55 protein-coding genes (2 of these 55 only partly in view) are annotated in these 57125 nt (G+C 57.8%); 10 read left to right on the top strand and 45 right to left on the bottom strand.

Translation table 11 applies throughout. The annotated features are described in order from the left end of the window. The 7 genes from BJL95_RS12560 to BJL95_RS12530 all read right to left on the bottom strand — a co-directional run. On the bottom strand, positions 1–845 hold the 5' portion of the coding sequence (locus tag BJL95_RS12560; RefSeq protein WP_071158380.1) for a hypothetical protein. The gene continues 157 nt to the left of window position 1, outside the view; the window shows 845 of its 1002 coding nt (coding positions 1–845); it begins with the start codon at positions 843–845; the stop codon falls past the left edge of the window. A 99-nt stretch (positions 846–944) separates the two neighbouring features. Beyond that, a complete protein-coding gene (locus BJL95_RS12555) occupies positions 945–3323 on the bottom strand; it encodes a TonB-dependent receptor (RefSeq protein WP_071158378.1) in 2379 nt (792 codons plus the stop codon). A gap of 136 nt (positions 3324–3459) precedes the next feature. Then, on the bottom strand, positions 3460–3870 hold the full coding sequence (locus BJL95_RS12550; RefSeq protein ID WP_071158376.1) for a biopolymer transporter ExbD: 411 nt from the start codon (positions 3868–3870) through the stop codon (positions 3460–3462). Further along, on the bottom strand, positions 3860–4567 hold the full coding sequence (locus BJL95_RS12545) for a MotA/TolQ/ExbB proton channel family protein (protein WP_071158374.1): 708 nt from the start codon (positions 4565–4567) through the stop codon (positions 3860–3862). The genes BJL95_RS12550 and BJL95_RS12545 overlap by 11 nt, the downstream gene beginning before the upstream one ends. Positions 4568–4576: 9 nt before the next feature. Then, complete coding sequence (locus BJL95_RS12540) at positions 4577–5158, bottom strand: energy transducer TonB (RefSeq protein WP_175463708.1); 582 nt, start codon at positions 5156–5158, stop codon at positions 4577–4579. Between the two features lie 849 nt (positions 5159–6007). Then, positions 6008–6703 carry a response regulator gene (locus BJL95_RS12535; RefSeq protein ID WP_083385997.1) on the bottom strand — a complete coding sequence of 232 codons (696 nt, stop codon included), beginning with the start codon at positions 6701–6703 and terminating at the stop codon, positions 6008–6010. A gap of 25 nt (positions 6704–6728) precedes the next feature. Continuing rightward, positions 6729–8180 carry an ATP-binding protein gene (locus tag BJL95_RS12530; RefSeq protein ID WP_083385976.1) on the bottom strand — a complete coding sequence of 484 codons (1452 nt, stop codon included), beginning with the start codon at positions 8178–8180 and terminating at the stop codon, positions 6729–6731. A gap of 543 nt (positions 8181–8723) precedes the next feature. Here BJL95_RS12530 and BJL95_RS12525 point away from each other — a divergent pair. Further along, a complete protein-coding gene (locus tag BJL95_RS12525) occupies positions 8724–9146 on the top strand; it encodes an HIT domain-containing protein (protein ID WP_071158369.1) in 423 nt (140 codons plus the stop codon). Here BJL95_RS12525 and BJL95_RS12520 read toward each other — a convergent pair. Next, positions 9135–9542, bottom strand: coding sequence for a flagellar basal body-associated FliL family protein (locus BJL95_RS12520; protein WP_064030476.1), 408 nt, complete (start codon positions 9540–9542; stop codon positions 9135–9137). The two genes, BJL95_RS12525 and BJL95_RS12520, sit on opposite strands and share 12 nt — an antisense overlap. A gap of 66 nt (positions 9543–9608) precedes the next feature. On the opposite strand from BJL95_RS12520, the gene nagZ reads away from it, so the two are divergent. Genes nagZ through BJL95_RS12505 form a run of 3 tightly spaced genes read left to right on the top strand, consistent with a single transcriptional unit; the run spans position 9609 to position 11894 of the window. Then, entirely contained in the window at positions 9609–10625 is a 1017-nt protein-coding gene (nagZ, locus tag BJL95_RS12515) for a beta-N-acetylhexosaminidase (RefSeq protein ID WP_254786787.1), read from the top strand. Next, entirely contained in the window at positions 10609–11163 is a 555-nt protein-coding gene (locus BJL95_RS12510) for a hypoxanthine-guanine phosphoribosyltransferase (protein WP_064030474.1), read from the top strand. Before nagZ ends, BJL95_RS12510 begins: the two co-directional genes overlap by 17 nt. Then, on the top strand, positions 11160–11894 hold the full coding sequence (locus tag BJL95_RS12505) for an S-methyl-5'-thioinosine phosphorylase (RefSeq protein WP_071158363.1): 735 nt from the start codon (positions 11160–11162) through the stop codon (positions 11892–11894). The genes BJL95_RS12510 and BJL95_RS12505 overlap by 4 nt, the downstream gene beginning before the upstream one ends. A gap of 184 nt (positions 11895–12078) precedes the next feature. On the opposite strand, the gene BJL95_RS12500 is transcribed toward BJL95_RS12505, so the two are convergent. Continuing rightward, positions 12079–12273: a hypothetical protein gene (locus BJL95_RS12500; protein WP_064030470.1), complete on the bottom strand. Its 195-nt coding sequence runs from the start codon at positions 12271–12273 to the stop codon at positions 12079–12081. 118 nt (positions 12274–12391) lie between these two features. Between BJL95_RS12500 and BJL95_RS12495 the strand changes: the two genes are divergently transcribed. Together BJL95_RS12495 and soxZ are read left to right on the top strand one after the other, a co-directional pair. Further along, positions 12392–12853, top strand: coding sequence for a thiosulfate oxidation carrier protein SoxY (locus BJL95_RS12495; protein WP_071158361.1), 462 nt, complete (start codon positions 12392–12394; stop codon positions 12851–12853). After that, complete coding sequence (soxZ, locus tag BJL95_RS12490; protein ID WP_064030551.1) at positions 12853–13170, top strand: thiosulfate oxidation carrier complex protein SoxZ; 318 nt, start codon at positions 12853–12855, stop codon at positions 13168–13170. Before BJL95_RS12495 ends, soxZ begins: the two co-directional genes overlap by 1 nt. Here the strand turns inward: soxZ and BJL95_RS12485 are convergent. From BJL95_RS12485 to BJL95_RS12440, 10 genes are all read right to left on the bottom strand, one after another. Continuing rightward, the gene (locus tag BJL95_RS12485; RefSeq protein WP_083385995.1) at positions 13167–14135 is read right to left on the bottom strand and encodes a beta-ribofuranosylaminobenzene 5'-phosphate synthase family protein; all 969 of its coding nucleotides are present in this window, start codon (positions 14133–14135) and stop codon (positions 13167–13169) included. The genes soxZ and BJL95_RS12485 overlap by 4 nt on opposite strands. 34 nt (positions 14136–14169) lie before the next feature. Then, positions 14170–14844: an HAD family phosphatase gene (locus tag BJL95_RS12480; RefSeq protein WP_071158357.1), complete on the bottom strand. Its 675-nt coding sequence runs from the start codon at positions 14842–14844 to the stop codon at positions 14170–14172. Then, positions 14844–15770 (bottom strand): hypothetical protein, encoded by a 927-nt coding sequence (locus BJL95_RS12475; RefSeq protein WP_064030465.1) that lies wholly within the window; start codon positions 15768–15770, stop codon positions 14844–14846. The genes BJL95_RS12480 and BJL95_RS12475 overlap by 1 nt, the downstream gene beginning before the upstream one ends. Before the next feature lie 2 nt (positions 15771–15772). Further along, entirely contained in the window at positions 15773–16699 is a 927-nt protein-coding gene (locus BJL95_RS12470; protein WP_071158355.1) for a diguanylate cyclase, read from the bottom strand. A gap of 92 nt (positions 16700–16791) precedes the next feature. Then, positions 16792–17235 carry a YcgN family cysteine cluster protein gene (locus BJL95_RS12465; RefSeq protein ID WP_071158353.1) on the bottom strand — a complete coding sequence of 148 codons (444 nt, stop codon included), beginning with the start codon at positions 17233–17235 and terminating at the stop codon, positions 16792–16794. A 5-nt stretch (positions 17236–17240) separates the two neighbouring features. After that, positions 17241–18203 carry a permease-like cell division protein FtsX gene (gene ftsX / locus BJL95_RS12460; RefSeq protein WP_064030459.1) on the bottom strand — a complete coding sequence of 321 codons (963 nt, stop codon included), beginning with the start codon at positions 18201–18203 and terminating at the stop codon, positions 17241–17243. 2 nt (positions 18204–18205) lie between these two features. Then, complete coding sequence (gene ftsE, locus BJL95_RS12455) at positions 18206–18862, bottom strand: cell division ATP-binding protein FtsE (RefSeq protein WP_064030457.1); 657 nt, start codon at positions 18860–18862, stop codon at positions 18206–18208. Positions 18863–18866: 4 nt separating this feature from the next. Continuing rightward, the gene (ftsY, locus tag BJL95_RS12450; RefSeq protein ID WP_071158351.1) at positions 18867–20897 is read right to left on the bottom strand and encodes a signal recognition particle-docking protein FtsY; all 2031 of its coding nucleotides are present in this window, start codon (positions 20895–20897) and stop codon (positions 18867–18869) included. Positions 20898–20902: 5 nt separating this feature from the next. Beyond that, entirely contained in the window at positions 20903–21439 is a 537-nt protein-coding gene (locus BJL95_RS12445; RefSeq protein WP_071158349.1) for a hypothetical protein, read from the bottom strand. Between the two features lie 46 nt (positions 21440–21485). Then, positions 21486–22232, bottom strand: a complete 747-nt coding sequence (locus BJL95_RS12440) for an SURF1 family protein (RefSeq protein WP_083385973.1) — start codon at positions 22230–22232, stop codon at positions 21486–21488. 73 nt (positions 22233–22305) lie between these two features. Between BJL95_RS12440 and BJL95_RS12435 the strand changes: the two genes are divergently transcribed. Further along, a complete protein-coding gene (locus BJL95_RS12435) occupies positions 22306–22575 on the top strand; it encodes a twin transmembrane helix small protein (RefSeq protein ID WP_064030447.1) in 270 nt (89 codons plus the stop codon). Positions 22576–22640: 65 nt separating this feature from the next. On the opposite strand, the gene BJL95_RS12430 is transcribed toward BJL95_RS12435, so the two are convergent. The 10 genes from BJL95_RS12430 to bioB form a co-directional block, all read right to left on the bottom strand. After that, a complete protein-coding gene (locus tag BJL95_RS12430; RefSeq protein WP_064030445.1) occupies positions 22641–23519 on the bottom strand; it encodes a cytochrome c oxidase subunit 3 in 879 nt (292 codons plus the stop codon). A gap of 14 nt (positions 23520–23533) precedes the next feature. Beyond that, positions 23534–24079 carry a cytochrome c oxidase assembly protein gene (locus BJL95_RS12425; protein WP_064030442.1) on the bottom strand — a complete coding sequence of 182 codons (546 nt, stop codon included), beginning with the start codon at positions 24077–24079 and terminating at the stop codon, positions 23534–23536. Positions 24080–24244: 165 nt separating this feature from the next. Further along, positions 24245–25861, bottom strand: coding sequence for a cytochrome c oxidase subunit I (gene ctaD / locus BJL95_RS12420; protein WP_064030440.1), 1617 nt, complete (start codon positions 25859–25861; stop codon positions 24245–24247). Positions 25862–25918: 57 nt separating this feature from the next. Continuing rightward, positions 25919–27139 (bottom strand): cytochrome c oxidase subunit II, encoded by a 1221-nt coding sequence (gene coxB, locus BJL95_RS12415; RefSeq protein WP_083385972.1) that lies wholly within the window; start codon positions 27137–27139, stop codon positions 25919–25921. A 249-nt stretch (positions 27140–27388) separates the two neighbouring features. After that, complete coding sequence (locus BJL95_RS12410; protein ID WP_071158347.1) at positions 27389–27784, bottom strand: bacteriohemerythrin; 396 nt, start codon at positions 27782–27784, stop codon at positions 27389–27391. A 203-nt stretch (positions 27785–27987) separates the two neighbouring features. Beyond that, positions 27988–28683, bottom strand: coding sequence for a dethiobiotin synthase (gene bioD / locus BJL95_RS12405; protein WP_071158345.1), 696 nt, complete (start codon positions 28681–28683; stop codon positions 27988–27990). Further along, positions 28680–29462, bottom strand: a complete 783-nt coding sequence (gene bioC, locus BJL95_RS12400; protein ID WP_071158343.1) for a malonyl-ACP O-methyltransferase BioC — start codon at positions 29460–29462, stop codon at positions 28680–28682. Before bioC ends, bioD begins: the two co-directional genes overlap by 4 nt. Then, on the bottom strand, positions 29459–30220 hold the full coding sequence (gene bioH / locus BJL95_RS12395; RefSeq protein WP_071158341.1) for a pimeloyl-ACP methyl ester esterase BioH: 762 nt from the start codon (positions 30218–30220) through the stop codon (positions 29459–29461). Before bioH ends, bioC begins: the two co-directional genes overlap by 4 nt. Then, a complete protein-coding gene (gene bioF, locus BJL95_RS12390) occupies positions 30217–31374 on the bottom strand; it encodes an 8-amino-7-oxononanoate synthase (RefSeq protein ID WP_071158339.1) in 1158 nt (385 codons plus the stop codon). The genes bioH and bioF overlap by 4 nt, the downstream gene beginning before the upstream one ends. Further along, entirely contained in the window at positions 31374–32363 is a 990-nt protein-coding gene (gene bioB, locus BJL95_RS12385; RefSeq protein WP_071158337.1) for a biotin synthase BioB, read from the bottom strand. Before bioB ends, bioF begins: the two co-directional genes overlap by 1 nt. Positions 32364–32435: 72 nt before the next feature. Between bioB and BJL95_RS12380 the strand changes: the two genes are divergently transcribed. After that, complete coding sequence (locus tag BJL95_RS12380; RefSeq protein WP_071158335.1) at positions 32436–33137, top strand: ComF family protein; 702 nt, start codon at positions 32436–32438, stop codon at positions 33135–33137. 334 nt (positions 33138–33471) lie between these two features. Here BJL95_RS12380 and BJL95_RS12375 read toward each other — a convergent pair whose 3' ends face one another. The 3 genes from BJL95_RS12375 to BJL95_RS25935 all read right to left on the bottom strand — a co-directional run bounded on the left by BJL95_RS12375 (position 33472) and on the right by BJL95_RS25935 (position 35582). Further along, complete coding sequence (locus BJL95_RS12375) at positions 33472–34440, bottom strand: FAD:protein FMN transferase (RefSeq protein ID WP_071158333.1); 969 nt, start codon at positions 34438–34440, stop codon at positions 33472–33474. Positions 34441–34544: 104 nt separating this feature from the next. Further along, positions 34545–35090, bottom strand: coding sequence for a TlpA disulfide reductase family protein (locus BJL95_RS12370; protein ID WP_139306242.1), 546 nt, complete (start codon positions 35088–35090; stop codon positions 34545–34547). Between the two features lie 366 nt (positions 35091–35456). After that, positions 35457–35582 carry a hypothetical protein gene (locus tag BJL95_RS25935; RefSeq protein WP_302848343.1) on the bottom strand — a complete coding sequence of 42 codons (126 nt, stop codon included), beginning with the start codon at positions 35580–35582 and terminating at the stop codon, positions 35457–35459. 179 nt (positions 35583–35761) lie between these two features. On the opposite strand from BJL95_RS25935, the gene BJL95_RS12365 reads away from it, so the two are divergent. Beyond that, positions 35762–37561 (top strand): alkaline phosphatase family protein, encoded by a 1800-nt coding sequence (locus BJL95_RS12365; RefSeq protein ID WP_071158331.1) that lies wholly within the window; start codon positions 35762–35764, stop codon positions 37559–37561. 725 nt (positions 37562–38286) lie between these two features. On the opposite strand, the gene BJL95_RS12360 is transcribed toward BJL95_RS12365, so the two are convergent. The 6 genes from BJL95_RS12360 to BJL95_RS12335 all read right to left on the bottom strand — a co-directional run bounded on the left by BJL95_RS12360 (position 38287) and on the right by BJL95_RS12335 (position 44722). Continuing rightward, entirely contained in the window at positions 38287–39246 is a 960-nt protein-coding gene (locus tag BJL95_RS12360) for a calcium-binding protein (protein ID WP_071158329.1), read from the bottom strand. Between the two features lie 468 nt (positions 39247–39714). Then, a complete protein-coding gene (gene cysK, locus BJL95_RS12355; protein ID WP_064030271.1) occupies positions 39715–40662 on the bottom strand; it encodes a cysteine synthase A in 948 nt (315 codons plus the stop codon). A gap of 122 nt (positions 40663–40784) precedes the next feature. Beyond that, positions 40785–41687: an EAL domain-containing protein gene (locus BJL95_RS12350; protein ID WP_071158328.1), complete on the bottom strand. Its 903-nt coding sequence runs from the start codon at positions 41685–41687 to the stop codon at positions 40785–40787. Between the two features lie 29 nt (positions 41688–41716). Further along, complete coding sequence (locus BJL95_RS12345) at positions 41717–42715, bottom strand: sulfate ABC transporter substrate-binding protein (protein WP_064030267.1); 999 nt, start codon at positions 42713–42715, stop codon at positions 41717–41719. 135 nt (positions 42716–42850) lie between these two features. Next, on the bottom strand, positions 42851–44419 hold the full coding sequence (locus BJL95_RS12340; RefSeq protein ID WP_083385970.1) for an OprO/OprP family phosphate-selective porin: 1569 nt from the start codon (positions 44417–44419) through the stop codon (positions 42851–42853). A gap of 117 nt (positions 44420–44536) precedes the next feature. Further along, on the bottom strand, positions 44537–44722 hold the full coding sequence (locus BJL95_RS12335) for a YezD family protein (protein ID WP_071158324.1): 186 nt from the start codon (positions 44720–44722) through the stop codon (positions 44537–44539). Positions 44723–45097: 375 nt separating this feature from the next. Here BJL95_RS12335 and BJL95_RS25475 point away from each other — a divergent pair, with 375 nt between their 5' ends. Then, positions 45098–45223 carry a DUF433 domain-containing protein gene (locus tag BJL95_RS25475; protein WP_302848345.1) on the top strand — a complete coding sequence of 42 codons (126 nt, stop codon included), beginning with the start codon at positions 45098–45100 and terminating at the stop codon, positions 45221–45223. Positions 45224–45325: 102 nt separating this feature from the next. Here the strand turns inward: BJL95_RS25475 and BJL95_RS12325 are convergent, their stop codons facing one another. The 7 genes from BJL95_RS12325 to BJL95_RS12295 form a co-directional block, all read right to left on the bottom strand. Next, on the bottom strand, positions 45326–47743 hold the full coding sequence (locus tag BJL95_RS12325) for a TonB-dependent receptor (RefSeq protein ID WP_071158322.1): 2418 nt from the start codon (positions 47741–47743) through the stop codon (positions 45326–45328). A gap of 48 nt (positions 47744–47791) precedes the next feature. Next, complete coding sequence (locus tag BJL95_RS24650) at positions 47792–48184, bottom strand: hypothetical protein (RefSeq protein ID WP_139306241.1); 393 nt, start codon at positions 48182–48184, stop codon at positions 47792–47794. Between the two features lie 115 nt (positions 48185–48299). Beyond that, positions 48300–49577 (bottom strand): FecR family protein, encoded by a 1278-nt coding sequence (locus tag BJL95_RS12320; RefSeq protein WP_083385968.1) that lies wholly within the window; start codon positions 49575–49577, stop codon positions 48300–48302. Between the two features lie 71 nt (positions 49578–49648). Continuing rightward, on the bottom strand, positions 49649–50161 hold the full coding sequence (locus BJL95_RS12310) for an RNA polymerase sigma factor (RefSeq protein WP_083385966.1): 513 nt from the start codon (positions 50159–50161) through the stop codon (positions 49649–49651). Positions 50162–50338: 177 nt separating this feature from the next. After that, the gene (locus tag BJL95_RS25740; protein ID WP_071158318.1) at positions 50339–51979 is read right to left on the bottom strand and encodes a sulfotransferase; all 1641 of its coding nucleotides are present in this window, start codon (positions 51977–51979) and stop codon (positions 50339–50341) included. Positions 51980–52085: 106 nt separating this feature from the next. Then, on the bottom strand, positions 52086–52835 hold the full coding sequence (locus BJL95_RS12300) for a VPLPA-CTERM sorting domain-containing protein (RefSeq protein WP_071158316.1): 750 nt from the start codon (positions 52833–52835) through the stop codon (positions 52086–52088). A gap of 549 nt (positions 52836–53384) precedes the next feature. Next, positions 53385–57125 carry the 3' portion of a hypothetical protein gene (locus BJL95_RS12295; protein WP_071158313.1) on the bottom strand. Its footprint extends 132 nt past the window's final position, so only the last 3741 of its 3873 coding nucleotides appear in the window; the start codon falls outside the window, past its right edge; it ends in the stop codon at positions 53385–53387.

Below are 57125 nucleotides of genomic sequence, written 5' to 3'. Positions count from 1 at the left end.
GACAACGTGGCGCGATAGCGGGTTGCACTGTAACGCTCGCCGTTCAACGCGCCGCCGGCGGTCTGCTCCTCGTGTTCGGCCACGACCAGAAAGGTTTCCTGATGGCGGCGCTGGAAATCGTTCCATGACGGAAAGTAGTCTCGGATCAACGTAAAGCTCACCCGCCCTTCGCCATCGGCGATCGCCGACTTTTTCCAGCCTTGCTGGGTAATCATTGTCACGGTAGCCCCGGCTCGAGGTTTGCCGTTGGCTAGAACGGTAAAGTTAAGGGTATCCCCGGACGACAAGCGCGTGAACAAGCCTTCCTCCGGCAAATGAGTCCTGACCAACTCCAACGGCGCTTCGGAGTTGATTGCGGTTCGGGTTAGTTCGTCATTGGCGTTCTTCACGCAGCAGGTGCCTTTCAACAGCTCGGCCTTGGCGACATTGACATCCAACACTCCGGCATCGACGCTGCTCCGCACCAAATAGGCGTTGTAAAAACCCAATTCCGGCAAATCCACCTGGACGTGATACCAGCCGTTTTGGTCGGCCGCCCTTAAATCCCGGCGTTGGCCGGCGCCATCGATCAGGCACACGGTCGCCGGCATACCGTTCGGTTTGACGAAGCCGGCGGCCGACACGTCGTCGCCGGCCCGCAACCACAGGTGCTTGGTCGCGCCGTGGGTGTTATCCATACTTTCGCCTTCGGTGTAGCTGCCGCGCGCCTCGGCGCCGCGAGAGGCCTTGGCGGCTTTGCCCGGCCCGGACTCGGTCAACCACATAGGCCCCAGGGCCGGAGCGGCCGCGGCCGCACTCAAATTGCAGCCCAACAGCACGGCACCCAATCTCGACAATAGGCTCATAGCATTCTCCTGTCAGTCATTTACGATGATCGCCCAGCGCACCGAGGTTTCGCGGTTTCCGGCAAATCAGCCCGAACACATCAGCCGAACGCCGCCGCGTCAAAACGACAGCACGATTTCGGTGGTCAAGTTGATGCCCGGCATCAAGTAAAACTGGTAATACTTTTCGTCGGTCAGATTGTTGATCGCGGTGTTGAACTTGATCATGTCGTTGATTTTGTAGCCCAGCTTGGCGTTAACCACCGAATACTCGCTAGGCGCGCCCGGCACGTTGTCGGCGATGTCGGAGTTATTGGATTGAACGTACTGGTGGCTGAAATGATTGAATTCCATGCTGCCGGACCAATCCCGGTAAGTCGCGATGAAGCCGGCCTTAACCATGTGTTTGGGCACCGAGGTCAGATGCTTGCCTACGCTACTGGGGTCGGCGGCGTTAGCCAGAATATTGGAATCGATGTAGGCATAGTTGCTGTAAAACTCCAGCCAGTCCCAAGGTTTGGTACCGAACGACAACTCCACGCCGCGAATCCGCGCCGCGCCGGCGTTGACCCGTTGCGTCAACGACAAATCGACGTTTTTCGAATAAATCAGGTTTTTCATCAAGGTTTCGTAATAGGTCGCGCCCACCATCACTTTCGGGTTCATTCGCCACTCGCCGCCGAACTCCCAATTGGTCGCGGTTTCCGGCGTTAAAGTGGGATCGCTTTGCGTGGTCAGAAAGCCGGTCTGCGAAGTCGAGGAACTGATGACCGAAGTGGAATACAAGTCCAGATTGGTCGGCGCCCGGAAAGATGTTCCCCACGAGGCACGCAGCGTCAATTCGTCCAGCGGCTTATAAACCCCGGAAAATTTGGGGCTGAAGTTGGTAGTCCCCCGGCTTGGGTAAGTGGCTCGAGTGAGCGGTGCGGTCAATTGCTCGAAAGCTCCCTCGGTTTCCCACCAGTTCATCCGCCCACCCAAGTAAACGGTCAAGGGTTCGAATACGCTGATCTCGTCTTGGGCATACAATGAATAGATCTTGGTTTCGCCGATATAGCCCGTGGTTTTCGTGGTGGCGCTATTTGGATCGCGCCAGTTAGTTAAACGAAAGGTGGCCCGATCGACGGTTTCCCGATGCAAATTCGCGCCGGTGACGAACACATGGTCCCTGGCAAACGGCAAACCGTTAAAGTGCAGTGGAAAATTGTACTGCAGGTCGGCGTCCAATCCGGCATTGGGGGCGTCGGTCAAGGTACCGGCACCGTTGAACTGCGTTGCCGCGGTACTGACCGTGCTGAACGAATACTCGCGATCTATGTAGGCGAAATTGGCTTTCAACGCCGATCCCGGCCCAAATTTATGCTCGTAATTGGTGAAATATCGATTGGTGGCCGAGTACAGTGGCGCGCTGTTGACGAATTGGCTTTGCGATAAACCTATCCGGTGGCCGTCGATGTTGACGTTACCGGAATAGACCGGTAGCCCGGCGGCGTTGCGCAGAAAACTATTGAACGGGGTGTAGCCCATCGCGTAATCGGAAAACGACCAGCCGGCCAAAATTTTATCATTGTCGGTGATTTGGTAATCGAACTTGGCGGTGCCGTTCATCTGAGTCCAAGGACTACGACCTTTTTCGCCGATGATGTAAGCCGGCGCGCCTTGCACGTTGGTAGTCGGCACCGCGCCGCTCACCACCGGATTCGCAACCGTCGCCGCTGTCGCGGTAACCGGCCGCACGTTGTATTCGTTGGTGTAGCCGTCACGGTCCATGTAACCGAAACCGGCGACCACCCCCAAGCCGTTGGCGAAACGTTCGCGAAAGAAAATGCTGGTGTCTTCGCCCTCGGCATCTTGAAAACCTTTTTTGCCGCGTATCGTCAACTCATGTTTAGTGGGCTTCTTGGTCAGCACGTTGATGACGCCGCCGATTGCGCTACTGCCGTACAACGACGAGAATGCGCCGGGGACCACTTCGACTTTCTCGATGTCGTCGGTCATCACCGTCCGCCAATCGATGCTGCTGGAGTTACCGTCCTGCAAGGGCTGGCCGTCAATTAACACCAGCGTGCGCTGAGTATTGGCGCCACGAAGCGAAAAATTGCCGGACCCCGAAGAGCCTTGGGTTTGGCCGAGAGCCGGAAAGCCCAAGTACAAACTAGGTGTTTTCGTCAGGATGTCACCCAACCTAGCCACATTTCGAGCTTCCATGTCCTTTTGGCCGATTACGGTAACCGCCGCCGGCGCATTGACCAGCGCGGTCGCGGTCTTGGTGGCGGAGATGACCACTTCGTCCAAGTCTTCATCCAGCTCGGCGGCTGATTTTTTCGGCTTGGGGGTGACAGACTCCACCACGTCGCTCGCTTGACTGCCGTCGCCGACAACTTCAGCATCAGCCGCGCGCACCGGATTCGACGCGCCGCCCACCAAAAACACGGCGACCGCGCAAAACGCCAGTTGGCGGGTAAGCTCATCCCTCGCCTCGTTGTTATTTTTCCGCATAAACGCTCTCCTGATTATGTTTGGTTAATGTCCATTTAAGTCGATCGCCGCTCGAATACCGGAATCACCGGCGAGTCTCGAGTTGACGATTTCGTGATGCGCTTGCGGCGGCCTGAATTCGACGGGAATCCATGGTCTAGGGCTCGACGGTGACCAACGCTAGTTTGACGATACCAGCGTGTTTCACTGCCGCCATCACTTGCGCCACTCTGCCGTAGTGAACGCCGTGGTCGGCGCTAAGATGCACGGTTTGCTCCGGATTTTCGCTGTAAGTCCTTTGCAACGAGGCTTGCAACGCATCCAGATCGGCGACAAACTGTTTATTCAATCGAATCGCACCGTCGGCTTCGATTGCCAGTTCCAACGGCGGCTTTTCGATGACTGCCTCGGATTGCGCGTTCTTCGGTAAAGCCGCTTGCATCGACTGCGTTAGCAGGGGGGCCGTGACCAGCAAAATAATCACCAGCACCAACATCACGTCAACCAAAGGCGTGACGTTGATTTCGGCGACCGCGTCGTCGTCTCGAGCCTGTGCTTTAAAGCCCACGTGACAGCCTCACTGGCGCGTCGACGACTTTCAGACCGAACGGCTGCTGATCGCCCTGGGTGATATGTAGAAATCCGTCGACGAAATGTTCCAGAGCGGCCCGGTGATGCTTCGCCTGCCGCATGAAAAAGTTGTAAGCCAACACGGCGGGTACCGCGACGGCGATACCAATCGCGGTGGCAATCAAGGCATCGCCGATAGGCCCAGCCACGACATCCAGACTAGCCGAACCGTTTCGGCTAATGTCGTGCATGGCCTTCATGATGCCGAGCACCGTGCCGAGCAATCCGACGAAGGGCGCGGTACTTCCGATACTGGCCAGCATCGTCAAGCCGCTTTCGATCCGGCGCTGCTGTTCCTGGGTTTGGTTGCGTAGCGTCTGCTCCAACAACTTCCTCGGCTCCCCGCGAAAACGCATCGCGTCCACGCGTTCCGGCTGGTGAAATTGAGACAGCCATTTGAAACCGTGAACAGCGATCCGCACCGTGGTTCCGTTGCTCTGCAATTCCGCCAACCGCGCCGCGGCGTCCAGGTCTGGCGCATCCCAAAACGCGGCGCTATAACGGCGGTTGTAATAACCGCATTTGGAAAATTGCCAGGTCTTGAACAAAATCAACACCCAGGTGATCACTGAAAATAACAACAAGACATACAGCGTTGCATCGACAATTTTGGCTTGATCGAACATCTCGAACATTGACAACTCCTATTGTTCTTCGCGCAGCGCGAAATTTAGCGGCACCACGACCGAGCTTGCTACCGCCGTGTCGCCGTGTTTGGCGGGCAGGAAACGCCACTGCTTAACGGCTTCGACCGCCGCCTCGTCTAGTACATCATATCCGCTGCTACGTTCAACCTTGACGTCGGCGGCGAACCCCTCGGCGGTGACGGCTACCCGTAACGCCACCTTGCCCTGCCAGCCATGACTACGGGCAACCGCCGGATACACCGGCCGCGGGTTCGTCGCATAATTGGCGCGATAATCCGCCTCGGTGACCGCCGGCGGCGCCGACTTCGCGGCGGTCGGACTCGAGGCGGCAACGGGGGTAGGCGCCGGAACTGGCGCATCGCTGATCGGCGCATCCTGGGCAATCGGCGCTGAATTGGGTTGGACCGGTTTCGGCGCCGGCTTGGCTGGAGGCTTGACTAACGGCTTCTTGACGACGGGCTTGGCCTCCGGTTTAACCGGCTGAGGCATTGGTTGAGGGGCCGGCGGCTGAGTTTGCGGCGCGGGAGGCAGGCTAATCAACGACACCATCATCGGCAATGCTTGCGGTGGCTTGCTCATTTCGGACCGAACCAAGAAGACCATTAGGGCCAGCAGGTGAGCACAGACTACAAATATAGACAGTAGCGCCAACACATTCGAGGGTCGCTCGTCGCCAAAAAGTCCCGCGAAATAACGGTGAACCCTAGCGGCAACGACCTGGATCCGATCGGAGGCACACACCGACTCCGAGGGAGCAAAACCGGCGATCCGCGCGTCAAAGAGTTGGGCTTGACCGTACATGTTCGACCGGTTCTACAGCACACTAAAACGCTGGCCTAGCGAAAAGCCGGATACAGGTCCGCGACGGCCCGTCCATCCGCATGCGACATGCAAACCTTCCATTTCATCCCTCCTTGATCGACAAATCGGCCGAGCATCGCTCGGCCTTACTGTTGATCAGAATAACCGGAAATTTTGCATGGAATATGGACGAAATAAGGAAAAATTGTGCAAATGATTCAATCGACAGTCACTTTCAGTTCCCAGGGTCTTCGCGCTCAAGGTTAAGCGCCGGGACAGCCAAACAACGGCTTCGAACCTATCTGCCCAAACAACAAATTCCAACCCAACGGATGCTTAACCCCGGCTGCCCTCGCCCGCCGCTGCGGCAAAGCGCATCGCGTCGATTCCGAGAAGACAGCGACGATGTCTAAGCCATCCCATACCGCGTAATAGCGCTTTTCCGGCCTAAGCAACCACGCTTCTATCGGAAAAATCTCGATCAGGACAAGCAACGAACGACGGCTCGCGAGATTTCAGGCGAGCCAAGCTAGGAACAACAAAAGAATGCTTGAAGAATTTACCCGGACTCTGACAATTCATAGTCCGGGACCGGTTCAAACTAATGGGACCGGCCGACCGGACCGCTTAGGCGGTACATTCGAGACGATACCCGGCACCGTAAACCGATTGAATCAACTCGCGAGCAGGCAACATTTCAGAGAGTTTTTTACGCAATTTCTTGATATGGCTATCGATGGTCCGGTCTGAAACGACCCGCTGATCACGGTAGATGGCATCCATCAATTGCGCGCGCGAAAACACCCGCCCCGGTTGGCGGGACAACACTTGCAACAATTGAAATTCGACCGAGGTCAATTGGATACGGACCTTGCCGACCGAGACCGTCAAACGCTCGGCGTCCAGTAACAATCCCGGAGCGGCCTCGGTTTGGCTGGGCTTGGCTCGTCGCAGAATCGTCTTCACCCTAGCCACCATTTCTCGCGGACTGAATGGCTTGGACAGATAATCGTCGGCCCCCAATTCCAGACCCAACAGCCGGTCGGCCTCCTCCCCGCGGGCGCTAATCATCAAAATTGGGATTTCGCTATTTCGGCGAATAGTGCGGCACAGTGTCAAACCATCCACGCCCGGTAACATCACATCCAACACGATCAAATCCGCACGGTTGCTGGCTAGCCAAGGCAAAACTCGCTGCCCATCGCCGATGATGCTGGTTTGAAAGCCGGCATGATCGAGATAGTCGGCTTGTAGTTGAGCCAATTGCGGCTCGTCTTCAATAATCACGACGTTACCCAAGCTCAACTCCGCTTCGTTCGCCATCATCCTTCCCATCGCAAATCCTCCATCACTTTTCGTTATCCAATAATGGCAAGGCTACCGATATCCGTAAACCGCCCAGTTCGGACGGCCCGGCCTCGATGCTGCCCCCATGGGCTTCGACGATGCTTTGGCAGAGCGCCAAGCCCAATCCCGCGCCGCCATGCTGGCGATTTCGCGACATTTCCACGCGATAAAACCGTTGAAAGATGTTTGTAAAATCGGCCACCGCTACCCCCGGCGCGGAATCGGCGAATTCCAGACGCAATTTGCCGGCATCCAGATGTCCAGCGATTCGCAGACAACCGCCCGGATCGGTGTAACGTAAACTGTTAATCAGCAGATTGCCGAACAATTGAGCCAAACGGTCCGGGTCCGCCCATACCTTGACCTTATCCAGCCAAGGCATCGCCAACTCCAGAGTGAGCGAGCGGCTCTCGAATTCGGTGGTTAAGGTTCGCACCAAGGTTTCCAAAATGGGCAGCGGCTCGGTTCGGGTATATTGGTAGGTCATGGCCTGACGATCACTCAATGCCAATTGGTAGAGATCGTCGGTCAAGCGCGACAAGCGCAACACGTCGTTTAACAGCAAATCCACCGCTCCAGGTTCCAGCGGCCGAATCCCATCTTGTAAAGCTTCCAGCTCTGCCCGCAGAATCGACAACGGCGTGCGCAATTCGTGAGACACGTCCGCCACCCATTGCCTGCGCAGCTTCTCCGTTTGATCCAATACCAAGGCCAATTGATTGATATCGCCAGCCAATCCCCCGAGAGCATCGCGAGTCCCGATATTCACCCGCGGCCGATAGTCGCCGGCGGCCAGACGACGGACCACGTCGGCAATGTCCTTCAAGGGTTTGCCCAACCAATAAGCCAATGCAATCGACATCAGAAACGACAAAACCACCATACCGAGTGTAATCCAGGTAAAAGTCCGGCTTTGTTGGTTGAAAAAGCTGATTTCGGTCGAGTTCATCTTGCGTTTACTTTTCAGCAACGCCAAATATCCGACCGTTTGGTCTTCAAGGACAATCGGATGCAGATCGGCCTTGTCGATTAAGTCCTCGCGCCCAACCGCGATGCGGCGAGATTCGTCCAACAACATCACGCGCAACTCGAAATGAGCGTCGTTCGATCCGTAACCGTAGCCGGGTAAGCGTTTTGGCGGCCACTCGGGTTCCGGAAAGTCGGCTAGGGCCTTGAATTCGTCGGGAGGATTGGCATGGTGATTGGCCTTCCAAAGTAGATCGACCCAATGTCCTCGATCCTTGCGCAGCACATCCCATCCAGAGTGCCTGACATAACAGCCGCGTAGCGAATCGACCAAGCGGCCGACCCGATCGGTTTGCAGCCGTTCCAAGTAGCTATTGAAGCTATCGGCCAACGACCAGCGTAAGATGCCAAACATGCCACCCACCAGTAGCAGCGTGGTCATTAACAAAACCAGAAACAATTTATGCTGTATCGGCATCGTAAACATCGCAACTCGTCCGGCTCCCGATTGAGTAGAGTTTAATCGGCAATAGTGGAAAAACTCACCCGCTTCGACCAGAACACCTAACCGAACGTCGCCCAAATTAAGCAAACAGCAAACTTTATGCCCTAAAAATTGCGCTTTTTTATTATGCACTTAGCCATTATTTAAAACTAACCTATGTCATTTGACCTATATCCGTGCGGTTTCAAAGCCATTTGACCGAGTTAAACCGAAGACTCTTGGATAGAGGTGCAGAGGCAAACAGGGTTTAAAACGACGGAAAAATGACGAGCGCGATTTGCAAAAAGTCCCGAATGTATCCGGCGACAATCCGCTTGAAACAAGTTTTGCCCGCTTTCGAAAGAAGCATAATAACGACGCGCCCGAGAGGTGATTGGCAAATTAACCGATCAACGCCGCGACAAACTAACGACAGGACGGGAATGTCGATCCTGGAAAATGTCTTGACTTTGATTGGCCCATCGCTAGCCGTTATCATGGTGAAGTCTGAAAACCGTCCATCAATCATCTTTAGTCGAGAAGCCCATGTCCTCGTTCCACCTCCACCCGCAATTGCGACAAGATTGCCACGAAGTCGGCCGGTTCGAGCTGGGCCTGCTGCTGATGATGAACGACAGCGCCTATCCCTGGTTTATTTTGGTACCGCAACGCGGCGGCTTGACTGAGTTATATCAACTGAACGATCGGGACCGGTCTTTGTGGCTAGCGGAGTCTTGCCTATTGGCGGAAACGATGACGGCGATGTTTCGGCCCGACAAACTCAACGTCGCGGCGATCGGCAATCTGGTACCGCAACTGCATATTCATCATATCGCCCGCTATCGGACCGATCCGGCCTGGCCGGCGCCCGTCTGGGGGAAGTTTCCGCCGCAACCCTATGCCGGCGATCAGGCGGAACGGCGCATCGAGCAAATGCGCCAAGCTCTGCGCGGTCAGTTACTGGATTAGGAATTCGGAGAAGAACACATCGCGGAAGCCATCCGGATTTTGAATCTTGGTCAACAAACCGGTGATCATTTCCTTGGTTTTCAAACGCAGACCTTCGCGTTGTTCCATCGTTTGCAAGTCGGCGGCATGCAAGCCACTCAACATCATAATCATTTCATGGCGCAGCAACGGCATGTGTTTTTTGATTTTTTCGACCGGCTCGGCCCCTTCCACCAGCAACTGCACGTTCAACAACAGGTATTTTTTCGGCTCGGCCAGATTGACGGTAAAGGCCGGCTTCATCTCCAAATACTCGATGACCGGGCCGGCGCTTTCATCGGCTTTTTTTTCGCCGGAGTTGGCGGCGGACAAACCGGGTAACAGCAACAAACTGATCAACAAAACCAAAGTACGCACGGGGATTCCTCATATAATGTCGGGTTCAAGCTCCAGAAGTATATTCCAATTTAGACATTTATCACCATGAAACCACAAGCCATCGGTCCGGTCATGATAGACATCGACGGGCTCAGCCTGACGGCGGCGGATCGGGAAAAAATCGCCCATCCCAATACCGGCGCGTTGATATTGTTCGCTCGCAATTTCGATCATCCGGCGCAAGTCGAGGCATTGATTGCCGACATACGCAAGGCACGTAGCGGCGACATTTTAATTGCCGTCGATCAGGAAGGCGGCCGAGTTCAGCGCTTTCAGAACGGATTTACCCGCTTACCCGCGGCGGCCAAGTACGCCGACAAACCGGAATTGGCTGAAGCAGCCGGTTGGTTGATGGCCGCCGAATTGCTCGCCATCGACGTAGACTTCAGCTTCGCGCCGGTGCTGGATGTCGATCGCGGCGTCAGCGAAATCATCGGCAATCGTTCGTTTTCCGGCGATCCGACCCTAGCGGCCCAACTGGCTGGAGCCTTCCGTGCCGGCATGCGCGAGGCCGGCATGGCCGCGACCGGCAAGCATTTTCCCGGCCACGGCGCCGTCGCGCTAGACTCGCATTTGACCTTGCCGATCGACGATCGCGATCTGACAAGCATACGTGCCGAGGATTTGGTGCCGTTTAAAGCGTTGATCGAACAAGGCCTGGAAGCCGTGATGCCGGCCCATGTGGTGTATCCGCGCATCGACCGCTTGCCGGCGGGTTTTTCCGGCGTTTGGCTGCAAGACATATTGCGCGGCGAGCTGGGTTTTAACGGCGCGATATTTAGCGACGATTTGAGCATGAACGGCGCCGCCGGTATCGGAGACTACACCGATCGGGCGCGTTTAGCGCTGGAAGCCGGCTGCGACATGGTGTTGGTGTGCAACAATTCGGCGGCGGCCGAGCAAGTCTTAGACGATCTGCCGGTTCGCGAACGCCGTGCCGGCGAAGCGCGTTTGCAAGCCATGCGCGGCCAGCCCAAAGTCACCCGCGAACAGTTGAAACAATTACCGAAATGGCAACAAATTTCCAAACAACTCCAAGAGCTTTATGAATCCCCTGCTTGAAGAAATCGATCAAGTCCAACGGCACGCGCGACAACTGCACGCCGCCGCCGAAGTCGAGTCCGCACTGGACTTGATGGCCGCCAACATCAGCGCCGCGCTACGAGACCGCAATCCGCTGCTATTGTGCGTGATTAACGGCGGCATCATCGCCACCGGCAAACTGTTGCCGCGCCTGGACTTTCCGCTGATGTTGGACAGCATCCACGCTAGCCGCTACCGGAACGCCACCTCCGGCAGCGAGATTCACTGGCTGTTTACGCCGACCACGCCGTTGGCGGGACGGACGGTGCTAGTGATTGACGACATCCTCGACGAAGGCCATACCTTGCGCGCCATCGTCGATTACTGCCAACAGCAAGGCGCCGAAGCCGTTTACACGGCGGCGCTTTTTGACAAACAACTCGATGAGCCCAAACCGATCGCATTGGATTTTGTCGGTTTGAACGTGGAAAACCATTATTTATTCGGCTACGGCATGGATTACAAGGGTTATCTCAGAAACGCCGCAGGCGTCTATGCCTGCAAGGAAGTATTATGACCTTGGCTATTATCGGCGGCACCGGCCTGACCCAAATCCCGGACCTGCTTATCACCGGCGAACAAAGCCTCGATACGCCGTTCGGCGCGCCGTCGGCCGCTTACGTATTCGGCGAACTGGACGGCCGTCAACTGGTGTTTTTAGCCCGACATGGCAACCCGCACCGGTTTCCGCCGCATAAAATCAACTATCGGGCGAATATCTGGGGCTTGCAAGCCTTGGGCGTGACCGAAATTATCGCGGTCGCGGCGGTTGGCGGCATCGGCCGTAAGATGGCGCCGGCGGTCATCGCGATTCCCGATCAATTGATCGATTACAGCTACGGCCGCGAACATACCTTCTTCGCCGACGATCTGGAACAAGTCACCCACATCGATTTCAGCGAACCCTATACACCCGCATTACGGGCTCGTATCGTTGCCGCCGCCGAACACGCCGACATCGCCACCGTGAACCACGGTACCTACGGCTGCACGCAAGGACCTCGTCTGGAAACGCCGGCGGAAATCAAACGCATGGCGAACGACGGCTGCGATTTGGTGGGTATGACCGGCATGCCGGAGGCAGCGCTGGCTCGAGAGTTGGGCATCGCTTACGCTAATGTTTCGGTGGTTGCCAATTGGGCGGCTGGCGTCGTCGCCGGCGAAATCACGATGGCGGAAATCGAAAAAAACCTGCACCAAGGCATGAATCAGGCGATCATGTTGCTAACAGCCGTGGCGCAGGCTTGAGGTAGGCAGAAACATATTCGGGAAGGGTTTTGCCGAAGCCCGGACACCTCGGCAAAACCCCAATTGAAAGAAACCACGGTTTCTTTTTATAGCGGGACCTAACGCAGTTTCCCTGTCACCGCCGCAAACCCACAAGTGGATAGGAGAATGCAGTTCGCGACGTCTCCATTAAATCGTAACGGCCTTATTTGGTCAGACCGTTTTTGTGCAGCACATCCGAACGATAAGCAGAGTTGGACGAATCTTCGGCGATGTTTTTAGCGGCGGTAGCGTATTTATCGTGCTCCGCGTTTTTCACCATGAAAACCGCACCAGCGACCATAACGACGGCCAGAGCGATGTAGAGCCAAAAATTGTCTTTTTCTTGAACTTCATTCATTTTGTACCTTCCTGTATGTTGTTGTAGATGGTGCTGAAACAATTTCAACGGTGCTAACGATAACAAACCGAAATCGAAAAATTTTGATATACATCAAAAAAAGCAAGGTTATTTGGGCATGACTTATGACCGCCGCACTTTCCTGACAACATTCGGCCTAAGCCTGAGCGCTTGCGCGCTCACAACCGACATCAAGCCCGCCCTAGCCGACTCGGCGGCCGGATCGTCGCCGACCAAGACCCGGCTGGAAGAGATCTTGGCGATATTGTCCGATACCGGAATCCAAGATACCCCAACGTTGGAATTGACCTTACCGGCCGTTGCCGAAAACGGCGCTTTCGTGCCGATCACCGTCGCCAGCTCTTTGGAAGACATCGAGCGGTTCGTCATCTATGTGGCTCACAATCCCAACCCACTGGTCGCCGAAATCGAACTCTCGCCGACGGCCTTGGCCTTCGTGAGCACGCAAATCAAAATGGCGGGGTCCGGAGAGGTGGTGGTCCTGGCCAAGCGCGGCGCGGCTTGGCTACGCAATCGGCGTAGTGTGGAAGTCAGCGTGGGCGGCTGCGGAACCGGCTGATGAGTACGATTAAAATCAGAAGTCGAGCGCTGGCGGGATTTTGGGAAATTCGGATTTTGAATCAACATCCGATGGAAAACGGCCGTAACCGCGACACCGATGGTGCGCTAATTCCGGCTCACTATATTCAAACCCTGACCTTGACCTTAAACGGCACGCCGACCCTTTCGGTCAACATGGCCGGCAGCGTTTCCAAGAATCCGTTTTTCGTATTTCGGCTGCGCGCTAGTGTCGGTGATCGAATCAGCGTGATGTGGTTAGACAACCTCGGCAATCAAGACCGGATAGAACACCAACTCGTCGAACGCGACGACTAAGCAAGCTCGCCGGAAATCAAGCAGGCCGGCTGGTTGCGCGCACTGGCTACTAAGAAGCTAAGCGGCGATTGCGCGAACCGCGACTCCAGGGCTTGAACCAACTCGGCGGCTCGCCGAGGGGACTCGACCGCGCAGAAACCGGTCGGCCCCCAGGACGTCTGGCCGATCGCCACGGCGCCGGCCTTCTCCAACATCGTCATCGCCGCCGCCACGTCCGGGCTGGTGAAAATTCCACCCTGCACCGGCGCGAAATGCTCGCCGACCGCCCGTTGCAACTCGGTAATCACCGCGCCGAACCTCGGCAAATCTTGTTCCGCCAACGCCGGCAGGCCCTGCATCAACAACAAATAACACAATCGCTCGGCACTGGCTTGCGGAAACGGCGGCAGCCGGCTGAACGCGCTAATCTCCTGTTCGCCGTGCAAACCTTGACCACGCTGATCGAACACCAGGATAAACCGCCAATGGTCCGGAATCGGCATTTGCGCTATCAGCGGCGGCGTTTTGGTCTCAGGACCGCGGCCGCCATCGACAACCAAACCGCCTTTTTCGAAAATCCCGATACCTATTCCGGAGCGGGCGCCGCGTTCGGACAGCAACGCAATATCGCGTACCGTCAAACCCAGACCGTAAAATCGGCTTAACGCGGCGCCGACCGCCAGCGACATCTGCGTGCCGGAGCCCAAGCCGATATGCTCCGGAATCACGGTTTCCAACGCCAGACGCAGCCGATCGGAAACCCCCAAACGCGCGCACAATTGTCCAAGACAACGGCCGGCCCGCTCGGTCTCCGGACCGACCACGGTCAGCGTCTCGGCGGCGCTCAGCGTCAAGCGAGTGTTGATTTCCTCTACCGCCAAACCGATGCTGCCAAAATGCCGCCCCAAACCACCGCTCAAATCGATGAAGCCCATGTGTAATCGGGCTGGCGCCACCACCGTGACCGTTTCGAACTGCGCTTTCACCACCGGGATTCCAAGACCAAAAAACGAGGCGGCATTATAACGGAAGCGACCGCGCGGCCGAGATAAAATCGGCGGCTTCCCTTAAGTCGGACAGTACCCGCTCGGCCTGCCGACCGGCCAGCGCATCGACAGGATAGCTGGAGGGCACCAGCCAACAACGGATGCCGGCCGCAACCGCCGCCGCCACGCCGACCGGCGAATCTTCCAGCGCCAGACAGGCCGAAGCCGGCAAACCCAGCCGTCCCGCCGCCGCCAAATACACGTCGGGCGCCGGCTTACCGCGCGCCACCTGATCGACCGCGACCAATAACGGAAACGTCTCGGCCAGACCGGCGTAGGCCAGACTGCGCCGCGCTGCAGCCGCCCGGCTGTTGGTGGCGATACAATACGGGATGCCGGCGGCTTGGGCGACCTCGAGCAATTCCGGTAAACCCGGCTTGACCGCGATACCGTCGGTTTCGACTTGAGCCAACCAAATCTCGCCGCTCAACTGGCGAAAGCGCGCCTGATCGAAACCATCGCCGGCCAGATTGGCCAACCCGGCCAGCACATCCGGCCCGGACAAGCCGAGCAAGCCCGCCCAGTCGGCATCCGAGTATCGGTAGCCCATTTCCGCCGCCGCCGCTCGCCAGGCCGCCCGGTACGTGGATTCGCTATCGATCGCCAGGCCGTCCAGATCGAGAATCAGGCCGGCAAGCGTTCCGGCCATTAGCGTAATACCTTGATATATTCTCCGAGCGCCTCGCGATTGGAACCGACGACAACCCGCCGCCGGCCGGTATCGTCGACTTCCAGCAAGCCGGCAACCGCCACGACTTCGCCGGTTTGCGCCTGCCCGCAATAGGTCGCGGTATAACAGACTATGCTGTCCGCTTGCGGATGGTCTATCGAAAACACCGCCGGATAATCGAAGGCGTGAAAATCGTCGCTGATTCTGGCTTGCAGTTCGATAGCGCCCAGCTTGCGGTATTCGCGCGTTTCGCCTTCCAGCATCGGCGCCAGCAAAGTCAGATCGAATTTACGGCCGTTAATCATGGCCTTGTTGTATTTCCTCAATTCGTGCCAAATATATTCGTCCAGCGCGAAATCGCAGGCGCGGCGCCGATAGGCTTCCAACCAATCCGCATCGTCGAGAACCTGACAATGGTCCTCGGCGATCAGCCACTGTACGACGTTGCGAGCCCGGTGGAAGATTTCGCGGTCGTAACAGACCAGATCGATATCCGAGCTGTGTTTTTGCATGCCGACCTGCAACGATCCGGTCACGCCGAACTGATCCATGTCCAAACCGCGGCGGCGGAACAAGGTGCAGAGACTGTGCAAATCGGCCAGCACCGGATCGCTGGGCTCTACTTCCAATAAGCCTCGCAGGCTGTGGCGGGGATGAAAATGTCGAATTACCGCGGTTTCCGGTACCGCGTGCAAGCGAGCATCCAAGCGCGCCGAGTAATGTAGGTATTGCGGATAATGCGCCGCTAAATGGGCGTTGGCCGTATCGCTATCGACTTTACGCCAAGCGCCGTCCAACATCGCGTAGCGCAGAAAGCACAGAATACGACCGGCCTCCAAACCGTCGGCGACCACCGCGAAAATCAGCTGCTCGCCTGTTTCGATGAAATCCTTGGGCCTGAACATGTTCAACCTATTTCCACCCGATTCCGGCCCAACTGCTTGGCGCGATAAAGCGCGGCGTCGGCGGCCTTGATCAATTCGTCCGGGGACGAGTATTGGCCGAGGTGCGCGGCCGCGCCGATGCTGAGCGTCACGCGTCCGCACTCGGACGAGGCGTGAGCAATGCCCAGAGCCTGGACCGCATGGCGCATCCGTTCGGCCAATTCGCGCGCTTCAACCAACAAGGTCGCCGGCAAGACCGCGACAAACTCCTCGCCGCCATACCGACAAATTAGATCGGTACTGCGTCGCAACTGATAGGACAAGGCCTTGGCGACCTCGACCAGGCATTCATCGCCGCGCACGTGTCCGTAGCTGTCGTTGTATTTCTTGAAGTAATCTATGTCGCAAACCAACACCGATAGTACCGAATTATTGCGCTGCGCCAGCGCAAATTGCAGGGCCAATACGCTATCCAAGCGGCGGCGATTCGCCAACCCGGTCAATTGATCGCTCTGCGACAGCCACTCCAGCTCTTGGTTGGCCAATTGCAGGTGTTGCTGGGATTTTTGCAACTTTTGGCGCATCAAGTAAATCCGCTCCATCGCCACCATCGTGTACCGCAAACGTAGCGGATTCAGCGGCTTTTGCAAGTACGCGTCGCCGCCCGCCAGTATGCCTTGGCAAAACGAGTCGTCGTCGGTGCGCGTGGTCAAGAACACGATCGGGAACCAATCGGATTTTCGCAACTCACGGATGGCCTGAGTCGCCTCGAAGCCGTTCAAGCGGGGCATCTCGACATCCATCAACACCAGATCGACGTCCTGATCGGCAACGTATTGCAGGGCTTCCGCTCCGTTTTCGGCAAAGTCTACTTGATGCCGCAATTCACGGAGGCACTCCGCCACCAATTGCCGTATCGCCTTACTATCGTCGACGACTAAAACTTTCATACGCTCCGCCTAATCCTCCCTTTAACGAACACGATTTTAGTTCAACCTGCCAAAAAGTAGGGTAAGAGGGTCGACGACGATGTTTGACATCGCTAATCCCTGGGTTTCGGCGGCAGCCAAGCGATGATGTGGTCTTCCATATCGTCGACTTCCGATTCCTTGATCGCGAACCCAGTCACCGAAATGCCGGCCTCCGCCACGGTGTCCAGCCGCCCGGAAATCAGCGGATGCCATTCCGGCAACGCCTCTCCATCCAGCAACAAACGATAGGCGCAGGTGTCGGGCATCCAGTGATACGCGCTGAAATCGTGTTGTTTCAAGTCCAAACAATCCGGCACCAATGTGCAGCGCTCGGCATAGCGGCTACAAGAACAAGTGTCCAAATCGATCAAATCGCAAACGACGCGAGTCAGCGCGATCTCGCCGGTATCTTCGTCTTCGAGTTTGTTCAAACAGCACTTGCCGCAGCGATCGCACAACGACTCCCATTCTTCGGTGGTCATTTCGGCCAGCGTCTTGGTTTCCCAAAAGTTCATCGCGACTACTCCGGCTTCAGCAAGCGCAATTGATAATGCAACACAACCCAAGCACCGCAGACGGCCAGCGCCGAAGAAATCGTCAGCAACAGCAAAAACTCGCCGAAACTCAGAAACAATAATTCGAAGGCGCTGTTATAGAGCACCGACAATTTCTCGACCGGCGACTCCAGGATCAGCAACATCACCGTCACGATCAACCAGCCCAGAAAACCGGCGATGAATCCCAACCAAAACCCGGTATAGAGAAACGGCCGCTGAATGAAGGCATTCGTAGCGCCGACCAATTTGGAAATATAGACTTCGTCCTGACGATTCTGCAACTCCAGCCGAATCGTGTTGCCGGTGATAAAAGTAACCGCGAAACCCAGCAGCAAACTGACCAACATCACGCCTCGGCTGGCAATCGTCATGATGGTCTGCAAGCGGGCCACCCATTGCATATCCACTTGCACGAAATCGACTTGCGGCAATTGTTTGAACTCCGCCATCAGCGTTTCGATGTCGGCGTTGGATTCCAGGGTATGCTTAGGTTGAACCTGGACCACACTGGGTAGCGGATTTTGTTCCAAGGCATTCAACGCGTCGCCGAAACCGCTATTGGCCTTGAATTCGTCCAAAGCCTGCTGCTTGGTGATCAACTTAACCGCATCCACGCTGGGATTTTGCCGCAGTTGTTCGACCAGCTTCTGACCGGCGGCGTCGGTGACGTTGTCGTGTAAAAACAGCGACATTTGATTGCTGCTCTCCAAATTCCCGGTCAATTGCTGAATGTTGGCAACGCCGATGTAAAAACCGCCGGACAACGACACCGCGATCGCCAGTACCAGCACCGTCATCGCCGACGTGAATGGCGAACGGGTCAAGCGGCCGAGACTGGAAAACAGACCGTGGGCGTGATTCAGCAAATACGCCTGGAAACGGTCGTTCAAGCGCTGGCCGAAATGTTTGCGCTGTACTTGTCTCATCGTCAACTCGCCACCAAATGCCCTTTGTCCAAGGTCAGTACCCGATAACCGAGCACGTGAACCAGCTCGATATCGTGAGTGGCGATCAACACCGAAACCCCGACTTGCTTGAACTGCTCGAACATATGCATGACTTCGGCCGACAGATCCGGATCCAGGTTGCCGGTCGGCTCGTCCGCGATTATCAACTTGGGTTTGTTGACGATGGCCCTCGCGATACCGACCCGTTGTTGTTCGCCGCCGGACAAGGCCAGCGGATATTTACGCTCCTTGCCCAGCAGCCCGACTTTGTCCAGCGACGCCCTCACCCGCCTCGCCACTTCATTGGCCTGATAGCCGGACACCACCAACGGCAACGCCACGTTATCGAACACGGTCCTATCGTTTAGCAGTTTATAGTCCTGAAAGATCAGACCGAGTCCGCGCCGCAAATACGGCACTTTACGCTCGCTGACCCGGTTGATGAGTTGACCATCCAGGAAAATGTTACCGCGCGTGCATTGCTCCATCATCGCGATCAATTTCAGCAATGTGCTTTTGCCGGCGCCGGAGCGGCCGGTCAGAAACGCCATTTCGCCTTTTTGCAGATGAAAGCTGACGTCGATCAAGGCCTCGCCGGCGTCGGGGTAACGTTTGCTGACGTGTTCGAACTTGAGCATGGTGTTAGTCTTTAGCGAACAAGGCCTCGACGAACTGCTCGGCATCGAAGTCCTGCAAATCGTCGATGCTCTCGCCGACGCCGATGAAGCGAATCGGGATATGCAATTGATTGGCCAACGCGAAAATGATGCCGCCCTTGGCGGTACCATCCAGTTTGGTCAGGGCCAAACCGGTCAAGCCAACCGCTTCGTTGAATATTTTAGCCTGCGACAACGCATTCTGGCCGGTGCCGGCATCCAGAATCAACAACACTTCATGCGGCGCGCTGTCGTCCAATTTGGCCATGATCCGCTTGATCTTTTTCAACTCGTCCATCAAATTGGATTTGGTGTGCAAACGCCCGGCGGTGTCCGCGATCAACACGTCCACGCCCCTGGATTTGGCCGATTGCAGCGCGTCGAAGATCACCGATGCCGAATCGGCGCCGGTGTGCTGCGCCACAACCGCCACATTATTACGCTCGCCCCAGGTCTGCAACTGCTCGACCGCCGCCGCCCGGAAAGTATCGCCGGCCGCCAGCATCACGCTATGCCCTTGTTGCTGCAAGCGCTTCGCCAATTTGCCGATCGACGTGGTTTTGCCGACGCCGTTGACGCCGACTACCAGAATCACGAACGGTCCATCCCGTTCCGGAATTTTTAGCGCTTGCGAGCAGGGTTTCAGTATCGTCAGCAGTTGCTGCTTTAGCGCATCGAGCAAGGCATCGCCGTCGGCCAGCTGTTCGCTCTCCAACGTTTTTTGCAAATGTTCGATCAATTGCGTCGTCGTTTCGATGCCGAGGTCGGCCATCAGCAAACTCGCCTCCAAATCGACCAGCAAACCCTTGGTCACCGCTTTCTTGCCGAATGCCAAGCTGCCCAGCACCGATCCGAAACCGCCGCGGGTTTTTTGCAGTTGATTACTCAAGCGTTGGAACAGACTCTCCGCCACCGGCACTTCGACGGGCACCGGTGCCAAAGCCGCCTCACCGACCGTTGCCGGAATCGCCGCTTCGCCAACAGAAACCTCGGCTTCGGCTTCGGCTTCGGCTTCGGCTTCGGCTTCGGCTTCGGCTTCGGCTTCGGCTTCGGGAAAACCGTAACGGCTGTACAAGGCAATGGCCAATAACGGCACCATCAACAAAGCCGCCACCGCGTTATGCGCAACCGCCAATCCCAGCGGCAGACTATATTTGACGCTGAAGATCCCTAGTACGATTTGCAGCAACAAAACCAGGCTGACCAGGTTACCTGCCAAGCGTACCGGTTTGGGATAGCGGTCGCCGGTCGCTACCAGCATCAACGCGCTCACGACCAAGAAGGTAAGGCCGGCCGCCAGCCGGTGAACGGTGTGAACAGCCGCTAGCGCGGCGGCGCTCAACAACTGCCCTTCCGGACGGAACGGATTCAATGCTTGCCAGTAATCGGCCGCCGGCAACCAAACCCCTTGGCAACGCGGGAAATCGTCGCACGCTAGCCCAGCGTAGTTGCTGCTGACCCATCCCCCCAACGCAATCTGCGCCAGCACCACGCACATCGCCAATCCGGTTAGCCACATCGGCCCGGAACTGACCGAACGCCGGCTCAGAGACGGATCCAAGCGCAGATAAGCCCAAACCAGCGCCCAAAAGGTCATGAATCCCAATAACAAATGTCCGGTAACGACCGCCGGGGTCAGCTTGGAGGCCACGGTCCACATGCCCAACGCCGCCTGGCTGGCAATCAGCGATACGATAACCAGGGTCCAGCCGACCGCGAGGCCGCGTTTTTGCTCGCGCCAAGCGAACGGCAGAGCCAGCAACGCCAAGACCGCCAGCGCGCCGGCTAAATAACGATGGACCATTTCCTTCCAGGCCTTGGCGACATCAACCGCTTGCCCGCCGAAAGCGGCCGCCGCGTCGGCCTTGAATTGGTCGGTATCGGCGACGACGGCTTTGCCGTAACAACCGGGCCAGTCCGGACAACCCAAGCCGGCGTGGCCGAGGCGGACATAGGCGCCGACCACGATGACCAGCAGCGCCAGGATGGCCCCGCACAATAATAATCTTCTGAACATGTTTATTAACCGATTTGGGAAATTCTGAGGAGTTTGCTTAAGTCGTCTCTGACTTGATAGGGATCGAATCCGGGCGGGTATTTCATCATCAGATTGCCCAGCGGGTCCATGATGATCAAGGCGCCCTCGACAGGCGCCTGGCCGGCTATCCCGGACAATCCCGCCCGCAAGCTATCGGCCGGCAGCGCTTTCAGCAGGCGCGCATCCTCACGCCATTGGCCGGGCAGCGCGACTTGTCCGTCGCTTAGCAAAGCCAAGCGCCGCACTCGGGCGATGTCCTTGCCTATCATCAGACCGATCTGCCGGGATTTATGCAGGGCATCGGCGCACACTTGCGAGCACGCGCCGAATACCGGATTAATGAGTACCCAGTGCCCCTTCAACTCCCCGATATTTTCTTGGGAAAACGTATCTGCACCGACAAAACTGACCGGTTCGGTCTGAAGCGGCGGTTGAATCAACTCGCCATGATTGGTCCCCAATCTGACGGTGTCCGGATGCGCCGCCAAATACCAAGCGATGCTAAATGGAATCGCCGTCATTGCGAAGATTCCTAAAATGGTGAGACGATTTATTTTTAATTGTTGTTTACTCACGACGTTTACGAAGACTGTTCCAAAACATTAGGGTGCTTAGCGTTAGCGCTAAACCGAACCATTGTACTGCATAGGCCCGGTGTTTTTCCGGCGGAATGACCACGTTGATACGCCAATCCCGCAGATAGCCGGCGGGTTGATCCGTATCCAATTCCAGTTGGAACGGCGCCAGCGCGTAGCCGAATTTGACGCCGAGCGCAGCCAAATCGACGTACTGAGTGCGAACCGGCCAGCCTTCGCCCGGCGTCCCGCCGCCAGCCAGCCGAATGCCGACGTCGGGAAAACGGTTGATGCGGCCGCGCAACTGTTCGACCGGCGTATCGATGCTTAAATCGGGGACTACTCGCCTATCTCGGCCCAGCGGCAACCAGCCGCGATTGACCAAGACCGCGGCTTGGCCGTTGGCGGGCAAAAACGGCGTGAACACCAAATATCCGGGCCGGCCGTCGTGTACCTGATTGTCGAGCAATAATTGATGGGCGTCGTCGTAATGCCCTTGTAAAGTCGCCTTGCGATACCGAATCGCCTCGAGCTCCGGCTCGCCCGGTATCCGCTGGTTCAAATCCAGTGCAACCGACATTTGGGCTGCATATTGCGCGTTGAGCAAGGCTTGCTTTTCATCCGCGCGGCGCAATTGCCAGAATCCCAGGTTGCATAGCAACACCATCATTGCGAGATAAGCCACCAACAGGGCCGGCGACCAGCGCCACTCCATGCGAAACAGCCGAAATTTAATCATCTAAAACCGCCCTAAGTATTGGCAAGCCATTGGGAATCGTCGAGAATGGTGCTTTTGCGCCGACTTTCCCACCATGCCGATCAAAATATTCGTTATTGTCGCTTTTCTCGCCATTTTAGTCAGCCTGGGCTCGGCGCTGTTTCATTTGGTCAGACACAAAAGCGACGAAGATTCGCGTAAAACCGCCAAAGCCCTGACGTTTAGAATTGGCTTGTCGCTGGGCTTGTTTATTTTGTTGGTGCTGGCCTTGGCCACCGGCCTGATTCAACCGCACGGCCTGGGCGCCAGAATGCACGCCGACCAAAAACCGGCGTCATCCGCTCCTCAAAATCCCGGCCGCTAAACGCCGGCAAAAAAAAAGCGCGCTCGTCGCCGAGCGCGCTTTTTTTCGTTAACGAAAGCAGGCGTTTACATCAAGTAAACGAAGACAAACAAGCCCAACCAGACGACGTCAACAAAGTGCCAATACCATGCCGCCGCTTCGAAAGCGAAATGATTTTCCGGCGTAAAATGGCCTTTCCAGCTTCTGAACAGCACGACCGACAGAATGATCGCACCGACGCAAACGTGGAAACCGTGGAAACCGGTCAACATGAAAAAGGTGGAACCGTAGATCCCTGAACCCAGCGTCAAACCCATCTCGTGATAGGCTTCGTAGTACTCGGTAGCTTGGCAGGCGACAAACAAAAAGCCCAAGCCGACGGTAGCCAACAGGCCTTTGATCAGCTGGCCGCGATGCTTGGCCAACAAGCCGTGATGCGCCCAGGTGCAGGTAACGCCGCTGGATAACAGCAACAAGGTGTTGATCAACGGTAAACCGAAGGCGCCCATCGGCTCGAAATCGCCGCCGACCTTACCGGGACCGTTGGTCGGCCAAGTCGAGCTAAAGCCGTCCCACAGCGTAAAGGTCGAACGACCCGGACCGCTGACGAACGCGCCGTCGGTCGCGCCCAACCAGGGCACCGACAGATTGCGGGTGTACCAGAGCGCGCCGAAGAACACCGCGAAGAACATCACTTCGGAGAAAATAAACCACATCATGCCCATCCGGTAGGAAATACCGACACCGTGGTTGTACATGCCGGACTCGCTTTCGGTTGCTTGCAACGCAAACCACGCGCCCAACATCACCAGAAACACCACGAAACCGGCCAACATCATGCCGGAGCCGATCGAGTTTCCGTTCAAATGGTTTGCAAAGCCCGCCAGCGTCAGCATCAAACCGGCGGTGGCCATCACCGGCCAAGTGGCTTTATGCGGGATGTAATAAGCTGTGTTTGTAGACATAACCTTCCCCTTCGTTAATTTTCAGATTTTTCAGTAATTTCAAAAAAAGTGTAAGACAGCGTAATGTTTTTATAGCGCTCGGGCAGTTTCGGATCGACAACCAAACGAACCGTCATGTTCTTCTCTTCGTTCGGATCGAATATCTGTTCCAACTCGCAAAAACAAATCACCTTTGTGACGTATTCCTTGACCAAGCCCGGCGTGTAAGTCGCTACCGCGCGTACCTTAATCCTGCGATCGCTCAAGTTTTTCGCGTGAAATCCCACCGAATAATATTGGCCCGGATGAATCTTCAGACTGGGCGTTTCCACCTTAAAGTCCATCGGCACCGCACGATTCAGCGACGTCAAAAACTCCATCGTGATTTCCCGGGACTCGTCGACCTTGAACTCGGATTCGGTCTTGGCGACGCTTTCCAGCGTGGCGTTTTGTCCGGTGAGTTCGCAAAGCACGTCGTAAAGCGGTACCAGCGCATAACCGAAACCAAACATCAGCACCGCCACGCCGATCAGTTTCGCGGCCAGTCTGCGGTTTTTACCACGCAACTCTTCGCCGCTCATTGCGACATGGCCTTCATCACCGCGAACACATAAATCGTCAACGCAACCGCGACCAAGGCCAGCGCGGTCAAAATATTTTTAGTCTTGATATTCATCTCTATCCTCGCGCCCTCCTGTCGGATCTTACCGACAGGAGGGTCGCCGTCCAAGCCGCTCGCCTAGCGATTAAAAATGCTCTGTCGGAATTTTTTCCGGCGGGGTGGCAAACGTGTGATAAGGCGCGGGAGACGCTACGGTCCACTCCAAGCTGTGCTTGCTGGCGTCTTCCCAGACTTCGTCGGTGACTTTCTCGCCGGTACCGCCGCGAATCGTATCGATGACGATGTAAACGAACAGCAATTGACTGAAGCCGTAGATGAAAGCGCCGATACTGGACACCATGTTCCAATCCGCGAATTGAATCGCATAGTCCGGAATACGGCGCGGCATGCCGGCCAGACCCAGGAAATGCTGCGGGAAAAACAGGATGTTGACCGAAATCGCCGACAACCAGAAATGCAGTTTGCCGATTTTCTCGTTGTACATATGCCCGGTCCATTTAGGCAGCCAAAAATAGCCGGCGGCCATCAGAATGAAAACCGAAGCCGGTACCAAGGTGTAATGGAAATGGGCCACGATGAAATAGGTATCGTGATATTGAAAATCGACCGGCGCGACCGACATCATCAAACCGGTGAAACCGCCCATCGTAAACAACACCACGAACGCGATCGCGAACAACATCGGCGTTTCGAAGGTCATCGAGCCTTTCCACATCGTCGCTGTCCAGTTGAACACTTTCACGCCGGTCGGAATCGCGATTAGCATCGTCGCATACATAAAGTACAGCTCGCCGGCAATCGGCAGACCGACCGTGAACATGTGATGGCACCAAACGATGAACGACAGGAACGCAATCGCGCCGGTCGCGTAGACCATCGAAGCGTAACCGAACAACGGTTTGCGAGCGAACACCGGAATGATGGTCGAAGCCACGCCGAAGGTCGGCAGAATCATCACATACACTTCGGGATGACCGAAAAACCAAAAGATATGTTGATACAACACCGGGTCGCCGCCGCCGGCCGCATCGAAGAAGCTGGTGCCGAAGAAACGGTCGGTCAACAGCATCGTCACCGCACCGGCGAAAACCGGCATGATCGCGATCAACAGGAATGCGGTGATCAGCCAGGTCCAGACGAACAGCGGCATTTTCATCAAGGTCATTGCCGGGGCGCGCATGTTGAAAATGGTCGCGATCACGTTGATCGCACCCATGATCGACGACACACCCAGCAAGTGAACCGCGAAGATCGCGAACGGCAAGGCTTTTCCGGTTTGCAATACCAGTGGCGGATACAGCGTCCAACCAGCCGAGGGCGCGCCGCCCTCCATGAACAGGGTACTGGCGATCAGCAACACGCCAGCCACCAACATCCAGAAGCTCATGTTGTTCATCCGCGGCAGCGCCATATCCGGCGCGCCGATCATCATCGGAATCATCCAGTTGGCCAGACCGACGAAAGCCGGCATCACCGCCCCGAAGACCATCACCAATGCGTGCATCGTGGTCATCGAGTTGAAGAAGTTGGGATCGACGAATTGCAATCCCGGCTCGAACAATTCCGAGCGGATAATCAAAGCCATGCTACCGCCGACGAAAAACATCGCCAGCGAGAACACCAGATACATCGTGCCGATGTCTTTATGGTTGGTGGTAATTATCCAGCGCAGAATACCCTTATCCGGGCCGTGATCGTGGTGATCGTGATGATCATCATGTTCAGCTACGACAGCAGTCATACGTAATACCTCAAGAAATAATAGATAGTGAGTTCAACCCTATAAAACCGGTTCCAATCAAGAGCCGACTTTGTTCTCGGCGACAACCTTGGGTTTGACTTCGCCGTTCTCTTTACATTGTTGAGCCGCATCGTCGATATCCGGATACAAATCGTCGAAATCGTCGAGCGTCAAGGCCTGACAAGGTTGAAACTCATCGCCGACATTGTTGCCCAGATTCGGAGAATTCCGCAGATAGGTCACCAATTCGGCCAATTCGTCGGCAGGCAATTTCTTGAACGCCGGCATTTTGCTGGTACCGGCTTGCACGAAACCGATCAGTTGATCGACATTGCCGGTCACTTTCGCGCTGGCGCTCAGCGCGGGATACCAACCGCTGATGCCCTTGCCGTCGATTTGATGGCAAGCCACGCAGTTTTTCAAGTAAACCGATTCGCCCTTAATCAGCAGCGAAGACCGGGTCAGCTTGCTCAAATCCGGCGCTTGTTTTTGTTTTTCCAGCGTGGATTTCACCCAGGCGTCGTACTGCTCCTGTTCCATCGCGATGACGACGATAGGCATGAAGCCGTGGTCGCGCCCGCACAGCTCGGTGCATTGGCCGCGATAGACGCCGGGCTTGTCGACTTGGGTCCAGGCTTCGTTGACGAAACCGGGATTGGCGTCTTTTTTCCAGCCCAGATCGGGCACCCACCAAGAGTGAATCACGTCGGCGGCGGTGAACAGGAAGCGGATTTTCTTACCGACCGGAATCACCAACGGTTTGTCGACGTTCAGCAGGTAGTTGGGTACCGCGCGCGGGTCCATCGTGCTGACCCGGTGGGTTTTTTCGCTGGCTTCGTCCAAATGGCTTTCGAAGTGAACGCCGGAATCCAGGTACTCGTAATCCCAATACCACTGTTTCCCGGTCACCTTGATGCTCATCTCGGATTCCTGGGTTCCGTCCAGATCGACCACGGCCTTGGTAGCCGGAATCGCCATACCGATCAGAATCAGCGTGGGAATAATGGTCCAGATGATCTCGACCGTCGTATTTTCATGAAACTGCGAAGCTTCGTGCCCTTTTGATTTTCGATGATGGAAAATCGAGTAAAACATCGTACCGAACACCGCGACACCGATGAATACGCATATCCAAAGGATCAGCATGTGCAAATCGTACAGCTCATGACTGAGTTGTGTCACACCTTGCACAAGATTGAGTGTGTAGTCCGCGTGTGCCGCCTCCAGGCCCCAGGCCATCAAAACCAGACACGCGAGCAGTTGCTTTGTTTTCTTCACGGAGCAGCCTCCCCACTAGTAGTTATAAACTTGTATGCGTTATATCTTCTGTAACATTGCGCACCCAACCGGCGAGGCTCGCGGTTCCCTTTACAGATAATTGTCTTAAATAAACTGAGCAATTTTACCCCATCGCAGAGCAGCAAACCAGAAGAGGTTTTCCCGTTTCGGCAATTTACGCGTAAAAAAGGCTTGCGAACATTGCTGCTCGCAAGCCTTTGTGACCGCTTTAGCCTGTCGGCTTGGGGCTTATTTCAGCGTATCGGAGTACGACATATCGAAGGTAGGAATATGGCTATCCAACCAGCCTTTGACCAATTGCCCGACTTCCTCGGTCACTTCGGCTTGACCCGCGTGAAATTTCTTTTGCAAATCCGCGCAAATACCGACCATGGCTTCGTGCTCGGCTTTATGGCGATCGTAACCGCCAAAACCCTTGGACAGCATTTCCCGTTCTTCATGAGCAAAATGATCGACCACATAAGCGATCAAAGCATCCAAGGAAGCGCCGATCGTCGCGCGCGCCGCGCCGCCGGTTGCCTCGTCGTACAGTTTGTTCAACAAACCGAACAAAGTCTGATGCTCCGAATCGGCAAAGCCCACGCCGGTGCCATACTGATCCGCGGTCCAAGTAATTAAAGCCATAAAACGCCTCCAGGTTGTTTTTTTATTTAGGATGCGCCGCGCGAATTCGTCCCGGATTCCGCCAGCGGCAATCAGTCCATACGGACTTTTTAAGTTCAGGCCACCGGCCCTTCGAACCGGCGCCACCATCGTCTCCTTGCGCCGAGAGGCCCGGCCAGTCGCCGCGCCCTCGGATGGTGGCCGCCATTGTCGTCATCCCCGCTTTAAAAATTTTGACGCAAATCAAACATTTGCCAGTTTGGTGGGCATAGATGTTGCCCCATCTCAGTGAAATCCGGCTCGAGCCGGTAAGGTAAAACCCCCAATAGCGGGGCCGACAAATGGGTTTGCAAATAGGCCAGATTGCCTTCGAAACCCGGCATCGCCTCGCTCAAGCGGACCGCGAGCCAACCGGCGCAGCGCAGCCCGGTCCGCTCGACCGCCACGACCGTCAAGCGCGCGTGATTGATGCATCCCAAGCGCATGCCGACCACGACCACAACCGGCAATCCCAAACGACGCGCCAAACCAGCGTTGTCCAACGCGGCGTCCAGCGGCGAATACCACCCGCCGGCGCCTTCGACCACCAACCAGTCGGCGGTCGCATGCAATGCGGCGGCCAGCGTGGCGATACGCTCCGGATCGACCGAGATATCGCCGCAAGCCAGATGCGGCGACATCGCCGCCTCGAACGCATAGGGATTGATGGCCGCATAGTCCGCCGGCGCAGAACACGCCGCCTGGATCAGCAAAGCGTCGCGATTATAGAAACGGCCGTTGCGCCGCTCGCAGCCCGCCGCCACCGGCTTCATGCCGGCCACCGTGTAGCCTTCCGCGCGCAGGCGGCGCATCCAGGCCAGCGTCGCCCAGGTTTTGCCGACATCGGTATCGGTACCGGTGATAAACACGCCGGCTTTCATCGAAACGCCCTGACAAACAGAATCTCCCAACTGGCAAGGATCCGCGCGTCGGGCATTAAAGCCTGGTAAGCGACGATCATGTCCCGCAATTGCAGGCGCGTGGTCGGCCCGCGCTTGCGATCGGCGTTGAGATTATGCGCGCCGATGCCCTTCAGTTCCCGCATCAGATCGGCGACCGCCGCATATTCGGTCGAATACGTCCGCGAGACGATGTCGCCATCGCGCCAACCGGCGGCGGCTAGCTGGGCGCGAATCTCGGCGCCGGACACGAACGCATTCACGTGCCGGTAATCGTCGACCTCGGCCCAAGCCGCCTTTAATTCCACCAGGGTACCCGGCCCGAAGGTGGCGAACGCCAGTTGCCCGCCCGGCGTCAGCACCCGCCGGCAATCGCCGAACAGCGCTGGCAAATCCGCGCACCATTGCAAAGCCAGATTGGAATAGATTTGACCGAGACCGGCATCGGCCAGCGGCAAACGCTCGGCGTCCGCGCACACATACCGCACGCCGGCCGGCCATTTGGCCCTGGCCGCTTGCAGCATCGGCAGCGCGATGTCCAGCGCATACACCGGCCGATCGGCGGCCCGGCCCAGCAACAAACCGGTCAAAAACCCGGTGCCGCAACCCAGATCGGCGATAGCGCCGGCCGCCGGCGACACGTCGAATCGGGCCAGCAATTCGGCCCCGACCCGACGCTGCAAGGCCGCCACGCTATCGTAACCGGCCGCCGCCGCGCCGAACGAACGGCGAATATCGCGTTTGGCTATCGCGGCATTCATTCGCGCGCCCGCAACAACGCCATCACCTGCTCGGGATGGCTCAGAAACGGCAAGTGGCCGGCTGCATCGAGACAATACACGCCGGCCTCCGGCCTTAAATCGGCCAGCGCTTTAGCGGCGGCGACCGGTACCAGCATGTCCCTGCCGCCGAAAATGGCCGAGGCCGGACAGCGCAAATGCCGCCATTGTTCGCGCAAATCGGCGGTTTTCAAGATGTCCAGCCCGCCGCGCAACGCCGCTTCGGCCGGCGGCGGCGCATCCGCCACCGCTTGCCGCAACTGCGTCAACAACGCCCGTTGCTCGGGCAAGCCTTGCACTTGCAGGGCCAGAAAGCGTTGCAGCGTGGTTTTGGCATCGGCCAGCAACAGCTCGGCAAAGCCGTCCAGCACCGCCGGACGCATGCCCGGCCAAGCGCCGTCGCCGACGAATTTAGGATTGCTGGCCAGCAAGGTCAACTGCTCGACCCGCTCCGGGTAGCGCGCGGCGATGTCCAGCGCGATGGCGCCGCCCAAGGACCAACCCAGCAACGCGAACCGGCGAACCGGCAGCGCCGCGACCAAGGCATCGCCGACCACCGCCAACTCGAACGGCGCCAGCGCGCCGCTACGGCCGTGTCCGGGCAAATCCGCGACGATGGTTTGATAATGGTCGGCCAAGCGCTCGGCGAATCCGCGTAACACGCCGCCGTGCATGGCCCAGCCGTGCAATATCAGTAGCGGCGGCCCGCCGCCGCGCTTGTCCAGATGAATAAGCGTCATGCGCCCAGCTCGCTCAAAGCCTCCAGCAAAGCATCGATTTGCGCGTCGTCGTGCAGAGCCGTCAAGGTCACCCGCAAACGGGCGGTGCCGGCCGGCACCGTCGGCGGCCGAATCGCGCCGACCCAGAAGCCCCGCTCGGCCAACGCGTTACTCAGTGCGACCGCGCGCTCGCTATCGCCGGTCGGCAACGGTTGGATCGCGGTTTCGGAAGCCATCAGCGGCAAACCCAATTGCTCGGCGCCTTGCCGGAAACGCGCGATCAGCTCGCGCAAGCGCTCGCGCCGCCAGGTTTCGTCGCGCACGATGCGCAACGCGGTACGCGTGGCCTCGGCGACCGCCGGCGGCATCGCCGTCGTGAACACATAACTGCGGGCTTTTTGAATCAGTAGCTCGATCAAATCGTCGGAACCGGCGACAAAAGCCCCGAAGGTGCCGAAGGCCTTGCCCAAGGTACCGATCAAGATCGGCACCTGTTCGGCGCTCAAGCCGAAATGCTCGACGATGCCGCCGCCGCGCGCGCCAAGCACGCCGAAGCCGTGGGCATCGTCGATCAACAAGCCGGCATCGTGGCGGCCGACCAATGCCGCCAATGCCGGCAGCGGCGCCAAATCGCCGTCCATGCTGAACACCCCGTCGCTGACCACCAAGACCTTGCCCGATCCGGTCGCCAGTTTCGCGGCCAGATCGGCGGGGTCGGCGTGATGGTAGCGGCGAAACCGGGCACCGGCCAGCAAACCGCCGTCCAGCAGCGATGCGTGATTCAGACGATCTTCCAGCACCGTATCGCCGCGCCCCAGCAAGGCCGAAATCGTCCCGACGTTAGCCATGTAACCGGTCGAAAACAGCAAGGCCCGCCGCCGGCCGGTGAACTCGGCCAATGCGTCCTCCAACGCGTCATGCGCGGCACTATGCCCGCAAATTAAATGCGCGGAGCCGCTGCCGACGCCGTAGCGTTCCGCGCCGCGCTGAAAGGCATCGACCAGGCGCGGGTCGGCGGCCAGGCCCAGATAGTCGTTGCTGCAAAAATTGACCATCCGCCGCCCGTCCACGTCCAGCAGCACGCCTTGCGGGCCGTCCACGCCCCGGCGGCGCCGGTACAAACCTTGTTGCTCCAGCCGGCCCAGCTCGCCGCTAAAATCGTAAAAACCGGCCATCAAGCGTAACTGGAGCCGCCCATCCGCACGCCCAAGCGCTGAAACAATTGCCGGTCGTGGCTGGTCATCGGATTGTCGGTGGTCAGCAGTTTATCGCCGTAGAAAATCGAGTTGGCCCCGGCCAGAAAGCACAAGGCCTGCATCTCGTCGCTCATCGCGGTCCGGCCGGCCGACAAGCGAACCCGCGATTCCGGCATCATGATCCTGGCCACCGCCACGGTGCGCACGAACACCAGCGGGTCCAGCGTAGCGGTGCCGTGCAGCGGCGTCCCTTCGACTTGCACCAGCATATTGATCGGCACGCTCTCCGGATGCTTGGGCAGATTCGCCAGTTGCAGCAACAATTTGGCTCGATCGACCTCCGACTCGCCCATGCCGACGATGCCGCCGCAGCAGACATTGATGCCGGCCTCGCGCACCCGTTCCAGCGTATCCAGCCGGTCCTGATAGGTCCGGGTGGTGATGACTTCCGAGTAATAGTCCTCGGAGGTATCGAGATTGTGGTTGTAATAGTCCAGGCCGCCGTCCTTCAAGGCTTGGGTTTGCCGGTCGGTCAGCATGCCCAAGGTCACGCAGGTTTCCATGCCCAGCGCCTTGACGCCCTTGACCATCTCGACGACCCGCTCGATGTCTCTATCCTTCGGGCTGCGCCAGGCGGCGCCCATACAAAACCGCGAAGCGCCCTGGGCCTGGGCCTGTTGCGCGGCTTGCAACACCGCTTCGACCGGCATCAGCGCCTCCGGCGTCAGATCGGAATCGTAGCGGGCGCTTTGCGGGCAATAGCCGCAATCTTCCGAGCAGGAACCGGTCTTGATGCTCAACAGGCTGCTAACCTGAATTTCGTTGGGATCGAAGAACGCCCGATGCGCGGTCTGGGCCTGAAAAATCAAATCGTTGAACGGCAATGCGAACAAGGTCTCGACCTCGGCCAATTGCCAATCGTGACGAATGTTGGCGACGTGGTTCGAAGGTTTCTGGCTGGCGGACATTCTGCTACTCTCCCATGCTCGGCGGCGGCGCAAGCGGTGACCGGGACCGCTTATCAACCTATTTAAAGAAAAATGGTAAACCATTGGCTAAACATTATACAGACTTTGCTGTTACCGCCGCGCTGCGTATTGTGCGGCGCGCCCGGCCACGCCGGCCTGGACCTGTGCGCCGGCTGCCTGGACGACCTGCCCCGTAACGTTTCCTGCTGCTACCGCTGCGGCGAACCGTTCGAAACCCGCCATCCTCAACCGGTGCTGTGCGGGCGCTGCCTGAGCAAAACGCCGGCCTTCGACGAGACCTACGCGCCGTTTTTGTACCGCAGTCATTTACGCTTTTTGGTGAGCCGCCTGAAATTCCAGCGCGACTACAAGAATGCCCGCCTGCTGGCCGGCTTGCTGGCGGCCCACGCCGGAACCCAGGCCGAACGGCCGGAATGTCTGATCCCGGTGCCGCTGCATCGCGGACGCTACCGCGAACGCGGCTTCAACCAGGCCATGGAAATCGCCCGGCATTTATCGAAGGAATTGAAGATTCCGCTGGATTCGCGGAGTTGCCAAAGAGTGCGGGATACCGGCCATCAAATCGCGTTGCCGGCCAAACAGCGCCGCAAGAATCTGCGCAACGCCTTTCGGGCCACGCGGCCGTTACCTTACCGCCACGTCGCCATCGTCGATGACGTGATGACCACCGGCGCCACGGTCGCCGCGCTGGCAACGGCACTGAAGCGAGCCGGCGTCGGCCGGGTGGACGTCTGGGTCTGCGCCCGGGCTTAACCATCCGCCGACATCAATCGGGCCGGTAATTACCGGCCCGATCGCTACTGCTCCTATCGATACCCGAATCTAAGCGTAAGTATCGATGTTTCTACCTTTACTACCGTCGTTATCCCCATCGGCATCTTTCGCGACCGGTTGCACCGGTTGCGGCGCGGGCTGCCGGTTCTCTACGGGCGGCTTCGCTTGATTGACGAGAGGAACGTACGGCGTGGAGCCCACTCCCGATATGGATGACATGTCGATCTCCCATGGATTGAACACTGTCCGCCCGCCAGGACGGACCACCGGGTTATCGGCCGAGCCGGCAAAAGCTTGAGTAAAAAATCAACGCTCAGCGCGGCGAACCCGCGCCCCGCGCCGCCGGCTCGGCCGGACCGAACAAACTACCTCCGCCTCGACCGGCCACATCGACCCATAAATGCGGCAGATTCAGTTGCTCCAACCACTCGACGCCGTCGCCTTCCTTCAGCATCGCGATCGTCGAAGCGCTACCGGCCACCACGCAAAAATCGCCGACCACCGTCACCGCCGCCAAATGCCGTACCGGCCAGCCGGTCTTCGGGTTCAAAATATGCCCGTAGCGCACCTGGTCGATGACCATGCAGCGCTCGTAATCGCCGCTGCTGGCCACCGCGCCCTCGTACAAGTTCAAGGTATCCAGCAAGCCGCCCTGCCGGCGCGGATCGCGAATACCCACCCGCCAGGGACTGCCGTCGCCGCGCGGACCGATCACCCGAATATCGCCGCCCAAATTCACGACCCCGCGCTGAACCCCGTGGTTGCGGCAGATCGTCGCCGCGCAATCGGCGGCGTATTCCTTGACGACGCCGCCGAAATCGATCTCCATGCCGGCGACCGAAAACGTCAATTCCGGCCGGCGCCAGCACAGCCGGTGCCAGCCCACTTTCTCCAGCAACGCCGCCAGCATGGCCGGCTCGGGCAAACGGCCGGCATCGAATTTCCAGGCCCGGCGCAAAATCCCGGAAGTTACGTCGAACAAGCCCTCGCTTTGCTCGTAGCAGGTCAGCGCATAATCCAGCAAGCTGGCGGTTTCGTCGTCCACCGCGATCGAACCGCCAAGCGCCGCGGCCCGGTTGATCTCCGATAAAAAACTATCGTCCCGGTAACGGGAATAGCGCGCCTCCAGCCGCCGCACATCCGCGATCGCCGCCTCCGCCGCAGCGCCGGCTGCCGCCGCGCTGCTCGCGAACAATTGAATTTCGCACGGCGTCCCCATGGCTTGGAATTCGCGGCGGTAAAACGTTAACGGACGGCGTTTGCTGGGTTTTTTCGGTTTCATGGCGGGTTAATGCAAAACGAATGGCGATGGTCGACGGCCGGTCGGGTTTTCCCTAGGGCATAAAAGCCTAGTGTAACCCGACTATCGCCGATCCCCACCCTCGCCTACAAGCTGGCCGGCTCGGCCAGCAACTGCTTGAGGACGCCTTGCAATTCGTCCACCTCGCCGGACCGGAAACCCTTATGGATGTAGCGCAGCTTGCCCTGGCGGTCGATCAAAAACGACGACGGCATGGCTTCCACCGCGAACTCCTTGGCGCACTGCTGATTCGGATCGGCGGCCACCGCGAAACCGGGGCGGGCCTTGGTCAAAAACGCCTGGGCATCGGCGGCATCCTCGTCCAGATTGACCGCGACTACTTGCAAGCCCTGGGCGCCGTGTTGGCGCTGCAACTCGTTCATAAACGGAAACGATTGCATGCATGGCCCGCACCAGGACGCCCAAAAATCCACATACACGACTTGATTCTTGAACTGTTGTAAGTGCAAGGCCTTGCCGTCCGCCATGCCCTGCAGCGCGCAAGCCGGCGCGGCCCGATCGACCGCCGCCGCGTCGGCTTGCGCGGCCGCCATCCCCAAACTTAGCGCCAGCGCCCATGCCGCCGGCCGGCGCTTAAACCACATCAAATCCTTTAGCAATGTATCGCTCATCGTCAAACTCTCCCAACATTAAAATTCGCCGGCCCACGGCCGACCGTTAAAAAATCCGCCCGCGCCCGGCGTCCGCTACCTATCCGGTCTGGAACACCGGACGGAGGAACTTAAGCCCCCGCCCTAGCCCCGTCTAAGGCACGCCGGCCTGGGCTTAGCGAAACTCAACCCGGACGGAATGCCGGTGATCGATAGGACCGGAATTAATAATAAGCCCGGTATGACGGCGCCGAACCGGCCAACCGCTAAACGGCCGGTTGGTCCGATGCCGCGATCGCGTACCAGCGTTCCGTCAGTGTTTACCGCGCCGATACCCGGCGATACTCGACGTCGAGTGTTTTTTGCCCGGCGATAGCCTGACCGACCTTAACTGGCCGCCGCCGGCTTAGCGCTGGAACCGCCGGGAAAACGGGTCCGCAAATCGTCGAACAAGGTTTGGGCATTCGGCCGGTCGCGCTTGGCCGCTTCGCGCTCGCTATGGTAGTAGGCCAAAGATGAACCCGGCCCGATTGATCGCGGGCATTCGGTTCGGGCCGGGCGAAGACTATTTTTTCAAACGCCGCCCCTCCTTCATCGTCGCGTCATAAACACGCTTTAGGCTGCCGCATGCCATCCCTTCATCGTGATGGCGCAACCCTCCCTTGATGCATTCGAATTTGGAGTGATCGTCCATGCGAACCACGAAATTCCGCTCTATCTATCCGCTGACGACGGCTGTCGCATCGGCGTTAATGCTTAGCGCCCCGGCGCAAGCGCAAGACGAACATAAAACCGCCACGCCGATTAAGCACGTGATCGTCATCGTTGGCGAAAACCACACCTTCGACAACCTGTTCGGCGCCTACCAACCCAAACGTGGCCAACACATCGACAACTTGCTCAGCAAAGGCATCATCACCGCCGACGGCGAACCCGGCCCCCGCTTCGATCTGTCCAAGCAACGGGTCGGCAGCGCCACCGACCGCTACCGGGTCGTCACCGAATCCATCGGCGATTACGACCTCGGCCTACCGCAACCCTATACTACCTACGCCATCGGCCAAACCGCCGGCATCTTGGATAACCGCTTTCCCAGCAACCTGCCCAACGGCCCCTATCAAATCAGCAAATACGCGCCTTACAACGAATACACCGGCGACCCGGTGCATCGGTTCTTTCAAATGTGGCAAGACCTCGACGGCGGCAAACACGACAAATTCGTGTGGGTCGAAGAAAGCATAGGCACCGGCTCCGACGGCAAACCCTACCCGGCGGGCGGCTTCAATCCGATGGAAGGCGCCATCTCGATGGGCTTTTACAATATGAATACCGGCGACGCGCCGATTTTCAAAGCCCTCGCCGACACCTACGCCATCAGCGACAACTACCATCAATCGGTCCAGGGCGGTACCGGCGCCAATTTCCTGGCCCTGGTCACCGGCCACGCGGCCTATTTCACCCACCCGACCAAACTCGACGGCAGCGCCGCAAAACCTTGGGCCAACCAAATCGAAAACCCCAATCCGGTGGCCGGCAGCAACAACTACTACACCCAAGACGGTTACGGCGGCGGCTCCTACGTCAATTGCGCCGATTCGGCCCAACCGGGCGTCGCGGCCGTCAACGCCGAGCTGATCCGCCAAGGCCTGCGCAAAAACAATTGCGAAAAAGACCATTACTATCTGGTCAACAACTACAACTTGTATTGGAACCAAACCAGCGCCAGCCCCCGCTCGCTCGGCGCCGACCAATTCACGCTGCCGCCGCAAAGCCTGCGTACCATTGCCGACGTACTGACCGCTCACAACGTCTCCTGGAAATATTACAGTGCCGACCGGGGCGACGACGCCACCACCTTTGCCGGCGGCGTCAACGGCATACCGTTGCTGTTCCACGCCTACTGCGGCATCTGCGACCCGCTGACCGGGTTCAGCAGCATCATGAAAAACCCGGCGGAAGAAGCCAAGCTGCAAAACTACTCCGCCTTCCTGACCGACGTTGCCAACGGCACCTTGCCGGCGGTGTCTTACGTACGTCCCTTCGAAGCCCTGGCCGGCCATCCCGCCGACTCCACCGCCGATCAATACGAAATGTTCTTGCAAGACCTGATCGCTCAAGTCAAGAGCAATCCGGCGCTGTGGGCTTCCACCGCCATCGTCGTCACCACCGACGAAGGCGGCGGCTATTACGACTCCGGCTATGTGCAAGCCGTCGATTTCTTCGGCGACGGCACCCGGATTCCGCTACTGGTGGTATCGCCCTACGCCAAGAAAGGCCACGTCGACCATACCTACAACGATCATGCGTCGATCTTGAAATTCATCGAACGCAACTGGCACTTGCCGACGATTTCGCCGCGTAGCCGCGACAATCTGCCCAATCCGCTGGCGCGCGCCGAAAACCCTTACCGGCCCGTGAACGGCCCGGCGGTCGGCGACTTAATGACGCTGTTCGACTTCGACCGGGACGACCGCCACCACGACCGCGACTAGCTTAGAAACGGCCGGCCCGCACGCCCCTTCGACTCCGCTCAGGGGGCGTGCGGAACCAACCCTTCCCCGAGCGGAGCAAACGTTCCCTGAGCGGAGCCGAAGGGGACCCAACCAACCGCCCCGAGCGAAGCCGACATTCCGGATCAAAGCCGTCAGCCCAAATACATAGAAAATACATTGATTTGTACATCCTAGCCCGAATGCCTTGCTGACATCCGTCTAAACCTGCAACTCCAGGTCGCGGTCGAGCCGGCAGCCGTTGACGTTGGGGTACAAGGGCCGCGTAGTTGCGGGGTCCATCTTGGGAACCTCTATTGCCCGCGTGGATAGGACGATGGGGCTACCGTGGTTACCAACGCCGTGAAGTAAAAAGCTCACCATCAAAGTAAGCCGGCGGCTAGAAAGAGTCTACCCGCTCTGGCTGAGGCGGAACCACGGTAACCCGCCGGCTGCGTTGAGCCGAATTAACCCGCTGGCTGAGCGGAGTCGAAGCCAGCAGTCTCGCTGAGATTCCACTACAGTGGTCGGAGCGGAACGAGGCCCGCGACATGCAAACCCGGTGGCTAAGTCAAGGCAAACTATCTTCGAGAGCCGGTCGCGACGCCGAAGCACGCCGCCAACTTGGAGGAAAGGACAATGATCGGGGCTGTCGGCGCTCCGATGACGGCGCGCCGAACAAGGTCAAACCGACAGCGGCCCCAAGCGGCGCCGCTGCCGGTTGGGGTTTAGCTATGCTCGCATTCCAGCTCGGTTTCGCCGTTCTTTTTGGTGGTCATTACGCAAGCCTGGTTGGCGCCGTGCTCGTGTACGTCCTGCTCCGGGCCATGCTCGCATTCCTGCTCGACTTCGCCGTTGGCTTCGGTTTTCAGCACGCAGAGATCGGCGCCCTTGCCGCTGTCCAAGTTAACGTCGTCGGTGTCGTAACTCAGGGTATCCTTGCCGTTGCCGCCGAGCAGATTGTCTTCGTTCAGACCGCCGTCCAGACTGTCTTTGCCGTTTTGACCGTACAGATTGTCGCTGCCGGGGCCGCCGTCCAGGTCGTCGTTACCGTTGCCGCCCCACAAGCTGTCGTCGCCGCTGGTGCTGGCATCGACACTGGTATCGTCGTCGGCGTCGGACGCATCGTCGTCTACCCCGTCCTTATTGCGATCGCGCAGGTTGTTGTCTTCGCCGTACAGGCCGTCGTTGCCGTTATCGCCGTTTAACGTGTCCCGGCCGGCATTGCCTTGCAGGGTGTCGTTGCCGTTACCGCCGCCCAGGTTGTCGTCGCCGAACCCACCGTTGAGTTGGTCGTTACCGTTACCGCCGGTCAGCGTATCGTTATCGTCTCCGCCCCACAAACTGTCGTGCCCGTTACCGCCAATCAGGTTGTCGTTACCGGTGCCGCCATCCAATTGATCGTTGCCGTGATTGCCTTTCAGCGTGTCGTCTCCGCCGCCGCCACAGATCAAGTCGTTACCCTTGCCGCCGTCGATGATGTCGTTGCCGGCGGTGCCCATGATGACGTCGTCGCCCTTGGTGCCCATCACGACTTCGTTACCTTGTTTGTCGAGCTTTTTGATCGCGGTTTCGGCATGAATGGTCACCGTGGCGCCCAAGCAGGTGTCTTCGGCGATGGCGGAGTGACTGAATGCCGCGGCGATGGTCAGGCCGAGTAAGGTTTTAGCGAATGTAGTTTGACTCATGATATTTCCTGGATAAGTTAGGTTTTATACGTGGATCGAATGCTTCGCCGCACATTCGATCGACCGGATTGCGCCGAACCTGCATCAACGCCGAAACGTCGGCCGTCGATCGCAATCGTTTATGAATGCCGGAACCGGCAGTGAAAGTTCAATCGGGGGTGATGCCGCATCGAAACTGGAACGGGATCTTTCGGTCGATGCGGCTATGACGCGGCTGAAGCCGCTCCGACGGCACGGGTTCTAGCGGGTCGAACGCAAGTCCTTAATTTTACTCTGTCAGATTACTCAATAAGCGTCGTCATTCCGGCATGGATGGCCGGACCCGTTAGAGCACGGAGCGAATTCAGACGTCATAGACGGATTTAAGCCATACCCTCCATGGTACTGGATGCCCGCGTCCCGGCGGGCATGACGGTCTTACACCAATCCGACAAAGTAGAATAAAACGGCGTCAGGATTTGCCCATCCTCAAGCGCCGAACAAGGCCGAGCTCAAATAGCGTTCGCCGGAATCCGGCAGCATGACGACAAAGCTTAGTCCGGCGTAGTCGGGCAACGCGGCCAAGCGCATCGTCGCGGCCAACGCGGCGCCGCTGGACAAGCCAGCCAGTATCCCCTCCTCCTTGGCCAAACGGCGGGCGTATTCGACGGCTTCGGTTTCGCTGGCGGTTTCGATTCGATCGATCAGGTCCAGGTCGAGTATCGCCGGCACGAAGCCGGCACCTATGCCTTGAATGCCGTGGGCACCGGGCTGTAAGACCTGTCCGGCGCGGGTTTGGCTCAGCACCGGGCTGGCGGCCGGTTCCACCGCCACGGTTTCGATCCGCTTGCCCTGGCGTTTCAAAAATCGTCCGGTGCCGGTGATGGTGCCGCCGGTGCCAACCCCGGCGACGAACACATCGACCGTGCCGGCGCTGTCTTGCCAGATTTCCGGGCCGGTGGTTTGTTCGTGTATCGCCGGATTGGCCGGATTTTTAAATTGTTCCAACAGCAAATAGCGATCCGGATCGGCCGCGGCCAGCCGTTCGGCGGCTTCTACCGCGCCGCGCATGCCCAGTCGGCCGTCGGTCAACAACAGTTTGGCACCGTAGGCGCCCAGCAATACCCGGCGTTCGCGGCTCATCGTATCCGGCATCGTCAGTGTGATCGGAATGCCGCGCGCGGCCGCCACCGCCGCCAATGCGATACCGGAATTGCCGCTGGTGGCTTCGATCAAGGTCACGCCGGGCTTGAGCAAGCCCTGCCGTTCGGCCGCCCAAACCATCGCCGCGCCGACCCGGCATTTCACCGAATAGGCCGGATTGCGGCTTTCGATTTTGGCGAAGATCGTCACCGGCAGCTCGCGGCCGATCCGATTCAGCCGGACCAGCGGCGTGCGGCCTATCGAAGCGGAATTGTCGGTAAACCAGTTAGCCATATCGATTCCCCATCAGGGCTGACGCAATGCAAAAAAAAGCCGCCTTGACGGCGGCGTGAGCAAGACGCCACGAGAAAGGACATCACCATGAAACCGTATCGCAGCGCATCGCGGGTTCCGCCTTACATGCCGTATTGGGCGGAGACGCTGAAACTGCCGAAATGATGCGGCGCGCCCGGCATCAACGGGTTTTCCCTGCGCGACGCCTTGGCTTGGTGCCAGGCGGCGGCCGGCGCGGGCCGACCTAAATAATAACCTTGCAACAATTTGCCGCCGGCATCCAGCGCGATGTCGAGCTGGATTTCGTTTTCGATGCCTTCGATGACCGGCTGGGCACCCAAGGCCTGCACCACTTCGATCAGCTTCGGCAACACCCGGCGGATTTTACCGCCGCGCTCGGCTTCCCGAATCAGGCCGGCGTCGAATTTGACGTAATCCGGCGCCAAATGCCAGAGCCGACCCAAATTGGAATGGCGGCTGCCGAAGTTGTCGATGGCGATCTTGAAACCGCGATCGCGATAATTCTCCACCGCTTCGGCCAAGGCCCGATCGGCGTCAACCGCGTTTTCCATGATTTCCAACACCACTTGGGTGGTCGGCACCGCGTGCAGATGCAGAATATGTTCGAACACCTTGCCGTGGGTATTAACGCTGACCAACAGTTTAGGGTGTACGTTCAAAAACAATTGGCCGCGCTCCTCGGGTAACTCCAGATAGTTGAGCATGTGCAAGGTACGCGCCACCCGATCCAACTTCACCAATTTATCTTGATTGTCGGCCCAACCGAATGCGAAGTCCGGCGACACCGCTTCGATGCCGGTCGAAGGTCTGAGCAGGGCTTCGTAACCCAGCAAGCCCTCCGAAGTCGAGGTATCGAAGATCGGCTGAAACTCGCTGCGCAAGCGCAGTCCGATGTAGCGGCTCAGCACTTGCGCCGCTTCCACTTCCAGTTTGAATTCGTCCAGGTCCAGATACAACACTCGTTCCAGGTCGTCCCGTATTGCTTCGATCGTGGTTTGCACCATGCGTTTGCCCTCCTGCGTTTCGGCCGCGATCAGCGTCCGTATATCTTGTCGAAGATGCCGTCGTCGGCGAAATGCTTGGCTTGATTTTCCGGCCAACCGCCCAACTGGGCGATGGTCACCAACTCCAACGCCGGGAACTGTTTGGCGTATTTGGCCGCCACTTCTTTATCGATCGGGCGGTAGAAGTTTTTCGCGATGATTTCCTGGCCTTCCTTGCCGTACAAATATTTCAGGTATTCGGTCGCGACTTCGGTGGTGCCGTGTTTACGGGCCACGTCTTCGACGACGGTCACCGGCGGTTCGGCCAGGATGCTGAAGCTGGGCGTGACGACTTCGTACTTGTCGGCGCCGAATTCCTTCAATACCAAATAGGCCTCGTTCTCCCAGGTGATCAACACGTCGCCGATGTCGCGCTCGGCGAAGGTGGTGGTGGAACCGCGCGCGCCGGTATCCAGTACCGAGGTGTTCTTGAACAATTTGCCGACGAAGTCCTTGGCCGCTTCTTCGCTATTGTTGTTGTGTTTCAGGGCATAGGCCCAAGCCGCCATGTAATTCCAACGCGCGCCGCCGGAGGTTTTCGGATTCGGCGTAACCACGCTGAGGCCGGGCTTGATCAAGTCGCTCCAATCTTTAACATGCTGCGGATTGCCCTTGCGCACCACGAACACGATGGTCGAGGTATAAGGGGCGCTATTGTTGGGCAACTGGCTTTGCCAGTTTTCCGGAATCAGGTTGCGGCGCGCCAGTTGGTCGATGTCCGCCGAGATCGCCAGCGTCACCACGTCGGCCTCCAGGCCGTCCAGCACCGCCCTGGCCTGCTTGCCGCCGCCGCCGTGCGACTGGTTGACGGTGACGTTGTCGCCGGCTTTGCCTTTCCAGTATTTGGCGAAGGCTTGGTTGTATTCTTTATAGAATTCGCGGGTCGGATCGTAGGACACGTTCAACAAGGTCACGTCCGCCGCGAAGGTCTTGCTTGCCGCCGCCGTCAGTAGGGTGACGGCAATCAAACCGAATAATCTGTTCTTCATAAGTGATCTCTCAAAAGCTATTTTGGTGAAATGGTTGCCATGTCCGCATCCGTGCGACTATCCGTGGGTCTAGCCTCAACCTAGCCCCCGTCCTGGGAGCAGCGGAACCGGCTTCCTGCCGCAATGACGAACCCGTTAAAACGCCAATTGGAAGCGAGTTGCGAATACGTTCTCCGACGGACGATTGGCAAATGCCGCGGCCGATAATCCCGCACCACCGTCGAAATAGGTTTGCTCGTAATCGGCCATGATTCGGGCATTTTGGTTTAGGAACCAGTTGAAACCCACCGCCCAGGCCGTGGCGTGTTTGGCCGACTTAGCCGGATTCAAATAATTGAACGCGGTGGTGTCGACATTGAATTCGCTCCAGCGCGCCGCCACTTGCAAGGCGCCCCAACTACCTTCCAACGGATTGAACGGCCGAATCGGCTTGACGCTTTGGAAGGTGTTGTCTTCGCCGGTCAGCACGTAGGAAAGCTGCACCTGCCACGCCGTATTGTTGAGTTGGTTACGCACGCCGGGGATGCTTTGACCGGTCCGGGTAGCGATGACTTCCTGAGCCGACAACACGTATTCGCCCATGATGCCGAACGGACCGGCATACCAATAGGCTTGCGGGTAAACCCGGTAATGCACGCCGTCCGCCTGTAGGGTACCGGTATAGGCGCTTCGCAAACTGTTGTAATTCAAGAACGTGGATCGCCCTATCGGCGTGCCCTGATTTTTCAAGGCTTGCAAGCTAGGCCGTTCCCAAGTACCGGCGACACCCAGGCCCAGACCTTCCAGCCAGCGGTTGCCGCCGTGTTGGAACGGATGTACCCATAAGCGACCGATAAATTCCTTGTCGTCGTCGGTATCCGGCGAGTTTTTATCGATGCTGCCGTCGTCGCCGGAACCGTTAAACACGCCGAGTTGATAGCTGACGAAGTTGCGGAAATCCACCGGCCCCGCGTAATCGGCCTTGTAACCCGGCGCGGCGAACGACCCGTGCAACATCACGCCGACATCGCGGTTGCTGGCCAGATAGGTCGGGAACGCGCGTTCCAGAAACGTACCGTCCGAGTCGCCTTGCAAACGCTCCAAGCTCAGCGGGGTTTTTTGCTTACCGACGCTCAAGCTGGCGTAGGGCAAATAGGCGTAATCCAGGTAGGCGTCCGGCAGGATATTGGTAGCCGCGAAATCCGGCATGATTTTGAAGTACAAGCTGTCCCAAAACTTACCTTCCAACCAAATCCGGGCTTGCTTCAACTCGAACTTGTCGGTTTCGGCGCCGCCGCTGATACCGTTGGACGCGGTCGCCCCGGTCCAACTACCGCCGGTGAAAAAGCGCGCGTCGGTTTGTACCGCGCCGCGAATCCGGACTTGATGTTTACCGTCGGCCGAGGAAATCCGAAAGCCGTCGCTACCGCCTTCGACTTTAGGCGCGCGGCTGGCGGCCGTGGCGGCCACTTCCTTGTCCACTTCCAATTTGCGTTCCAGCGTGTTGATCTTGCGATTGAGCTTCTCTACTTCAGGATTCGATTGCGCGACCGGTGCGGCGGCGGCCGGCGCGGCGGCGGCGGCTTTCTCGAAGCGTTCCAATCTGGCTTCCAGCTCGCGAATGCGCTGCTCCAACGCTTGGGCGTCGGCGGCTTGGGCATCGGCGACGCCGAATAGCGCCGAGCCGATCGCGCCCACCAATAGGCGGCGTTTAACATGAGTCATGTGGTGTTTTCCTGTTATCGCTTGCTTCCGGCGTTCCGGTCAGAAGGTCGTTATTGTTATTTGGCTGGCGTCTCCGGCGATCCGGTCGAATCGAATAAGTGCTTGAAAGCAACCGGATCAAATCGGTATTTTTGGGTCGGCTACTCGGAATCTTTCGCGCTTGTCGATTTGCACGACCCGGCCGTCGTGAATGACGACCTCAATGGAACCAAAGCGGATGTCTCGCAGAATCTCCGCGATCTGTAGGGCAATCTCGTTATGATTGCCCGGCTTAAACGAGCGGTTATTGGTTTCGGTTGCCATATCGCCTCCCCGAGGTGGTGGACTGGGACGTTATTGAGTCGCTCCGTTGCCGGACCCGGCCGGCGACGTTGGGGAGATGATAAGAGGCTCGTTATTCGATGAAAAACGATATAAATTGAAATACAAATCTATAAATAAGATATGCATGTTGCCGGGCTGCTGAAAAACCAGCATGAATAGTCGATATTCCAACCACTTAGCGCAGCGCGTGTCTCGGCGACAGCAAAGATACCCTTGCCCTACGGCGACTTGATTCAATTTCGCGACCGCGACGTTCGGCGTGATTTAAACGATCGCATGACGGTCAAGCCGTTACCCTGTGGCGGTACGTTGCGTATCCGGGCTATGCGCATCCGCATCTGAGTTATTTTGCCGATGTTAGGCGAGGGTGTGAGCAATGAAGAGATTTTGCAGGATTTTCCTGACCTGGAGCATCAAGATACACAGGCTTGTTTATTGTATGCCGCCAAGCGTGTCGATTTTGAACGGCTGGCGGCGTGATGTATTAGATTAATGCTGTCTACGCGCCTTCACAGGCGCACTTGGGGTTCGTCACCTTACCCCAACTACGCCAGCCCGACGTATACGGTATGGGATAAATGGCTAATACTCTAATCTTATCGATCCCATAAAGTTTCTTGGCATTCCAACTTCAATATCTGAGCGATCTTGTGAAGCTGGATAATAGGTTTTGTCCAGAAGATTATTGACATTCAGTTGAGCAGTTAAATGACTTTTTCCTACTTTCCAGCCATAACTGCTTAACAAATTGACCGTGGCATATCCAGGTAATATCGCTGTGCTCGAGTCATTATTGGTATTTCTAGCACCTCTAGCAATAACGCCACCACCAAATTTCAATCCTTGGAGAACGCCTGATTGAAGCTCATAAGTAGTAAATATGCTGCCACCGTGCAATGGGACACCCTGAAAGCGTCTACCTAATTGGCCTGCGCTTCCAACAGTTACGGAGGCATCAGGAGTATAAGCATAAGCGCCAATTACATTCCATCCCGGTAATATCTCGCCTTTTAGGTCTAGCTCTAAACCTGCGCTTCTTGCTTCACCAATCGCAAGAGAAAACCCTGAATGATCTGGATCAGATATAGCAACATTTTGTTTTGTTAAATCAAACCACGCGAGCGTTCCAAGAAACCTTTTATTGAATAGCTCGGTTTTTATACCTAATTCCCATTGTTGCGCACCTGTTGGAGCTAAGAATTTTCCACCGAATCCAGTTCCATTTACACCACTGAAATTTTCTGTATAGCTACCATAAAAACTAAGTTCAGGAATCGGCTGCCAAACAATGCCACCTCTTGGAACTAAGCTATCCTGTCTTGGTTCTTTTGTAGACTGTCCATTAAAGTTACTGCTTGATTCAGTGCTGTCATATCTCATACCGCCCAGAATTTGGATGTTATAAGGAAGCTTAATTTGATCTTGGAAATAGAGACCGAACCAATCCTGAATGCCAGAGTATTTTATATAATCTGCTGGATTCCCTCTTGCAGTAGCTACATCAGGATATTGTGGGTTATAGATATTGATGCTATCAAATATAAACCCCTGGGTTGTATTAATTGAATATCTGTAATGATCACCACCTAGTAATAAAGTGTGCCCTAATCCCAAAGTTTCAAATTTTCCTGTCAAATTTAGGCTATTAAAATAAACTGGCTGCTTACTAGGGTCTTGAAATTGTACTAATCCAAAGCGCCCCATGTTTCCATTTGCGTCAGGAGATCCGTCTGTATCTGATGCCACACCATCCGATCCAAGCCATTGGGCATTAAACCTATGACTAAGCTTCCAGTTATCGTTAAATGCATGGGACCAGTTGATACCAACCATTGTTCGTTCGTAATTGTATGGATAAGGATTGCTTGTAAATCTTTCACGGGGTAGATTTGCAGGACGATCACCAATTGCCGGAATACCTCTGTCATAAACAATATGGCCGGCGTCATATTCCATTTCAAAATTTACTTGCGTTTTTGGGCTTATATTCCAAGTGACCACAGGTGCTAAAAATGTTCTCTCACTATTTACAAAATCTCTGAATGAATTAGCACTTTTATAGGCAAGATTAAATCTATATAAAAGCGACTTATCCTCGTTAATTGCCCCCGTTGCATCAACTGTTGTTCGATATAGATCAAAGGAACCAAATTGTTGTTGCAATGAATAATAAGGAGTTTCAAGCGGTTTCTTTGTCACATAATTAACCATTCCACCAGGGCTGGTTAATCCGTATAAAAGCGAAGCAGGCCCTTTCAATACCTCAACCCTCTCAGTGCTGGCCAAATCTCGACCGCCAGTAACGTAACCGGCAATTGGAAAAGGCATCCCATCGCGATAATCTCCTTGTGGATAGTTATCAAAGCCTCGCCTTGTCGATGCTTCTAAAAAATCACCCGATCCGCCGCTTCGGTATACACCACTGACATAATCCAGAGCATCATTTGGTCTAATGCCTTGAATGTCTTCAAGTACTTGTTTAGGTACCACCTGTATCGAATAAGGTGTTTCCATAATCGGCGTATCAGTCTTAGTCGCTGTAGATGCATTGGGCAAACTGTAATCCGGGTTATATGGATCGGTCGAATCATAAGCCGCCTTCCCCACCACCTGCACCGCCGGCATGGTCTGCGGCCCCAGATTGTTGTGCAGCTCCGCCGCTCGCGGCTGTAAGGTGATGGCCCCGTCCCCGGTCGTCACGGCCTGTAACGGCGCATCGCCCAATAAAATCCTGATCGCTTCGTCAGCGGTATAGTCGCCTTGCAAGTTACGGCTGCGTAGGTTGTCGGCAATCTCAGTCCCGTACATCAATTGTTGCTGGCTTTGCCTGCCGAACATCAGTAAGGCCTGATTCAGCGACTGGGCGGGGATGTCGAAATGGTGTTTGCCGGCGGCATCGCCGTGGGCGGTTTGCGAGATCAACGCCGCGAGTAAGACAGCTTTGGCGGCATGGCGCCGGCCCTTGCCGGCTGAGGGATTGCAATGCTTTGCGTTGGACATGGACACTCCTGGTTTCGGTCGGGTTACACGGCAGCATTTCGGCTGGTGTTAGTTAAGACGGAAACTTTTTAAAAACCCACATCGGGCGATCATGGATTTTTTGTTGGGAGAGTTCGGAATGGACAGTTCGCGTTTATCGTTGGCGTCGCCCCGGCATGGATTGCCGGGGCCCAGAAGCCACGGATGGCAAAGTTTCAACACATCCTTGTGCCATGGATCCCGGCAATCCATGCCGGGATGACGGCTTCGATCTGATTCAACCATTAACGCGAACAAGGCCTTAATGCTTGGGATGTCGTGGTGGACTTGGAAAATGATTTGAGGCGGGAATAAATTCTCGATGATGGGTTTCACTGCGCTCTCGGCAACTGCTCCATGCGTTGCTCTAGCTCCTGCATCCATGCAGTCGTACCCATCCGGCTCCGTTGTTTTAACTCTCATCACCCTCCCCTCTCGGCAACTGCTGCCAGCGTTGCCCTACCTCCTGCGTCCATGCAGTCGTCCAGCAAGAGAGGTTTTTTGTGCGTCGGGAGAAGGTGCGGGGTGTGAACAGCGCCTAACGCAACACCACCAGATAGGGCGTGATGCTGACTATTTGCAGCGCCGGGATGGCGGCTTTTAAACTGGCGATGGCTTGATCCAGCGCATCCAAGCGAAACAGACCGCTGATGCGCTTGTCGGCCAGCGCGGTATTCAGCAACATGACGCGGCCGGGACGGTATTGGTTGATTTGGGCAATCGCGTCGCTTAGCGACAAGCCGTCGAATTGCAGATAGCCGGCCCGCCACAGCGCCATGCCGTCCGGTTGGCCGGCGTTTTTTAAAGTGATGTTGTTGGCACCTATCGACGCCGACTGTCCCGCCGTCAGGCGTTGTTGGTGTTGCTGCCCCGCGTCTTGTATTTCAACTATCCCTTCGACCAGTTCGACTTCGGTCTGCTCGGGTTGTCGCTTTACGGCGAAGGCGGTGCCCACCGCCCGCACTTCGCTGCCGGCGGCAGTGACCACGAACGGCCGTTGCGGATTTTTAGCCACTTCAAAATAGGCTTCCCCGGCCAATAACTCCACCCGGCGCGTGCCGGCTTCGAAGTGGATGGCCAGGGCCGTGGCGGTGTTAAGCATCACCCGCGAGCCGTCGGCCAAAGTCACGCTGCGCTGCTCGCCCTTACCGGTCGAGTAGTCCGCGCGCCAGAATGCCGGCGGATACAGCACGCTCAACGTGGTAGCCAGCATTGCACAGCAGGCGACAGCCAAAGTTAAGGATCGGCCACGGCGTCGGCGGTGCGTTCTGTTGTCAACGCTGTCTTTAAAATCCCTGAGGCTGTCATTTCCGCGCAGACGGGAATCCAGTATGGCAACCGGACTTGCAGCCAGCACATCCGCTGCCTGCGCTTGCCTGCCACCTTGCCCTGGAGACTGTCGTAAAAGCTCGCTTTCTTCTCGGGACGACTGCATCGATACAGAAGATAGGGTAATGTCGGGATCGATTGCCGAGAGGGTTGGAGCGAGGGAATCAAAATGCGTCAAAGCGTTAGTTTGCATCCCCTCACCCTGCCCTCTCCCAGGGGGAGAGGGTTGTATTTCGGCTTGTAAGCTCCCCTCCCCCGGTAACGGTTGCGCACCGGGAATGATGCGGCGACCGCGCAGTTGTCCCAAGCCCACCCACAGTGCTTCGGCACGTTGCCAAGCTTGTTCGTGGGCGCTGTCGGCGGCGCGCCAGGCATTCAATTCTTGCCGCGCGGACGCGGGAAATTCACCGGAATGCAGTCTGCTCAACCAGTCGCAAGCCTGTTCCAGCAAACGCTCGGCGTCATCCGGCATCGGTTCGGTGGACATGGTCAATTCCTGGTTGAACGGTGGGGGAGATATATCATAGACGAGGCCCAAGCCCGGAACCACATCACCGGCTAGGACTGATCCAGGGTTTTGGCGCAATGCAGCAGCGCCTTTTTGACGTTCTCCTCGACAGTGCGAACCGAGATATTCAGGGTTTCGGCGATTTCGCGCTGCTTCATGCCCTCGAAGCGGTTTAAATAAAAAATCCGCTGACATAAAGGCGACAGGCTGGTCATGGCTTCGATCAGCCTATCCAAATCCTGCTCCGCCAGCGCGACGGTCTCGGCGCAACGCGGATCTTCGGCTTCCGGCGGCTCATCTTCCGGCCAATCGACGATCGCGTTATTGCGTACGGTCTGGCTGCGGTAGTGGTCGAACAGCAGATTCTGCGCGGTACGGAATAAATAGGCTTTCAGATTGCCGACATTACCCAGATCGTCGCTGCGGCATAAACGGACAAAGGCTTCCTGGCAAAGGTCGGCGGCGGTTTCCCGGCAACGCACGCGCGAAAACAGCACGGCTTCCAGCTCGCCGTGGCAACTGACGTACAGCTCTTGCAACGATTGATGCGGGTGAAATGACATGGGTCGCCGGTTTTGATTACGTCCGAATGGGCAGCTGAACCGAATCGGCCAGCAAAATTAACGCCGTAAGCTAAAATTTTTTTAGAATCAAAAGGCTGTCGATAGGCCGAACTCGCGCATTGCGGCCTCCCGCTATTGAACTATGTTAAATCACTACATCATTCGACGGCACGAGGATCAGACGTAACCGAAGGCCTTGAGATAGGGCTCCAGCATGGGCAGGATGGTTTGAAATTGGCTTTGGTAACCGTGCCAACGGGCGACGGCGCTACGGTAAATCGGCCGAGACACTGCCCCAAAGCTGGGCGTGGCCACGTAACGGCCGGCCGAACGCTCGTGGAAGCGTTGCACTTCCGGGCGCCACTCGACGCCCAACAACTCGAACACCCGCCGAAAGCTGGTTTCGAAATCGTCGACCACATCCTCGTAGCGCAATTCCAGATAAACCGGGGCGATCCGATCGCGCAGGCTCAGCCACAAATCCATCACCGCCGCGTACTGGCGGGCAATGCCTTGCCAGGACAGCAGATTGACGGTGGCCGGCGCCAACGCGAACGATTGCATCGCGCAACTCAAACACACATCGCGCGGATCGCGGAGCGCGAACAGAATTTTTGCTTCCGGAAACAAAGTGGCGATCAGGCCGGTTTCGATACTGTTTAGCGCCACCTTGTTGACGAAAGTTTTTTTCAACGCGGCCGACGTGAATTCCTCGGCGGCGCGTTGCCAGTAAAACGCCCGCAAGCGACGCGCGCCGGCAATATCCAGGGCTTTCAGCGCGGCCGGCGTATCGCCGGCGATGCCGGTCGCCGCGGCCAACTCTTGTGCCACTTCCTCGATCAAGTGGTTTTCGTCCGAGGTCAGTACCTCGGGATGCGCGGCCAGCACTTGCTCGGTCAGCGTGGTACCGGAGCGCAAGAATCCGATCAAGAATGCCGGGACCGGCAAATTGTCGGCAAAGTCGGTTACGCGCCAGCGTCCCAGCAAGGCATCGTCGTAACCGTGTTTGAACAAGGCGATCCGGTCGAACAGATAATTGGCGTCCACGTTCCGGGCTTCCGGACTAGCCGCCGCCAACGCGCCGGCCCTCGAGAACATCTCGAAGGCTTCGGCGTAGCGCTGTTGTTTATCGTAGACCTTGGACAGCTCCAAGCAAGCCCGCGCCAACTGCCCGCCATTTTGCTCGGCGGCAACGACCCGCTCCAGCCGCCCGCCGGCGTCGTCCATCCGTTTCTTGTCGATTTCCAGCAAGGCCATCAGGATTTGGCAGCCGGCGTCGCTCGGCGCCAATTGCAGGACTTTTTGCATCTGGGCGATGGCTTGATCGGTGTGGTTCAAGCGGTGCAGACAAGCGGCGATCGCATATTGCGCCGAGGCGCTGACCGGCATGCGCTTGGCGGCGGCCCTGGCCAATTGCAACGCCAAGTCGATGTCGCCCCACATTTGCATTTGCTCGGCGAATTCCAGCAAGACCCTAGCGTCGATCTTTTCCGGTTGGCGCAACATGGCCTTGGCGGCCTTGGCCAGATATTGCTTGCCCTCGGCCAGCCGATGCCGCCAACACAAGCCTTGGCCGACGCCGGCCAAGGCTTCGGCGTGATTGGGCTTGATCGCCAATACTTGCCGATAAGTCTGTTCGGCGGCGAGAAAGTCGCGGCGTTGATAGGCGTGGTAGCGGGCGGTTTCCAACAATTGCTTCGGGTCGGATTCGCCGCTCCCGGCCTCGGCCTTCTCGGCGCAGCAATGTTTGAATTTTTTACCGCTGCCGCACGGGCAGGGATCGTTACGACCGGGTCTGGCCGAGGCGGATATCGTCATCGTCAATCGTGGTTAACGCGGGAGGCGGCATCATAACCGACAAACACCAAAACGGTAGGGCCTGGCCGGCCGCTCCGGTGTCGCGGAGCAAACATCGGCCAAGAGATTAAGCCACCCGCGCCTTGCGCCGAGCCGTTACGCCAAAACCGGCCAAAACGCTGCCGAACAACCAGACCGCGCCGGGTAGCGGCACTTGCGAGACGGTGATGGTGTTGCCGCTGACCGCGAAATTCAGGGTATCGGAGCTGAAGGTGATCCGGTAGTCGCCGTGATCCAAAATCGGATTGACGAAGCCGGTTGGCGCCGAAAAGCTATCGCCGGAATTAATGCCGGCCGCCGCTTCGGCATCGGTCAAGCGATAATCGGACATCACATATTGGTAGTTACCGGCGGCCAGTGTAATGTCGAAGGCCGGATCGCGACGGAAGTGAATCGAACCGTCCGCCGCGCCCTGCACTTGAGTTCGGCTGACCAAGCTGATCGTCGGCGTGTTGACGGTCGCGCAATTGTTGGCGATGTCGTCGCAACGGGCCAAATGGTTGGCGGCGGTCAAGCCGGCGGAACCGTCGTCCAAATACCAATGGGTATCCGGGTCCAGCCAAGTCAGTTCGCCGTCGCCGTTCAGATCGGCCGCGAAATAACCGGCGGTCGCGACGTTGCTTTGCGATGCTTCGTAAGCCAACACATCGACACTAAAACTGCCGGCGGTGGTCATGGCGACCTTCCAGGTATCGAAGGTGGTACCGCCGGCTTGCAAGAACAGCGTGCCGTCGACGCTGAGGGTATTGGCCTGGGCCGAACCGATCGCGGTCAGTGCCAAGCCGGCCGCGATAGCGGTGCGTAATACATGCTTCATTGTGAAATTCCTTGTGTTTGGTATTGATTGATAAATGATCGATTAAGCCGTTTTCACTGCAGCCGGCAAATCAATGCCGACATTTTGGATACCGCCGCCACGGCGGATTCGCGCGGCGATAACCGCTTCCACGAGAACCGCGCCTCCGGGCAAACCCGCCGGCCCGCGTCAAACTCGAACCGCGCCCGCGGCCGGAGTTAGCTCGGCAAAAACCGGACCACAATGTAATCTCTCACTGACACAAGCACTTAGCCGTCACTAAGCGCGCCGGATAAACTTACGCGTTGGGTCATTTCACGCGGATTGCGGGAAATGACCTATTCTCGAGATCACGCCGACCGGTTTGAAAGCGCCGACCACAAGCCAGCCTGATCTCGAGGCGCCCAGGCCAGCCCTACACCGGGTTTTGGGCCGCGACTGCCACACGCCGCGATCGCGGCGAGCTACCCGAATCCTGCCTGACTAGCGAGCCGCCCACCCACGCTCAACACATAAAAAAGCCCCGGAACGCGGGGCTTTCTCAATGCGAGGCTCTATCGGTTTCGTCTGCTAGCTCAATTTACCGCCCGCTCGCGCATGCCTACCTCGGACGAGCGCGCCCAGCAGCGCCGAGCCGAATAGCCATGCGCCGCCCGGTAACGGCACCGACGCGACCGGGCCGGAACCCAATGTCGAATTGCCGGCAATCAGGTTAAAGTTCAAACCCGCGCCATTGGTATGGCTGTGCAGATTCACGCTAAACGTCAGTGCAAGCGTTTTATCACTGTTACTGACCCAACTGCTCCAGTCGCCGAAATCCACCGTCTTATCGTTGAAAAAGTTTGCCGCGCCTGCCGCATCGGCAGCAGTGAAATCGTAGCTGGCACTTGAACTAGTGGCGGCACCATCCACGTCGATGGAGAAAGACAGCGTATCGTCGCCGCTCAAGGCAGCAATGCCGAACTCGGGGCTAAGTAGACCCAGCAACAGATGTTGGGCCGGCGCATAAGACGAGGTGTCCAGGTTCAGAGAAAAGCTGGCGTGATAATCGTGATAACCCGCCTCCGAACTGGTATTCAACACCCCCAAGGTACCTTGCAACCAAACCTGACTGCTGCCGCCAATATCGAAGTCATGCAACACCGTCGGATTACCGGCAAGTAGCGCCGAAACATCGGCGTTTTGAGGCAATGCGGTGCCGAACGCAACCGCCTGCTTGTGGGCGGCGTCGGTTTGCGGCGCCGGCGTTTGACCGATGGCGGCGCGGCTTTCACTGACGCTCGCAACGCTATCGGCGTGGGCCGCCGCCGTCAGCTGAACGCCGGTTTGGCCGGCAGACGCAGTGGCCGACGAACCGTTCCCGCCCTGCGCCCAAGCGGTGGCGACGATTGGTGAAGTCAAACCGTAACCGCTGCCGCCTGTGGCATTCGCCGCCGCGCTGGCATAGCCGGCCGTACTCGACGCCCGCGCTTGCGAATTGGCGCCACCACCGGCACCGGCTCTACCACAGCCATGCCCTTGGCCGCCATCGCCGCCATAAGCAAACGAAGTCACGGACACCGACTGTGTGCCGGTATTATTGCCGTTAGCCAACGAGCTGGCCGCGCCGCCGTTACCGCCGTTGGTGTCGCCGAACAGATTGGCGCCGCCATTCCCGCCTCGCGCCTTGTCGCTCACCGTGACAGAGCTATTGCCGGAAGCGGTGCCCATGCTGCTACTGATCGCGGAACCGCCCGCGCCGGCCCGACCGCCGTAACTGACGCCGCCTAGGCCGCCCAAGGCGTGACCGGAAACAGTAGCTTGGTGATTATCGCCGCTGGACGCGACCTTGGCCGTATTGTTGGCCTGACCGCCCGCGCCGCCGGTCGCGCCATTGTTGGAACTGCCGCCGTCGCCGCCGGTTGCGCTACCCCATGCGTAAACCGAGCCGGCGCTGTTGTCGGCACTGACCAACGAGCTACCCACCGCACCGGCACCGGCCGCGCCGCTCGACGCATCATTTAAATTGCCGCCGTTGCCGCCGGTTGCGTAGTTGTACAGCGATAAGGCATTGACTGCGGCGGATTTGCTTAGCCGGCTGTCGGCACTGCCGGCCGAACCGACTGTGCCGCCCTTACTGGAGCCGCCATTACCGCCAAAGGCGGTTTGATTCAATATCAAGTCACCGCTGGTTTTTCCGTCGACTTTATTCATCAAACTCACCGATGCGCCGTTGCCGCCAGTGCCGATCGCGATGGCGGAACCGCCGTGGCCGCCGTGAACCTCGCCGGTGGCCTCGACCCTGCCGTTGCCGGTGGATTCTCCGTACGCGGCAGCCAAGTCCAGACCCAAGTTGGCTAAACCGCCGTTACCGGCGATACCGGTATTGGAATCGCCGCCGTTACCGCCAATGGCAACCGCACTGGCATTGACGCTGCCGCCGTGAATCAGCGCGATCTCCGCATTGGCGTCGCCGCCATTGCCGCCATTCCCGTTGCCGGCGGCACTAGCCGCACCACCCGATCCGCCTTCGGCGCTACTTTTTCCGGTAACCGCGCCGGCGCCGTCATCGACATTGTTCAACACCGATTTTGCCTGGCCTCCACTACCGGCTTGGCCTGCGGGATGGTTTTCGATGCCGACACCTAGCGCAAAAATAATGCTGCTGACATTGCCACCATCACCGCCTTTGGCGTATTGCGTCAAGTTCAATGCACCGCTGGTCGAACCGCTGACCAAATTATCGGCAATGGAATCGCCACCCACGCCACCGTCGGCGCCGAGGTAGCCCCAACCGCCCTTGCCGCCGCGTTGGTCGAGAGTCACCGCGACATCGCCATTGCCGGTAGATGTGCCACTGGCTTGCGCCGAAGCGGTACCGCCCGCACCGCCTTTGTTGCCCAGGCCTTGACCGGTACCGCCGTCGCCGCCCCAAGCCCTGGTTTGCACTTGCAGTGGGCCCGAACCGGCGCCTTTGGCGCTGGTGGTTGTGGTTGCCGTTCCGCCGTTGCCGCCGTTGCCATTGGCATAGCTGGCTCCGCCATAGCCTCCGTAAGCGGTGGTATCCGCGCTAATCTGGCTGTTATTGTGGGTAGCTACGGCATTGGCTGAAGAGCTCGCCGCGCCGCCAACACCGCCAGTACCGTTTTCCGCTCGGTTCGAGCCGCCGTTTCCGCCGGTGGCGTAAGCATAGGCGTCGGCGTCAGTGGCACCAACCGCACTACTAACGCTACTGGCCAAGCCGCCGGAACCACCGCTTCCGCCGTAGCTGCCGCCGCCGTTGCCGCCGGTCGCGTCGCCGTTGGCAGTCGCGCTATCGCCAGTGGCAGCAGTGCTATTTTGGGCCTTACCGCCCGCGCCGCCGTTGCGCTGGTTGTTGGAATCGCCGCCGTTACCGCCAGTTGCATTGCTGCCCGCATTGGTATCGCTATTGTTTCCGACAGCGGTATTGATGCCATTAACCGTCGTGGTGGCATCCGCCCCAGCGCCGGCCACGCCGCTAACCGCATTGAGCAAATAGCCGCCGTCACCGCCCTGGGCATTGCTATAGATTTGCAGGGATTTGGAACTGGTGTTTCTGCTTAAGCTGCTGTTGGCGCTGCCGGCGAGACCCGCCACGCCACCATGGCTGCCGCCGGCGTTCCCGCCGTGGGCGGTTTGAGTCAATCGTAAAATATCGGCGGTGTCGCCTGAAACTTTGTCGGTCAAGCTGACCGAGGCGCCGTCACCGCCAATGCCGGCACCCCGCGCGTTACCGCCGTTGCCGCCGTTGGCCGTGCCGGTCACCGTGGCCGAAATCAGGGAGTGTCCGTAGAGGGTAAGGATGGGCGAAACGCCAAACACCGCCGCCCCGCCTCTGCCGGCTATGCCTGTGCCGTAAGAATCGCCGCCGTTACCGCCGGTCGCAGTCCCATCCAGGACTAAAAAGCCGCCGGTACTATCCGCGACCGCGCCGATCACTGCGGTGCCACCGTTACCTCCGTTACCACCGGCTCCCTCTCCGCCCTCGCCGCTCGCCGAGCCACCCAATCCGCCGTTACCGCCATTTCCGCCGGTAGCGTTCGCGGTGACGTTGGCCTCGGCATAGCTGGAGATACTAGTGGAGGCCTGCGCAGTGGCGTTACCACCGTTACCGCCGGAACCGCCTTTCCCACCGTTCGAGCCAGGCGGGTTACCCGCGCCGCCGTTACCGCCATTTCCGCCGCTACCGCCGGTCGCCGTTGCGCTATTGGCAGTATCGTTATTGACGGGAAAGCCCGCTTTCGCAGTTGCTCTACCGCCGGCGTTGCCGTTGCCGCCCGCGCTACCGGGATTGCCGGCGCCGCCGTCAAC

Origin of the sequence: Methylomonas sp. LWB, assembly GCF_001856095.1 — a bacterium.
In the GTDB taxonomy this organism is placed as follows: domain Bacteria; phylum Pseudomonadota; class Gammaproteobacteria; order Methylococcales; family Methylomonadaceae; genus Methylomonas; species Methylomonas koyamae_A.
This window is presented reverse-complemented; position numbering and strand designations above follow the sequence as displayed.

What these genes read in the sequence shown, in the direction of transcription:
- BJL95_RS12555 (WP_071158378.1), bottom strand. Translation starts at nt 3,323, where the DNA reads ATGCGGAAAAATAACAACGAGGCGAGGGATGAGCTTACCCGCCAACTG.
- BJL95_RS12545 (WP_071158374.1), bottom strand. Translation starts at nt 4,567, where the DNA reads ATGTTCGAGATGTTCGATCAAGCCAAAATTGTCGATGCAACGCTGTAT.
- BJL95_RS12540 (WP_175463708.1), bottom strand. Translation starts at nt 5,158, where the DNA reads ATGAGCAAGCCACCGCAAGCATTGCCGATGATGGTGTCGTTGATTAGC.
- BJL95_RS12535 (WP_083385997.1), bottom strand. Translation starts at nt 6,703, where the DNA reads ATGGCGAACGAAGCGGAGTTGAGCTTGGGTAACGTCGTGATTATTGAA.
- BJL95_RS12530 (WP_083385976.1), bottom strand. Translation starts at nt 8,180, where the DNA reads ATGTTTACGATGCCGATACAGCATAAATTGTTTCTGGTTTTGTTAATG.
- BJL95_RS12525 (WP_071158369.1), top strand. Translation starts at nt 8,724, where the DNA reads ATGTCCTCGTTCCACCTCCACCCGCAATTGCGACAAGATTGCCACGAA.
- nagZ (WP_254786787.1), top strand. Translation starts at nt 9,609, where the DNA reads ATGAAACCACAAGCCATCGGTCCGGTCATGATAGACATCGACGGGCTC.
- BJL95_RS12510 (WP_064030474.1), top strand. Translation starts at nt 10,609, where the DNA reads ATGAATCCCCTGCTTGAAGAAATCGATCAAGTCCAACGGCACGCGCGA.
- BJL95_RS12505 (WP_071158363.1), top strand. Translation starts at nt 11,160, where the DNA reads ATGACCTTGGCTATTATCGGCGGCACCGGCCTGACCCAAATCCCGGAC.
- BJL95_RS12500 (WP_064030470.1), bottom strand. Translation starts at nt 12,273, where the DNA reads ATGAATGAAGTTCAAGAAAAAGACAATTTTTGGCTCTACATCGCTCTG.
- BJL95_RS12495 (WP_071158361.1), top strand. Translation starts at nt 12,392, where the DNA reads ATGACTTATGACCGCCGCACTTTCCTGACAACATTCGGCCTAAGCCTG.
- soxZ (WP_064030551.1), top strand. Translation starts at nt 12,853, where the DNA reads ATGAGTACGATTAAAATCAGAAGTCGAGCGCTGGCGGGATTTTGGGAA.
- BJL95_RS12480 (WP_071158357.1), bottom strand. Translation starts at nt 14,844, where the DNA reads ATGGCCGGAACGCTTGCCGGCCTGATTCTCGATCTGGACGGCCTGGCG.
- BJL95_RS12475 (WP_064030465.1), bottom strand. Translation starts at nt 15,770, where the DNA reads ATGTTCAGGCCCAAGGATTTCATCGAAACAGGCGAGCAGCTGATTTTC.
- BJL95_RS12470 (WP_071158355.1), bottom strand. Translation starts at nt 16,699, where the DNA reads ATGAAAGTTTTAGTCGTCGACGATAGTAAGGCGATACGGCAATTGGTG.
- BJL95_RS12465 (WP_071158353.1), bottom strand. Translation starts at nt 17,235, where the DNA reads ATGAACTTTTGGGAAACCAAGACGCTGGCCGAAATGACCACCGAAGAA.
- ftsX (WP_064030459.1), bottom strand. Translation starts at nt 18,203, where the DNA reads ATGAGACAAGTACAGCGCAAACATTTCGGCCAGCGCTTGAACGACCGT.
- ftsE (WP_064030457.1), bottom strand. Translation starts at nt 18,862, where the DNA reads ATGCTCAAGTTCGAACACGTCAGCAAACGTTACCCCGACGCCGGCGAG.
- ftsY (WP_071158351.1), bottom strand. Translation starts at nt 20,897, where the DNA reads ATGTTCAGAAGATTATTATTGTGCGGGGCCATCCTGGCGCTGCTGGTC.
- BJL95_RS12445 (WP_071158349.1), bottom strand. Translation starts at nt 21,439, where the DNA reads ATGACGGCGATTCCATTTAGCATCGCTTGGTATTTGGCGGCGCATCCG.
- BJL95_RS12440 (WP_083385973.1), bottom strand. Translation starts at nt 22,232, where the DNA reads ATGATTAAATTTCGGCTGTTTCGCATGGAGTGGCGCTGGTCGCCGGCC.
- BJL95_RS12435 (WP_064030447.1), top strand. Translation starts at nt 22,306, where the DNA reads ATGCCGATCAAAATATTCGTTATTGTCGCTTTTCTCGCCATTTTAGTC.
- BJL95_RS12430 (WP_064030445.1), bottom strand. Translation starts at nt 23,519, where the DNA reads ATGTCTACAAACACAGCTTATTACATCCCGCATAAAGCCACTTGGCCG.
- BJL95_RS12425 (WP_064030442.1), bottom strand. Translation starts at nt 24,079, where the DNA reads ATGAGCGGCGAAGAGTTGCGTGGTAAAAACCGCAGACTGGCCGCGAAA.
- ctaD (WP_064030440.1), bottom strand. Translation starts at nt 25,861, where the DNA reads ATGACTGCTGTCGTAGCTGAACATGATGATCATCACGATCACCACGAT.
- BJL95_RS12410 (WP_071158347.1), bottom strand. Translation starts at nt 27,784, where the DNA reads ATGGCTTTAATTACTTGGACCGCGGATCAGTATGGCACCGGCGTGGGC.
- bioD (WP_071158345.1), bottom strand. Translation starts at nt 28,683, where the DNA reads ATGAAAGCCGGCGTGTTTATCACCGGTACCGATACCGATGTCGGCAAA.
- bioC (WP_071158343.1), bottom strand. Translation starts at nt 29,462, where the DNA reads ATGAATGCCGCGATAGCCAAACGCGATATTCGCCGTTCGTTCGGCGCG.
- bioH (WP_071158341.1), bottom strand. Translation starts at nt 30,220, where the DNA reads ATGACGCTTATTCATCTGGACAAGCGCGGCGGCGGGCCGCCGCTACTG.
- bioF (WP_071158339.1), bottom strand. Translation starts at nt 31,374, where the DNA reads ATGGCCGGTTTTTACGATTTTAGCGGCGAGCTGGGCCGGCTGGAGCAA.
- bioB (WP_071158337.1), bottom strand. Translation starts at nt 32,363, where the DNA reads ATGTCCGCCAGCCAGAAACCTTCGAACCACGTCGCCAACATTCGTCAC.
- BJL95_RS12380 (WP_071158335.1), top strand. Translation starts at nt 32,436, where the DNA reads ATGGTAAACCATTGGCTAAACATTATACAGACTTTGCTGTTACCGCCG.
- BJL95_RS12375 (WP_071158333.1), bottom strand. Translation starts at nt 34,440, where the DNA reads ATGAAACCGAAAAAACCCAGCAAACGCCGTCCGTTAACGTTTTACCGC.
- BJL95_RS12370 (WP_139306242.1), bottom strand. Translation starts at nt 35,090, where the DNA reads ATGAGCGATACATTGCTAAAGGATTTGATGTGGTTTAAGCGCCGGCCG.
- BJL95_RS12365 (WP_071158331.1), top strand. Translation starts at nt 35,762, where the DNA reads ATGCGAACCACGAAATTCCGCTCTATCTATCCGCTGACGACGGCTGTC.
- BJL95_RS12360 (WP_071158329.1), bottom strand. Translation starts at nt 39,246, where the DNA reads ATGAGTCAAACTACATTCGCTAAAACCTTACTCGGCCTGACCATCGCC.
- cysK (WP_064030271.1), bottom strand. Translation starts at nt 40,662, where the DNA reads ATGGCTAACTGGTTTACCGACAATTCCGCTTCGATAGGCCGCACGCCG.
- BJL95_RS12350 (WP_071158328.1), bottom strand. Translation starts at nt 41,687, where the DNA reads ATGGTGCAAACCACGATCGAAGCAATACGGGACGACCTGGAACGAGTG.
- BJL95_RS12345 (WP_064030267.1), bottom strand. Translation starts at nt 42,715, where the DNA reads ATGAAGAACAGATTATTCGGTTTGATTGCCGTCACCCTACTGACGGCG.
- BJL95_RS12340 (WP_083385970.1), bottom strand. Translation starts at nt 44,419, where the DNA reads ATGACTCATGTTAAACGCCGCCTATTGGTGGGCGCGATCGGCTCGGCG.
- BJL95_RS12335 (WP_071158324.1), bottom strand. Translation starts at nt 44,722, where the DNA reads ATGGCAACCGAAACCAATAACCGCTCGTTTAAGCCGGGCAATCATAAC.
- BJL95_RS25475 (WP_302848345.1), top strand. Translation starts at nt 45,098, where the DNA reads ATGTTAGGCGAGGGTGTGAGCAATGAAGAGATTTTGCAGGATTTTCCT.
- BJL95_RS12325 (WP_071158322.1), bottom strand. Translation starts at nt 47,743, where the DNA reads ATGTCCAACGCAAAGCATTGCAATCCCTCAGCCGGCAAGGGCCGGCGC.
- BJL95_RS24650 (WP_139306241.1), bottom strand. Translation starts at nt 48,184, where the DNA reads ATGAGAGTTAAAACAACGGAGCCGGATGGGTACGACTGCATGGATGCA.
- BJL95_RS12320 (WP_083385968.1), bottom strand. Translation starts at nt 49,577, where the DNA reads ATGTCCACCGAACCGATGCCGGATGACGCCGAGCGTTTGCTGGAACAG.
- BJL95_RS12310 (WP_083385966.1), bottom strand. Translation starts at nt 50,161, where the DNA reads ATGTCATTTCACCCGCATCAATCGTTGCAAGAGCTGTACGTCAGTTGC.
- BJL95_RS25740 (WP_071158318.1), bottom strand. Translation starts at nt 51,979, where the DNA reads ATGACGATATCCGCCTCGGCCAGACCCGGTCGTAACGATCCCTGCCCG.
- BJL95_RS12300 (WP_071158316.1), bottom strand. Translation starts at nt 52,835, where the DNA reads ATGAAGCATGTATTACGCACCGCTATCGCGGCCGGCTTGGCACTGACC.